Below are 57,671 nucleotides of genomic sequence, written 5' to 3' on the forward strand. Positions count from 1 at the left end.
ATCGTCGGCCTCTCCGGGATCAGGGACGCCTACGAGTCGGGCCGCGGCACCTTCAAGATCCGCGCCACGGTCTCGGTGCAGGACGTCACGGCCCGCCGCAAGGGCCTCGTCGTGACCGAACTGCCCTTCACCGTCGGCCCGGAGAAGGTGATCGCCAAGATCAAGGACCTGGTCGGCTCGAAGAAGCTCCAGGGCATCGCCGACGTCAAGGACCTCACCGACCGTGCGCACGGACTGCGCCTGGTCATCGAGATCAAGAACGGTTTCGTGCCGGAGGCCGTCCTCGAACAGCTCTACAAGCTGACGCCGATGGAAGAGTCCTTCGGCATCAACAACGTGGCCCTGGTGGACGGCCAGCCGCTCACCCTCGGCCTCAAGGAACTGCTGGAGGTCTACCTCGACCACCGGTTCACCGTCGTGCGCCGCCGCAGCGAGTTCCGCCGCGGCAAGAAGCGCGACCGGCTGCACCTGGTCGAGGGGCTTCTCGTCGCGCTCCTGGACATCGACGAGGTCATCCGCCTCATCCGCTCCAGCGACAACTCGGCGCAGGCCAAGGAGCGGCTGATCGAGCACTTCTCCCTGTCCGAGATCCAGACGCAGTACATCCTGGACACACCGCTGCGCCGCCTCACCCGTTTCGACCGCATCGAGCTGGAGTCGGAGCGCGACCGCCTGACGGGCGAGATCGACGAGCTGACCGGCATCCTGGACTCGGACGCCGAGCTGCGCAAGCTGGTCTCGGGCGAACTGGCAGCGGTGGCCAAGAAGTTCGGCACCGACCGGCGTACGGTGCTCCTGGAGTCCGCCGGCTCGCCCGCCCCGACCGTCTCGCTCCAGGTCGCCGACGACCCGTGCCGGGTGCTGCTGTCCTCGACGGGCCTGCTGGCCCGCACGGCGAACGACGACCCCTTCGAGCAGGACCCGGACGGCAAGCGCACCAAGCACGACGTGATCGTCTCCGCGGTGCCCGCGACGGCGCGCGGCGAGATCGGCGTCGTCACGTCCCTGGGCCGTCTCCTGCGCCTGAACGTGATCGACCTCCCCCGGCTGCCGGAGACGGCGTCCGCGCCCAACCTCTCCGGGGGCGCGCCGATCTCGGAGTTCCTGTCCTCCCTCGAACCGGACGAGACGGTGATCTGCCTGACCACGCTGGACGAGTCCTCGCCCGGCCTGGCGATCGGCACCGAACAGGGTGTCGTCAAGCGAGTGGTGCCCGACTACCCCTCGAACAAGGAGGAGTTGGAGGTCATCACCCTCAAGGACGGCGACCGGATCGTCGGCGCCGTCGAGCTGCGCACCGGCGAGGAGGACCTCGTCTTCATCGCGGACGACGCCCAGTTGCTGCGCTACCAGGCCTCGCAGGTCCGTCCGCAGGGGCGTGCGGCGGGCGGTATGGCGGGCATCAAGCTGGCCGACGGCGCGAAGGTGATCTCGTTCACCGCGGTCGACCCGGGGGTGAACGCGGTGGTGTTCACGGTGGCCGGCTCGCGCGGCACGCTCGACGACTCCGTCCAGACCACGGCCAAGCTGACCCCCTTCGACCAGTACCCGCGCAAGGGGCGCGCCACGGGCGGTGTGCGCTGCCAGCGGTTCCTGAAGGGCGAGGACTGCCTGTCGCTGGCCTGGGCGGGCGCGACGCCGGGACGCGCGGCACAGAAGAACGGCACGCCCGTCGACCTGCCGGAGATCGACCCGCGCCGTGACGGCTCGGGCATCTCCCTGGGCCGGACGGTGTCGGTGGTGGCGGGGCCGGTGTAGTCCGGGCCGGCTCGCGGACTCCGGGCCGGCTCGCGGACTCCGGGCCGACTCGCGGACTCCGGGCCGACTCGCGGACTCCGGGCCGGCTCGCGGACTCCGGGGCTGCTCCCGGCGTTCGGGGCTGTCCTTGGGGTCCGTGTCCGTGTCCGGGTTCGCGCTCCCGGAGTCCGGTCAGTCGTCGGAGTCGGGCTCCTGTACGTACCGGAGGACGCCCCACATGCTGTGTTCGTCGGCGTGTGGGGCGTCCTCCTCGCACGCCTCCAGCTCCTTGGTGAGAGCCGCCGTGTCGATGCCGGACCCGATGAGCACGAGCTGAGTCTGCCGCTCGTCCGGTCCTGCCCAGGGCGTCGGGTAGAGCCGCAGGAACCTTCCGACGGCGTGCACGGTGTACCGGTTGCGTGGGTCCTGGACGCCGAAGTCGACGTGCCCCTTGATCCGGTAGAGCCCGTCGGGCCTGCTGTCGAGGAAGGCCATCAGGCGCCGGGGGTCCATCGGCACGTCGGAGGTGAACGAGAGGGACGTGTAGGCGGCGTGCAGGTGACCGGCGTGTCCGCCGTCTCCGTGTCCCTCGGCGGCGTGTCCGTTCTCCCCGTGCCCGCCGCCCCCGTGCCCGTCGCCCGCGTGTCCGGCCCGTTCGTGTCCCGGATCGCCCTCCTGGTCGCGGTGGAGGTCGTCGAAGGACAGTTGCCCGATACGTTCCTCGCTCGGCCTGCAGTCGAACAGGAACTCCGGGTCGACGCGCCCGTAGACCGCCGGGACGACGGCGGCGCGGTCGGCCAGCTCCCGGACGACGTGCAGCACGCGCTCCTGGTCGTCGGCGCGGTCGACCTTGTTCACGACGACGAGATCGGCGAGGGCGAGGTGCCGGTCGATCTCGGGATGCTTCACGCGGGTGCCGTCGAACTCGGCCGCGTCGACCACCTCGACGAGTCCCCCGTAGACGATCCCCGGGTGCTCGCTGGCCAGCACCATGCGGACGAGTTCCCGGGGTTCCGCGAGCCCGCTCGCCTCGATCACGATGACGTCGATCCGGGCGGAGGGTTGAGCGAGCCGGTCAAGATATTGATCAAGTTCACTGACGTCGACGGCGCAGCACAGGCATCCGTTGCCCAGCGAGACGGTGGAGTCGCCGAGCGCGCCGGCCACCGCCATGGCGTCGATCTCGATCGCCCCGAAGTCGTTGACGACGGCTCCGATGCGGCTGCCGCCACTATGGTGCAGGAGATGGTTGAGCAGCGTGGTCTTGCCGGAACCCAGAAAACCGGCGAGGACGATGACCGGGATCTGCCGTGGACTCGACTGACTCAACGTGCGCCTCTCTGAGACCTGCGCGCCCCGGCTCACGAGCCCGGCGCGCACGCGCGGAACGAATACCGGCCCAGCATACGAGCGGGAGGAAACGCCCCTGACGGGACGATTGTCGGCGGCGCTCGCGGGGCACACGTTGGACATGGCGCCGGGAACCGCGACCCGCACGTCCCTCCGTGCGCCTCCTCTCCGCCTCCCCGCCGATCAGAGCCGCTCGGCAACACTGGGAGACGGCAAGCGCTCAGCACACCGCTCGCCGGTCAGCTCCCTGCCACCCCACAACCGACGACCGGCGGACGGTCGTCTGATTCGGGGGTTGACATGGCCACACAGAGTTCTGCGATACGGAGGTTCGGCTCGGCCGCACGGGCCAAAGCCGGTTCCGCGGTCGGCGCCGTACGGGAACGCGGCTCGCGGCACCGCAGGCGAGCCGTCCTCACCGAGCAGCACCGTCTCCACTTCGACCTGTTGTGCAAGGCCATGGACGATCCCGCTCTCGCCGCCGTTCTCAACACGTACGAGACGGAGATCGGGCCCGAGAAGCAGCGCCAGTACCTGTTCGCGAACGCGCTCTACATCAACGCCCTGTACTTCCACCGGATCGGGGCGCTCGACCGCGCGGAGCTGCACGGCCACTTCCGGATCATGTGCCAGAACCCGGTGTTCCGCGAATACTGGGCCGCCACCAAGCACCATCGCAAGAGCCTGCCCGACACGTCCGACGAGGCCCAACTGGGCCGGATGATGGACACCCTGATCCAGGATCAGACGGACGCGGAGGCCGACGAATGGTGGGTCATCGGTGAGCCCGACGAGGAATAGAGCCGCGTAATCGGGCTTACGTCTCACGCCGGCCGGCACCCTCGTCGGCGCGTCCGAAGCCGGGGCCGCGCATGAAAGCCCCGGTGCCGTGATGACACCGGGTCTTTCCCGTCCGGAATGCCGCGCGGTCATGCGCCGGGAACCGCTCACGAGCAAGGGGCAGCCGCTCGACCGCCTCGTACGATCAGGCCGTCGTCACGCCGCAGCGAACCCGCCGGGAAGTCAGGCGTCCGGGATGTCCTTCTTGGCGCGCAGCAGCGTGTCGCGCGTGATGACCACGATCCGCTCGTAGTCGGCCCGTGCGGCGTCGGACGGGAGTTCCGGGTCGAGCTCCTGGGTGGCCTCGCGCCCGATGACGGCGAAGTTCCCATCGCTGAGCTCGAAGATGTCGGGGCAGGACTGGCCCGTGGCGCTGCCACGCTCGCGTGGAGTAGCCCCGACACGTCGCACGATCTTCACTTAGTAGTACCAACCTTTATGACTCGGAATCGACAAAAGGGCAGTCCGAGCGGAGGTGTTGTTCGGAGCGAGTGCTCCGAGCGGCAGGTGTTCGTCGGAGGCAGGAGCCTCCGAGCGCAGGGGTGTTCCGTCGGAGGGTGCGCAGAGGTCTGGGCGGGGCAAACCTACATCCTCCCCATCCCGCGCGGCTCGCGAAATGGGCAAGCGACGGGGGTGAACTTACGGGGCTGCTTTTGACCCGAGGGACCCCGCCCGACGCACGCGGGTACTCGATGCGGGGCGGCCGTCACGGCCTGCCGTTCCCGGTGCCCGGCCAACACGTCGGTCCGGCACGGGCCGACTCCTCGGTCGGGCGCGGCCGGTCCTTCGGTACGGGCGGGGCCGACTCCTCGGTTCGGGCCGACTTCTCAGTCCGGACCAGTCCAACTCCTCAGTCCAGGAGGGGCACCGGCACCGGCGGAACCGGGCCCACATAACGCGCCGCCGGACGGATGATCTTCGAGTCCTCCGCCTGCTCCAGGATGTTGGCGCTCCAGCCGACGACGCGGGCGGCGGCGAAGGTGGGCGTGAACATCTCCCGGGGCAGCCCGCAGAGTTCCATGACCACACCGGCGTAGAACTCGACATTGGTGTGCAGTTCGCGGCCCGGCTTCAACTCGGCGAGGATCGCCTCCACCCGGTGTTCCACCTCGACGGCGAAGTCGACGAGCGGACCGCCGAACTCCTGGGCGATCCCGCGGAGCATCCGTGAACGCGGGTCCTCCGTGCGGTAGACGGGGTGCCCGAACCCCATGATGCGGTCGCCGGCGAGGACACGCTCACGGATCCAGCCGTCGATGCGGTCGGGGGTCCCGATGGCATCGAGTGTGTCGAGTGCGCGGCTGGGAGCGCCTCCGTGCAGCGGACCGGACAGGGCACCGACCGCCCCCACGAGGCAGGCCGCCACATCCGCGCCCGTCGAGGCGATCACCCGCGCGGTGAACGTTGATGCATTGAATCCGTGATCAATGGTTGAGATGAGGTATCGCTCGACGGCACGAGCCCGGTGCGCGTCCGGTTCCGAACCCGTCAGCATGTAAAGGTAGTTGGCGGCATAGCCCAGGTCCTCGCGCGGTTCCACGGGCTCCAGTCCCTGCCCCAGCCGGTACAGCGCGGTCAGCAGAGTCGGTACCGCGGCCGCCGCGGCCAGGGCGTCGTCACGGCGCCGCTCCGCGTCGATGTCGTACACCGGACGGAACCCGAGCGACGCCCCGAGCAGGGACAACGCGGTGCGCAGTCCGGCGAGCGGCCCGGAGAGGCCGGTCGCCGGCGCGATGGCGGGCAGCGCGGCTCGCACCTCCTGCGGCAGTACGCGCAGCCGCGCGGTCCGCACCGCGAAGGCGGCTCGTCGCGTCGCGTCCGGCAGTTCGCCGTACGCCATCAAGTGCCAGACATCCTCGAAACCGCGGGTCTGGGCGAGTTCGACGGCCGAGTACTGGCGGTAGTGGTAGAAGCCCTCCAGCCCCCTCACGTCACCCAGTGCGGTGTCGGTGACGACGACGCCCGCGAGCCCTCGCGGTACGTCGACTGAGGTGGACGCGGCCCGGTTGATCGGCATGTTTCCTCCCTGAACTTGATTCGACTGTCCATGATTGACTCTATTGCTGTCAACATTGATCGAATCAATACATGGATCCACAGATACGGTGGCGCCCATGAGGGATCGAGAAGCGGCAACGCCAAGACACGAGAGCCGACGGCTCAGCACCAAGGAGACCGCCGAACTGCTCGGCGTGAAGCCGGAGACCGTCTACGCCTACGTGAGCCGGGGGCAGCTCGGCAGCCGACGGGAGCCGGGCGGACGCGGGAGCACCTTCGACGCCAGGGAGGTGGAGGCGCTCGCGCGTCGCAACAGGCGAGAAAGCGCCGGGAGTTCGGGAGGTTCCGGCGACTTCTCCGTCCGTACGCGCATCACCCTGATCGAGCAGGACCGGTACTACTTCCGGGGCGTCGACGCGACCGAGCTGGCCGCGCATCACTCCTTCGAAGAGATCGCCGAATGGCTCTGGACCGGTGAACTGCGCCCAGGTGCCACCTTCACGGCCCCGGAGGCCTCCGTGGCCGCGGCGCGGCGCGGCGTCGACGCGCTGCCCGAGCACAGCGGTCCCACCGACCGGCTGCGCGTCGCCGCGATCGCCGCGGCGGCATCGGACCCCCTGCGCTTCGACCTCTCCGAGAGCGCCGTGCTCGGCACCGGGCGGACCCTCATCCCCACCCTCGTCGCCGCGTTGCCCACTGTCCGGCGCGACCACCGCGACGAGGGTCCGCTGGCCCGGCGGCTCTGGGGGCGGCTCACCGGACGCACGCCCGACGACGCGTCACTGCGCGCGCTGGACACGGCACTCGGGCTCCTCGTTGACCACGACCTGGCCGCCTCGACGCTGGCGGTGCGGGTCGCCGCATCGGCCCGCGCCCACCCCTACGCGGCCGTGTCGGCGGGGCTGGGCGCCCTGGAGGGGCCCTTGCACGGAGCGGCCGGCGGACTCGCGCACCGGCTGCTCCTCGACGTTCTGGACCAGGGCACAGCGGCTCCCGTGGTCGCGGACGAGTTGCGGGCCGGACGTCGCGTCCCCGGACTCGGCCACCGGCTCTACACGGGCGAGGATCCCCGCGCGCGTGCCCTGTTCGCCGTGCTGGAGGAGGTACCCGGGGCGGAGTCCGCCGTCGCGGCGGCCCGCGACGTCGTCGCCACCACCGCCCGGCACGTTCCCTTGCACGCCAATGTCGACCTCGCCCTCGCCGCCCTCACCGTCTCCTCGGGCATGCCTGCCTCCGCCGGAGAGACGATCTTCGCCGTCGCCCGGACGGCGGGCTGGATCGCCCACACCCTGGAGGAGTACGCGGAGCGCCCGCTCCGGATGCGCCCGAGCGGCCACTACGTGGGCGAACGCCCTCCACAGCCGCTTCCCGCCAGCCCATAGGCCGGCCAGACGCCACGCGGCGGGGAGCGCGCCCAGACGTCCCGCGCGGTGGCTCCTGACGCCCCCTGCGACCCCGCTTGGTGGCCCGCCACACGTCCCAGGTGCGCGCGGCCGGAAGTCGCCCTGGGCCAAGTCAGGTTAGGCTCACCTCTGTGAGTACGTGCACAAGCGCGTCGCGGCACCTTGACGAGCCTCTTGCGGGGACCGCGGCCACCGCGAGGACATGGCTGCTGATCGAGCAGCCCGGCCCCTGGGGTGCCAAGGCGCTCACTTCGAGCCACCTGGACCCCTCGCTCGGCCGCGCCCTTGAGGCTGCCGCGCAGGGCACAGGCGTGCGGATAGCGCTCATCCGTCGCCCCGGTCGCCACGCGGACTGCGGGACACCCGCGGAGCGGCACGTCTACGCGGCCCACACGGCTCCGGGGAACGGGTGGCTGCACAGCGCCATGTCCCGCGATCCCGAACAACTGCTCGACCTGGACTTCGGTGCGCTCGGCCAGGGTGATTCGCGGTCCTTCGACGAAGTGCTCGGGGCCCGGCCCCACACGGAGGAACCGCTCGCCCTCGTCTGCACCAACGGCAAGCGGGACCGCTGCTGCGCCCTGCTCGGCAGGCCGCTGGCGGCGGAACTGGCCTCGTCCGGCGTGAACGGCGCTTGGGAGGTCACTCATCTGGGCGGTCATCGCTTCTCCCCCACGGTGCTCGTACTGCCGCACGGATACGCGTACGGCCGCGCGGAGGCCCACGCCGTCAAGGAGATCCTCCAGGGCGCCCGGGAGGGCCGTGTCGTCACCGAGGGCTGCCGGGGGAACTCCGCCTGGGAGCGGCCCGGCCAAGCCGCCGAACTGGCCGTACGGACCGCCGCGGACGAACATGCCGCCGGGGTCCTCACCGTGGTCCGCACCGACGGAGCCGCCCCGCGCTGGGAGGTCACCGTGGCCCACGCCGACGGCAGGCTGTGGCGGGTCATCGTGGCACAGGGAACCTCGCTGCCGCCCCGCCCGGAGAGCTGCGGCTCACCGCTGGGCTCACCCGCGCGGATGGACGTGGTGGCGGTACGGCAACTGGAGGAGGCGGCCGTCGCCGTGGCCTGCTGATCCGTCGGCCTGCGAGTGCGATCGCGCTCCGGCCAGTCCCGGCAAGGCATCAAGGGCTCGGCCCGCGCGGGACATTGATCTGTCCCTGTGCGCCCCTCTGGACGCCACCGGACGCCACCTCAACATTGACCCGGGATACCGGCTCAACATTGATCAAGAAATCCACACCACACCCCCTTCGGCGCCCTCCGTATGCCCCCGTACGGTCGTAGGCATGAGCCCCACTCCCCCCGCACGCCGACTGCGGCTCGGCATGCCGCGACGGATGTTCTCGCAGGTACTGCTGATGCAGATCGCCATCGCGGCGGGAGTCGCCACGCTCGCCACCGGGCTGTTCCTGGCACCGCTCAGTGCCCAGCTCGACGACCAAGCCATGCGGCGTGCCCTCGCGATCGCGCAGACCACGGCAGTCCAGCCACAGATCGCCGAGGACCTCAGGACGACAGACCCGTCCACGACCGGGCCCGTGCAGGCCGAGGCAGAACGGATACGGAAGGCCGGCGACGCCGAGTACGTGGTCGTGATGGACACGCACGGCATCCGCTGGTCGCACACCGATCCGAGGGAGATCGGCAAGAGGGTCTCCACGGACCCACAAGAGGCCCTGGAGGGCCGCGATGTCATGGAGATCGACACCGGGACCCTGGGTCGCTCCGCGCGCGGCAAGGCGCCGGTGCGCGACGCCGACGGCAAGGTCGTCGGCGCGGTTTCGGTGGGAATCCGGTACGACAGCGTGCGGGCTCGCTTGGTCGACGCGATCCCCGGGCTGTTCGCTTACGCGGGCGGGGCGATGGCCGTCGGGGCGCTGGCCGCGTATGTGATCTCCCGCAGGGTTCAGCGGCAGACCCGGGACCTGGCGTTCTCCGACATCTCGGCGCTGCTGGCGGAGCGTGAGGCGATGCTGCACGGCATCCGGGAAGGCGTGGTCGCCCTGGACCGCGGCGGTCGCGTACGCCTCCTGAACGACGAGGCGCGACGGCTGCTGGGAGTCGGCGCCGAGGCCGTCGGCCAGCCGCTAAAGGACGCGCTCGGAACCGGCCGTACGACCGACGTGCTGGCCGGACGCGTCACGGGCACCGATCTGCTCACCGTCCGCGGTCAGCGTGTGCTCGTCGCCAACCGGATGCCGACCGACGACGGGGGCGCCGTCGCCACGCTGCGCGACCGCACCGAGCTGGAGCGGTTGGGCCGCGAACTGGACTCCACCCGCGGTCTCATCGACGCTCTGCGCGCGCAGGACCACGAGCACGCCAACCGCATGCACACGCTGCTGGGGCTGCTCGAACTGGAGATGTACGACGACGCCGTGGAGTTCGTCGGAGAGGTGGTCGGCGACCACAGGATCACCGCGGAACAGGTCACCGAGAAGATCCACGATCCGCTGCTCGCCGCTCTGCTGGTGGGCAAGGCGACGGTGGCCGCCGAGCGCGGTGTGGCGTTGCGGATCGCGGACCGGACGCTGCTGCCGGACCGGCTGGTCGACCCGAGCGGGCTGGTCACCGTCGTGGGAAACCTGGTCGACAACGCCCTGGACGCCGTCGCGGGCACGCCCCACGCGCGCGTGGAGGTCGAGTTGCGCGCGGAGGGACGCACCGCCGTGCTGCGGGTCCGGGATACCGGTCCCGGCATCCCGGCGGAGCGCCGGGAGCTGATCTTCACGGACGGCTGGAGCACCAAGGAGCCTCCGGCCCACGGCAAGCGAGGGATCGGCCTCTCCCTGGTGCGCCGGCTCGCCGAACGGCAGGGCGGCAGCGCGGAGGTGGCCGACGCGGAGGGCGGGGGCGCCGAGTTCACCGTCGTCCTGCCCGAGGCCCTCACGGAGTCGCCGACGGCGGCTACCGGGACCCCGCCCGCGAACGCGACCTCCGCGCGCGCGGAGATGGCAGGCACAGCGGAGATGGCAGGCACAGAGGAAGCCAGGGAAGCCGGAGAGAGCGTCGAGGAGTCGCGATGATCGAGGTCCTGGTCGTGGACGACGACACCCGGGTGGCCCGGGTCAACGCCGCCTATGTGGGGAAGGTCCCTGGCTTCCACATCGCGGGAGAGGCGCACACTGCCGCCGAGGCACTGCGGCTGATGGAGGCGCTGCCGCGCCTGGACCTGGTCCTCATGGACCACTACCTGCCCGACGAGACGGGGCTCGCGGTCGTCCAGGAGATGCGCCGGCGCGGCCATCAGACCGACGTGATCATGGTGACCGCTGCCCGCGACATCTCCACCGTCCAGGCGGCGATGCGGCAGGGGGCACTCCAGTACCTGGTCAAACCGTTCGCCTTCGCGGGGCTGCGCACCAGACTGGAGGCCTACGCGGAGCTGCGACGCACCCTGGACGGCGGCGGCGAGGCCGAACAGTCCGAGGTGGACCGGATCTTCGGCACCCTCTCGGCAAGCTCCGAACCGGATCTCCCCAAGGGCCACTCGCCCCCGACAGCCGACCTGGTGCGCCACGCCCTGATCGGCGCGCGAGGCCCGCTGTCGGCCCAGCAGGTGGCCGAGCGAACCGGCCTGAGCCGGCAGACCGCGCAGCGCTACCTGAAACTCCTGGAGCGCACGGGCAGAGCGACACTGACCCTCAAGTACGGCGAGGCGGGCCGCCCCGAACACCGGTACGCCTGGGTGTCACCCTAGGCCGACGTAAGCCGCGCCACGTTCCGGCCGACGGGGGCACGGGAAGCGGCACCGGAAGCGGCAGCGGCCAGGCACGGCAGCGCGAGGCGTTCGCCGTGCCCCGACCGCTCCCCCCTGAGCGCCCAGGCACCGCATGGACGAGGCCAACGCCTCAGACGGCCCCGGCGCCCGTGAGCGCGCGTACCTCGATCTCGGCGTGTTTGGCTTCGTCCGGTGGCTCGGGCGATGTGACCGTGCCCAGCCAGCCCGCGACGAAGCCCAGGGGGATCGAGACGAGGCCCGGGTTCTCCAACGGGAAGTACTGGAAGTCCACGCCCGGGAAAAGCGATCCAGGGCTTCCCGACACCACCGGGGAGAGCAGTACGAGCAGCAGCGACGGTACGAGCCCGCCGTAGACGGCCCATACGGCGCCGCGTGTCGTGAAGTTGCGCCAGAACAGGGAGTACAGCAGCACGGGCAGGTTCGCGGACGCGGCGACCGCGAAGGCGAGGCCCACCAGGAAGGCCACGTTCAGATCGCGGGCCAGCAGTCCCAGGGCGATGGCCACCACGCCGATACCGACCGACGCCGCACGCGCCACGGCGACCTCGCTGCGCGGCTTCGCGTGCGGCCGGCGCATCGAGGCGTACAGGTCGTGGGCGACGGCGGCGGAGGACGCGAGGGTGATCCCTGCGACGACCGCGAGGATGGTGGCGAAGGCGATGGCCGCGACGACCGCGAAAAGAACCGTTCCGCCCGTGGAGTTGACCCCGCCGCCCAGGTCGAGGGCCAGCAGCGGGACCGCCGTGTTGCCTGCCGCGTTCGACCCGCGCACCGCGTCCGGGCCGACGATCGCCGCCGCGCCGAAGCCGAGCACGATGGTCATCAGGTAGAAGCCGCCGATGAGTCCGATCGACCACACCACCGAGCGGCGGGCGGCCCGCGCCGTCGGCACGGTGTAGAAACGCGACAGGATGTGCGGCAGTCCGGCCGTCCCGAGCACCAGGGCGAGCCCGAGGCTCATGAAGTCGAAGCGCGCCGTCCAGTCCCCGCCATACCTCAGCCCGGGCGCGAGGAACGCCTTGCCGTGCCCACTGCTCGCCGCGGCGGAACGCAGCAAGTCGTTGAAGTCCCCGTGGAAACGCACCAGGACGAGCACGGTCAGGACGACGGCCCCGCCCAGGAGCAGCACCGCCTTGACGATCTGGATCCACGTGGTCGCCCTCATCCCTCCCATCGACACATAGATCACCATGAGCGCGCCGACCCCGATGACCGTCCAGTTGCGCGCCGCCTCGCTCGTGCCTCCGAGCAGCAGCGAGACCAGGCTGCCCGCCCCCACCATCTGCGCCACCAGATACAGAACGGACACGGTGACGGAGGAAGTTCCCGCCGCAATCCGCACCGGCCGCTCGCTCATCCGGGCCGCGACGACGTCGGCGAGCGTGAACCGGCCGCAGTTGCGAACCAGTTCGGCGACCAGGAACAACACGACCAGCCAGGCCACCAGGAAGCCCACGACATACAGCAGCCCGTCGTAACCGTAGAGGGCGATGAGTCCTGTGACGCCGAGGAAGGAAGCGGCCGACATGTAATCCCCTGAGATGGCAAAACCATTCTCCATCGGCGAGAACAACCGCCCACCGGCGTAGAACTCCTCGGCCGAGCCGTGCCGGTTGCGGCTCACCCACGTCGTGATGGCCAGCGTCACCGCGACGAACGCGCTGAACAGCAGCAGCGCCAGGGTCTGGTGGTTGCCGCTCACCGGTCACCACCTCTGACGTTGCGCGTCAGTTCCTGGGTGTCCCAGCGCAGGTCCAGCGCCGCCCGGTCCCTGCGCAACCGCGCGTGCCGTGCGTACGCCCAGGCCAGCAGGAACGTCGTGAGGAACTGTCCGAGCCCCGCGATCAGCCCCACGTTCACCACCCCGGCGACCGGCCGCGCCATGAAGCCCGGCGCCGTCGTCGCGGTCACCACATAGCCCACGTACCAGGTGAAGAAGACGGCGACAGCCGGGATCACGAACCTGCGGTACCGGCTGCGCACCTCCTGGAAGGCAGCGCTGCGCTGCACCTCCAGATAGACGTCGGCCGCTCCACCGGTCCGTGCTTCGTGCTCCGAGCGGGCGGGCGGCACGGCCGGAGCGGGCGCCCCCGTGCCGTCCAACTCACCCCAACCGGAAGCCAGCGCGTCGTACCAGGGGTCGTCGAACCGGACCTCCCCGGTGTCGCCGCCGTCGTGCTTCTCCACCGAACTCTCCTTGTCCGCGACCCGTTTCGGCCGCGTGCCCAAGGATGTGCAGATCGGGAAGATCCCGGACTCTTCTCTCCGTGGTCTTCACCCCATCAGGTGACTCAGCCCGTCGGTGGCCGTACGAGACCCTTCCCATAGGCGTAACGGACCGCTTGAGCACGGTCCTTGAGCCCCGTCTTGGCGAAGAGGTTGTTGATGTGGGTCTTCACCGTGGCCGTGGAGACATGGAGGCTTCGGGCGATCTCCTGGTTGCTCAGTCCCTCCGCGATCAGCAGGAGCACCTCGGTCTCGCGCGATGTGAGCCCGTCCGGAGCCTCCGGCGGCGGGCCGGGCTCCGGCCGCGGCTCCGACAGACGCTCCAGCAGCCTTCGCTGGACGCTCGGCGCAAGGCCCGCGTCCCCGGAGAGCACACTCTCCACGGCCCGCACGATCTCGTCGCCGCCGGCGTCCTTGGTCAGATAGCCCCGGGCTCCCGCTCGCAGCGCGGGGAACAACGACTCGTCGTCCGCATACGTCGTCAGCACGACCACCTGGGTGCCGGGGTGCTCAGCACGAATGCGCCGGGTCGCCTCCACGCCGTCGCAGCGCGGCATCCTCAGGTCCATCAGCACGACGTCCGGGGCGAGCCTGGCCACCAGTTCCACCGCTTCGTTCCCGTCACCGGCGGCGCCGACCACCTCGATGCCGGGCAGCAGGCCCAGCAGCATGACGATGCCCTCGCGCACGACCGTCTGGTCGTCCGCCACGACGACCCGGGCCGGCTTCTCGCCGTCCTCCCGCTCGGTCATACGGGCACCTTCAGCGTCACGACGAACCCCTCCTCGCCCGGCCCGGCCTCCAGCGAGCCGCCCAGCAACTCGGCACGCTCCCGCATGCCCAGCAGACCGTACCCGGCTCCCGAACCGCTCAGCTCGCCCGGCCCTCCTCCCGAGTCCCGCACATCCAGGGTCACTTCGTGCTCCCCGTAGTCCAGCCGGATGTGGACCTTGGCGCCCGGAGCGTGCTTGCGCACGTTCGTGAGCGCCTCCTGGGCGACTCTGCGCACCGCCTGCGACGCCTCCGCCGACAGTGGCTGACGATCACCCGTCACGGTGACGTCAGCACCTTCACGGGTCGTGATCAGCTCGCCGAGGAAGTCCTCCACGGGCGACATCTCACCCCGGAGGGCGGAGAGCGCCTGCCGGGTCTCGGCCAGTCCCTCACGGGCCATGCCCCGGGCCGCCACGACGCGTTCGAGGACCGTCTTCTGGTCCGCGCCCCGCTCGATCAGCAACCGGGCCGCCTCCAGGTGCACCAACTGCGCGGACAGGCTGTGCGCGAGCACGTCGTGGATCTCCCGTGCGATCCGGGCGCGCTCGGCGAGCGCCGCCGACTCCGCCTCGGCCACGCGTGCCGCGCGCTCCTGGGCCAGCAGCCGTTGCGCACTCCCCCGCGCCTCCGCGTCGAGCCGCAGGACATAGCCGGCGAGGGCCAGGCCCCCGGTGACAGCGGCAGTCGTGAGCCAAGCGTCGTCGTTGACTGCCGCGAACCCCGCCAGGGCGACCGCGGTGAAGGGCAGCGCGTACGCGAGAGGCAGACGTTCGATGGCGATCACGGCGCAGCCGCACAACAGGACGATCGCCGGAATCCGGAACCCCACGCCGTGGCCCACCGCCGCGAACGCCAGCAGAGCGGTGAGCAGCCCCAGGGACGGCCACAGGCGGTGCTCCAGCGTGGTCCGCCAGAACATCCAGCCGAGAAACCCGCACACCACGATGCCGACGGTGCCTCCGGCGAGGGCCCAGCCGTTCAGTGCGCTGTTGGTGAGGGTCGTCGCGATGAGGATGCCCGCGGCGATCGCGCGCGTGACACGGCCGAGCATGCGGCGGGCCGTGTGCACACCCTCTCGGGAGAGCGCCTCCCGGGAGGGCCATCGCGTCCACGCGTTGTCCGTCACACGCCCTCCTTCCGCAGAGCCGGGACCACGCCGTCACCGTATGCCGAGGTCTGCCCGTACGCCGCCCGCTGCGAGGACTGCGCCCGCCACCTCACTATCCCGGCACGGACCAACAGGGTGGCCGCCAGTCCGAGCATCAGGCCGGAGGAGTCCTGGTGCACGCCCAGCAGGGCGCCGACGCCGAAGAGTCCGCCGCGCAGACATATCCCTCCGATCCAGACGGCCCCGCTGGCCTTGGTGCCCTTGCTCCACACGGCGCCGTCAGACTCGGTCCACATCCGGGTCGTCCACGCCCACCCGGCTCCGACCGCCAGTCCGATCACCAGCTCGGCGGCGAGCAGCACAGACGCCTCGACCTGGTGGTGCGGGTCGATCAGACCCGGTTCACGCACGGCCATGAAGGCGAGGACGGCGGGCACGACCCACCAGCGCCTGTCCGTGCCGACTCGGCCGGCGCGGAACTGGCGCGCGATCACCAGGGCGGCGACGGCGCAGATCGCAGCTGCGTTCATGAGTCCGGACATGCGCGGCCCCCGTGGGCGAGGAGTGGATGTCGGCGGCGAGTGCTGCCGACATCCACGACGCTACGGAAATCGCGTGCTCCGCAGATCGGAGCACAGGTGGATCGCGGGTGGATCTCCCGCGCCCCCACTCCTCCACCCACGGGTGGAGCCCACCCCCAGCCGGCCACCGGACAACGGCCGGAAGCTTCTTTCGCCCCCTCCGCCCCTACCCAGCCCGTACCTGGGGCTCCGCCCCAGACCCCGCTCCTCAAACGCCGGAGGGGCTGGATTTTCCTGCCCGCATCCGGCATCCGGCATCCGGCATCCGGCATCCGGCATCCGGCGGAAGGATGTACCGGCACGGCCCCGACCCACCCGCCGGCCATGGCCGACCCCACGACCACCCGGAGGGCTACGCGTCGATGCGTGACCTATCCAGCGTCGCGGCCGAGCTGGAGATGAACTCCTTGCGCGGCGCCACGTCGTTCCCCATCAACAGGTCGAACACCTGCTCGGACGCCTCCAGGTCGGAGATATTGATCCGCCGCAGCGTCCGGTGACGCGGATCCATCGTCGTCTCGGCGAGCTGGTCGGCGTCCATCTCACCGAGGCCCTTGTAACGCTGGATCGAGTCCTTGTACCGCACACCCTTGCGCTGGAACTCGAGCAGCGTCTCGCGCAGCTCGCGGTCCGAGTACGTGTAGACGTACTTGTCCTGGCCCTTCTTGGGCTGGCTCAGCTCGATCCGGTGCAGCGGCGGCACGGCCGCGAACACGCGCCCGGCCTCGACCATGGGCCGCATGTAGCGCTGGAAGAGGGTCAGCAGCAGGATCCGGATGTGCGCGCCGTCCACATCGGCGTCGACGAGGAGGATGATCTTCCCGTAACGCGCCGCGTCGATGTCGAAGGTCCGTCCGGACCCGGCTCCTATGACCTGGATGATCGCGCCGCACTCGGCGTTCTTCAGCATGTCCGTGACGGACGCCTTCTGAACGTTGAGGATCTTGCCGCGGATCGGCAGCAGCGCCTGGAACTCGGAGTTCCGGGCCAGCTTGGCCGTACCGAGCGCGGAGTCGCCCTCGACGATGAACAGCTCGCTGCGCTCCACGTCGTCGCTGCGGCAGTCGGCGAGCTTGGCGGGCAGCGAGGAAGACTCCAGAGCCGTCTTCCGCCGCTGGGCGTCCTTGTGCTGGCGGGCGGCGATCCGCGTACGCGCGGCGGCGACAGCCTTCTCCATGACGACCCGCGCCTGGGCGGCGGCGTCACGCTTCGTCGTGGTCAGGAACGCCTTGAGTTCCTTGCTCACCACGTTCGTCACGATGCGGCGGGCCGCCGAGGTGCCGAGGACCTCCTTGGTCTGCCCCTCGAACTGAGGTTCGGCGAGACGGACGGTGACGACGGCGGTCAGGCCCTCCAGGGCGTCGTCCTTGACGATGTCGTCCTCGGCGACCCGGAGCAGCTTCTTGACCCGCAGGACCTCGTTCATCGTCTTGGCCACGGCCTGCTCGAAGCCGGCCACATGGGTGCCGCCCTTGGGGGTGGCGATGATGTTCACGAAGGACTTGAGGTTCGTGTCGTAGCCGGTGCCCCAGCGCAGCGCCACGTCGACCCCGAGTTCACGGGTGACCTCGGTCGGGGTCATCTGCCCGTGGTCGTCGAGAACGGGCACGGTCTCCTTGAAGGTCCCCTGCCCGGAGAAGCGGAGCACGTCGCAGACCGGCTTGTCGTTGGCCAGGTACTCGCAGAACTCGCTGATCCCGCCGTCGAAGCGAAACGACTCCTCGCCCTTGCTGCCGCCCTCGCCCAGCCCGAACTCGTCGCGGACGACGATGGTCAGGCCCGGAACCAGGAAGGCGGTCTGACGGGCGCGCTGGTGAAGGTTCTCCAGGGAGAGCTTGGCGTCCTTGAGGAAGATCTGCCGGTCGGCCCAGTAGCGCACGCGCGTCCCGGTGCGGTTCTTCGGGATCCGCTTGACCTTGCGCAGGCCGGCGGTGGCGTCGAAGGCGGCGTCGGGGCCGTCCCCCTTGAAGGCTCCGGGGGTCCCGCGCCGGAAGCTGACCGCGTGCGTGTTGCCGTTGCGGTCGACCTCGACATCCAGGCGGGCGGAGAGGGCGTTCACGACGGAGGCGCCCACGCCGTGCAGACCGCCGGAGGCCGCGTACGAGCCGCCGCCGAACTTTCCGCCGGCGTGGAGCTTGGTCATGACGACCTCGACACCGGAGAGCCCCGTCTTGGGCTCCACGTCGACGGGGATGCCACGGCCGTTGTCCTTCACCTCGACGGAGCCGTCGTCGTGCAGGATGACGTCGATGTGATCGCAGTAGCCCCCGAGGGCCTCGTCGACCGAGTTGTCGATGATCTCCCAGAGGCAGTGCATCAGGCCGCGACTGTCGGTCGAGCCGATGTACATGCCAGGGCGCTTACGGACGGCTTCGAGCCCCTCAAGGACGAGCAGGTGCCGCGCGGTGTAGTTGGAACCGTCCCGGTCTGCTCCGGTCAGCAGCGCTGTGGACGGCACGGACGTCTCGGCGGTCACGCGGTTCGCTCCTCGCTGAATTTCAGATGGGACCCTTTTGGGTAAGGGCCCGGCTTCGGTCGCCGCTCAGAGGGTACCGAGGCCTGGTAGAGCCGTTGTAACGCCACCCTCGCACTAAACTCACCCTAGTCCAGAGTCGCATGGGTGTTCGATCCCTCGATGGAGTGAAGTACATATCACGTTCCCTTCGAGGCATGAACCATTTAGGCTCCGGGCACGTCCTCATGAACAACCGGCAAGCCAGCCGGGAGGACCGACCCCCCTGACAGACAGCGCGAACCCGTACAGACACAAAGACACGCAATACGGCTCATTCGCCGCCAACCGGCAGCAGACAACCGGCTCGAAAGAAAATTTCGAGGAAAAGCCGCGAGCGGGAACGTTTTCGGCCTGGTTGGATGTTGACCCTGGTACGACAGCTCGTCGAGCTAGAGAAGAGGCGACGTGACTACTGTTCTGACCCCCGCGAGCCCGCTGACGGCCGCTGACCGCTGCGACCGTTGCGGCGCCCAGGCATATCTGCGCGTCGTCCTCCTGAGCGGCGGAGAACTGCTCTTCTGCGCCCACCACGGTCGCAAGTTCGAGCCGGAACTCAAGAAGATCGCCGCTGAGATACAGGACGAGACGGAGCGGCTCACGTCCGCTCCCGAAAGCGTCAACGACGAAGAACACTGACCTTCGCATCAACGACGAGCGAGTGCCGGCGACAGGCCGGTGAGTGGGCGGTCGCTCCCTGGAGACAGGGAGCGACCGCCCACACTCGTGTTCACGGCGCCTGAAGGCGTCAGTGAGCGGCTCCGAGCGCCTTGGCGGCCTCCGAGACCCGCGTGTAGACGCCAGGGCGTCCAGGGCGCCCACAGCCGCTTCCCCACGACACCAGGCCGATGAGCCGCCCCTGAGCGACCAGCGGCCCGCCGCTGTCGCCCTGACAGGCGTCCCGGCCGCCTCCGGTCTCACCGGCACACACCATGGAGGCGGCGTCATACGTCCCGTCGGCACTGCCGGGGTACGCCCGCTCGCAGGCGCCGTCGGACATCACGTGGACGTCCGCGGCCCGCAGGCTGCGCGCGTAGTCGCCGCCTCCGGTCGTGTCGCCCCATCCGTAGACCTTGGCGGCCGTGCCGGCCTGGTAGGCGGGGTCTCCTGCCGGCGCCATGCGGATCACCGACGAGGCGGGCAGCGGATCGGCGAGCGTCAGCACACCGAAGTCCCCGGCGTTCGTGTAGCTGTCGTAGTGCGGATTGACCCAGATTTCGCTGACGGGGACCTCCTTGCCCTCACTGGAGATCAGGTCGCCGCGACCCGCGATGACCTTCAGGTCGCGTAGCTGGTGGGGCGGCGAGCCCAATACGTCGCTGCCCAGGCAGTGGGCGGCGGTCAGCACGGTGGTCGGGCTGATGACGACCCCTCCGCAGAACTGCCCCGCGCGCGTACCCCCGAACCGGTCACGGCTGGACAGCGCGACCGTCCACGGACTCTCGGAGATCTGGACCGGATAGCTGCCGACGACAATGCCGTCGACGGCCGCCCGCGCGGGTGAGGCCAGCGGTATCACCGCTGCTGCGGCGGCGAGAGCCAGGACGGAGGCAAAGGGACGACGCATGCGTGCTCCTCACACTGTGATGACCATGGAACACTCACAGTGATCCAGGGGACACGGACACGCACGCCGCGCACGCGCCGAGGGCCCGGCTCCCTCACGGGAAACCGGGCCCTCGGTGACGTACGGCCGAGGCCTAGTCGAGGTAGTCGCGCAGCACCTGGGAGCGCGAGGGGTGACGCAGCTTCGACATGGTCTTGGACTCGATCTGGCGGATCCGCTCGCGGGTCACGCCGTACACCTTGCCGATCTCGTCGAGGGTCTTCGGCTGACCGTCGGTGAGACCGAAGCGCATCGAGACGACGCCCGCCTCACGCTCGGACAGGGTGTCGAGAACGGAGTGCAGCTGCTCCTGGAGGAGCGTGAAGCTGACCGCGTCAGCCGGGACGACGGCCTCGGAGTCCTCGATGAGGTCACCGAACTCGCTGTCACCGTCCTCGCCCAGCGGGGTGTGCAGGGAGATGGGCTCGCGGCCGTACTTCTGGACCTCGATGACCTTCTCGGGGGTCATGTCGAGTTCCTTGGCCAGCTCCTCCGGGGTGGGCTCGCGGCCCAGGTCCTGGAGCATCTGGCGCTGCACGCGCGCGAGCTTGTTGATGACCTCGACCATGTGCACCGGGATACGGATGGTGCGTGCCTGGTCGGCCATGGCGCGGGTGATCGCCTGACGGATCCACCAGGTGGCGTACGTGGAGAACTTGTAGCCCTTGGTGTAGTCGAACTTCTCGACCGCGCGGATCAGACCGAGGTTGCCCTCCTGGATGAGGTCCAGGAAGAGCATGCCGCGGCCGGTGTAGCGCTTGGCCAGGGAGACCACCAGGCGGAGGTTGGCCTCCAGAAGGTGGTTCTTGGCGCGGCGGCCGTCCTCGGCGATGATCTCCAGCTCGCGCTTGAGCTTGGGGGCGAGCTTGTCGGCGTTCGCCAGCTTGTCCTCGGCGAACAGACCGGCCTCGATGCGCTTGGCGAGCTCGACCTCCTGCTCGGCGTTGAGCAGCGGGACCTTGCCGATTTGCTTCAGGTAGTCCTTGACCGGGTCGGCGGTGGCACCGGCGGCGGCGACCTGCTGCGCGGGCGCGTCGTCCTCGTCCTCGTCGGACAGGACGAAGCCCTGGGCGCCGTCCTCGGTGGGCTCCTCGGCGCCGGGCTTGCCGGGGGTCTCCTCGACCGTCTCTTCGTCGGCGAGCTCCGGGTCGTCCTTCTTGGCGGTGGTCTTCTTGGCCGCGGCCTTCTTGGCGACCGTCTTCTTGGCGGCGGCCTTCTTGGCCGTCGTCTTCTTGGCGGCGACTGCCGTGCCGGCGGACTCGCCCTCGGCCGGGTCGCCGGCGAGGGCGGCCGGAGCCGCGGTGGCGGTGGCCTTCTTGGCGGTCACCGTCTTCGCCGCCACGGTCTTGGTGGCGGTGCGCTTGGCCGGACTCTTCGCTGCGACGCTCTTTCGGGTGCGCTTGGGCTCCGCGGCACTGACCATCAGCGTCACACCCTCTTCCTCGAGGATCTGGTTGAGGCTGCGCAGTACGTTCTTCCACTGAGTGGCCGGAATCTGGTCAGCTTCGAAGGCCCGACGCACGTCATCGCCGGCGATCTGCCCCTCAGCCTTTCCCCGCTCAATGAGCGCCATGACAGAGACGGACTCGGCGATCTCCGGCGGGAGCGTACGGGATGTGCTGGCCGACACGAACAACCTCTCGGAACGTTGGAAAACGGCTTCCGGCCCCGTCCGCTGTGGACGGGAACCGACGACCGCCAGCTTGGGGATGGGCCGACGGCGCGGGCGGGTGCCGGGGAGAGGGACAGCGCCACGAACGGCGTCTGTATTCCCTCCTCGGCTATCACCTATTAGGTCATCGCGCTGCCCGGTTGAGCGTTACGCCCAATCTACGTGGCCCGAGTCACACCCCGTAAGCGCTCAAAAGTGGTCAGATCCGGTCGCACCAGGTCAGGCCGGGGTCCACCACGCGGTCGCGCCGTCGGGACCCTGCCGCATCCGCTGTGGATCCGGCAGGGTCCCGACGCGAGACGGTTTCGCCGGCCAGTCGATGCTCCGGACGGGCGCGCACCCCGGACCGCGTCACCCTCGGTGCGCGATCAGTGCTCGCGCGGAGCGGGAACCACGCGCTCCACTTCGGGGTGGACGGTGAGAAGCTGGCGCATCGCCGTCTCCGCGGCCGTGCCGTCGGCCGCCGCGAGGGCGTCCGCGATGCGGGCGTGGTGCCCCAGGGAGACCTCGTTCGGACGGTCACAGCCGGTCACCGGGCCGCCGGAGACCTGAAGAGCGGCGGACACGATCCCGGAGAGGTGTTCCAGCATCCGGTTGCCCGCGAGCTGGATGAGCAGCGAGTGGAACTCGGCGTCGGCCCGCGAGAACGTCAGGGAGTCACCCTGGGACATGGCGTGGCCCATGATCTCGACCATGTCGCCGAGTCGCTGCTGGAGGTCCTCTCGCCCGCGTCCGGCGGCCAGGCGCGCGGCGAGCGGCTCGATGGTCCAGCGGAGCTCGCTGAGCTCGCGCCGCTGGTCGTCCCGCTGGGGACCGAAGGCACGCCACTCGATGATGTCCGGGTCGAGAAGGTTCCAGTCGCTGACGGGACGCACGCGCGTGCCGACGTTCGGGCGGGCACTGACCAGCCCCTTGGCCTCAAGGACGCGAAGCGACTCGCGGACGACGGTCCGCGAGACCTCGAACCGCTGGCCGATCTCCTCGGGCACGAGCGGACGGTCCGCGCCGAGGTCTCCGGAAACGATCATCTGACCGAGCTGCTGGACGAGTTGGCCGTGCAGTCCGCGTCCGCGGCTGCCCGCGGCGCGGCGGCCGACGCGACCCAGCTCGGGTTCGGCACTCTCCCAGACAGGGGTGCTCACGCGGTCGACACCAGGAGCGTCGGCATAGGGGTAACGGTCGAGTTCGCCCGGCCCTGCCAGTCCGGAGTCGGAGGAGCGGGCGGCGGTCATCATGGTCTGCGCAAGGGTACTCACGGGTCTTTTGTCGGCGCCCGCTCCAACTCCCTTGAGGTCTTTGGTGAAAAGCACACGAAAGGGTGATCGCTCACCCCGTCGCAATTGACGCCTTATCGGAAAGAAACGAGCGCACTTCGGGGAGTTGTGCGCACCGCCGGATCGGAAGGGTGCGGACGGTCGTCACCGGACCCGGCTCCGCAGCGTCGTGAGCAGATATGCGCAGAGCAGAGCGGTCAGCGACAACGTCAGAGCCCCGCCCACGGGTTGGGCCAGCACCTCCACGGCGGCCGCCAGATATCGCCCGCCACCGAACGGCCACTGCACCAGAACCAGCTCCCGCAACCTCTCGGAGAACCCGGCGGCCGACCGCACAGACGGTCCCAGCAAGACCTTTTGTACGAGTGGTACGACGACGATCGGCACGGCGAGCACGGCGGCGAGCCCGGCGGCGGTGGAACGGAAGATGCCTGCGGCCAGCACACCGGCCCAGGCGCAGCCGACCACGAGGCCGATCCAACTCGCGCCCAGGGAAAGCCAGTCCGCGGGAACACCCGCGAGCTCCCGTCCGTATACGAGATAGAGCATTTCCAGGTCGCATCCGACCGTGAGGACGGCGAGCAGCAGGGCGGTGACCGAGGCGACGAGGAGTTTGGCGGTGAGCAGTCCCAGCCGGCGGGGGACGGTGCCGCGGTCCGCGGCCAGGGCGGGGTGGCGGAACTCCTCACCGAAGGCCAGGGCGCCCAGCAGTCCGGCACCCAGGGCGGCGGGCGGCAGCGGGAGTTCCTGCGGCCAGGCGGCGAGCAGGTGCGCCTGGGGCGTGTGGCCGATGCGGGCGAGGAGGACGGACAGGAGGGCCGAAGTGACGAGAACGACCGCCGCGGTGAGGTAGCCGGTGCCGACGCCCGCGGACCGGCGCAGTTCGTAGCGCAGGGGCCGCAGCGGGCCCGGGGCGTGGCGTACGGCGATGGGCGGCGGCAGGGGCGAAAGTCCGTTCGCGGCCAGGGTTCCGGTGGCCGGCCGCTCCTCCACCCGGGGCTCGTCCGGGTCGTTGCCCGGCTGCTCGCCTTCTCCGGCCGGTGACTGCCCCGCTGTTTCGCGGGGAGGTGCGGGCGCCGGCCCCATGTCACCTGTCTCGTCGGCGAGTTGGTGGACGAGGATGCCGTTCCGGAAGGCGGCCTCGCCGACCTCGGCGCAGGTGCTGCCGTACACGGAGAGCCGGTTGCCCTCCTCGCGTACGACCTCGACGGAGCGTTGCGCGGTGCGGGCTTCCTTGGCCAGGAGCACGCCGAGGCGGGCGGCGTGCGGGCTGCGGACGACGACGCGTGGCCGCAGCCGGGTGCGGGCGAAGTCCGCGGCCTCCTGGTCGGCCACCAGTCGCCCCTGCTCCAGGGTGACGACCCGGTCGGCGGTCCGGGCGGCCTCCTTGGGGTCGTCCGTGGTGAACAGCACTGTGCCGCCCTGAGCCGCGTGGGCGCGCAGAATCCCGTGCAGCCAACGGGTTTCACGGGCAGAGAGCTCTGCCGCCGGTTCGTCGAGCACGAGGGTGTGGGGGTCGGACAGCAGGGCGGACGCCAGCCCGAGGCGGCGGTCCATGCCACGGGAGAGCGTGCCCAGACGCTCGTCGCGGAGGCTGACGAGGCCCACCGCTTCGAGCACTTCGTCCGCTCTGCGTACGGGCACGCCGACGGCGGCGCACAGCATGCGGAGTTGACCGCGGACCGTGCGTGCCGGATGGCCGGGCACATCGCCCATGAGGACGCCGACCTCGCGCGACGGATGGGCGATCCGGTGCAGGGGCCGCCCGCGGAAGTAGGTGATGCCGCGGCCCTGTTGGAGTTCGAGCATGAGCTTCAACGCCGTGGTCTTGCCCGCGCCCTGGGCTCCGAGAAGCGCTGTGACGCGGCCCGCGTGCGCGTCGAAGGACACGTCGTCAACGGCGGGCGGGTGCTCCTTGCGGGGGTTGCTGGTCAGTCCGATGGCCTGGATCACCCGAAGCAAGATAGCGCGACATAACGGAATTTGCGGACGCCATGCGGTTCGTCGCGGACATGCTTCACCGCTCGCCCGAGCACATCCGGGCCCCCAGGTACGAAAGGCTGTCCGCTGCCTTGCTCGCCGCCCGTCAGACCTCTGGGCGCAGCATGGGCGGGTTGAGGAGCGTGGCACCGCCCGCGCGGAACAACTGGGCGGGACGGCCGCCCTGTCGGGTGGTCGTGCCCCCTGTGGGCACCAGGAAGCCGGGCGTGCCGGTCACCTTGCGGTGGAAGTTGCGCGGGTCCAGCGCCACACCCCACACCGCCTCGTAGACGCGGCGCAGCTCGCCGACCGTGAACTCGGTCGGGCAGAAAGCCGTCGCCAGGGACGAGTACTCGATCTTGGACCGGGCACGCTCCACCCCGTCCGAGAGGATCTGGGCGTGATCGAAGGCGAGGGGGGCCGCCTGCTCGCCGTCCCGCCCGTATCCGCCCTGTTGCAGCAGCTCTTCGACCGGCGCCCAGCGTGCGCTGTTCGCGTCGCCGCCGGCCCGGGGTGCGGGCAGGTCGGGGGCCAGCGCGAGGTGTGCGACGCTGACCACGCGCATCCGGGGGTCACGCTTGGGGTCACCGTAGGTCGCGAGCTGCTCGAGATGCGCGCCGTTGTCCTGTGCGGGCACGGAGGGGTCGTGGGCGCTCAGGCCGGTCTCCTCGACCAGTTCCCGCGCTGCTGCCTGGGCCAGGTCCTCGTCGGCCCGTACGAATCCGCCGGGCAGCGCCCAGCGTCCCTGGAAGGGCTGCTCTCCCCGCCGTACCGCCAACGCGCACAGGGCATGGCGGCGCACGGTCAGCACGACCAGGTCCACGGTCACGGCGAAGGGCGGAAAGGCTGACGGGTCGTAGGGCATGCCGCGATCATAGTCGTCTGCCTGACGATAAACACCTTGTTCGTCAGCTCCGACCCCGCCTGATCGACTTCTGTCCTGGAACGCACCCCGGGGCTGGACGGCACCGGCCACGGTACGCGTTCCGGGACCTCACAGCCCCAACTGCAGTCCGCTGTCCGCCTCCTCGACCATGGCGAGCCCGAGTCTGCTGACGCGCACGGAGAAGGGCGCTCCCGCGACGCGCAGGTCCGTGAGGCCGATCTCGCCGAGCGGCGCAGCGCGGAACGGACGCAGGGTCACTGTCCCGGCGGGCGCATCGGGACGGATTCCGGCCAGGGTGCTGAGCAGCAGTACACCGGCCGCGGCGGAGACGGCCGCCGGACGGGATGCCGCGGGGTGCGGCAGCGGGGCGCCGCCCTCGGTGCGCTGCTCTCCGGCATACATGTCCGGGAGACGGTGGCCGAAGAAGTCGGCTGCCGCGAGAACACCGCGCAGCAGTGAGGCCGCCTCCTTCTCGTAGCCCGCGGCGGCCAGGCCGGCGACCGCCACGGCCGTCTCCTGGACGCGTACGGCCCCCGCCCGGTGACCGAACGGGTTGTACGCCGGCTCCTTCACCCCCATGCTGCGCAGCCCCCAGCCCGAGTCCATGGCGGGGCTTCCGAGCAGCCGCGCGACCTGCTCGGTACGGACCTTGTCGAGGAGACCGGGCGCCGGCTCGCCGGAGCCGAGCAGTCCGGTATCCAGGAGGTGGGCGGCGCTCCCACCGAGCTGGGTCGCGAGCCGTCCGTCCGACGCCCGGGCGACGGCCGGTCTGCCTCCGCTCCGGTCGTCGGCCCAGAAGTCGTCCCGGAACGCCGTACGCAACTCCTGGGCCCACTGCCGCAGACCCAGACCTCCCGTCCTGCCGTGTGCGTCGAGCAGATCGGCACCGAGCAGCGCCGCGCGGTGCGCGTGGGCCTGCGTCTCGCAGCGAAAAGGCCCGCCGGGCTGCGCGTCGGGCAGATACGTGCCGTCGCCGACCGCGGTCCGGAGCCATTCGAGACAGCGCTCGGCGGCGGGGAGCAGCTCTTCGACCTCCTGCTCCGCCAGCCCCCAGCGACGTGCCTCCGCGAGGAGGACGGGGAAGAGCAGCGTCGCCTCGGTCGCGGTGCAGCCTGGCGGAAGGTGCGGTCCGGCATCCCGGAGCGGCCCCGGAATCAGTCCGGCGCGCGGCCCCGAACCGGCGAGCTGGGTCCGTGCCAGCGTTCGCAGGGTGCCGACGGCGAGGCGCGTCCCCAGGGGCAGTGCCATCCGGGCCGCGACCAGGGCGTCGGCCGGTGCCAGCCCGCACCGCCACGGCGCGCCCGCCGCGAGGTGGATGTCGGTCGGGTGCCGGGGATCGCGCACCAGCAGCCCCTGAAGATCCTGGATGGACCTCCGCAGGAGCGCTTCCGCTCCGAGCCCGTCGCTGACGGCCCGCGCCGGCGCGAAGGGGCTCGCCGCACCGCGGCCGACAGTCCTGATCGGTCCGGCGCCGTCCAGGCGGACCCGCAGTTCCACGCTCCAGGTACCGCCGGGCGGCAGTTCGACTTCCCAGCGCAGCAGCCCGGCCGAGGCGAGCGCGTCGGTGGGCGACGGCTCGGCGGTCACGGCGGCATGCCCCGTGGCGGAGGACCAGCGCAGTCCGGCGGTGTGCACGCTGGCCGCCAGCTCTGGCCCCGGGCGGCCCGAGGCGATCGAGCCCAACTCCGCGAGATCCGTCCCGAGGGCGATCTCGACGGGGAGCCGCAGCGTGCGCGGCGACGAACTCCGCAGGGTGATCCGCTCGCTGCCCTCCCCATGGCGGGTCCGTTCGACGACCACGTCCGGGTCGGGTCCCGCGTCCGGCGACACACGCAGAGTGCCCACGAAGCGGGCCACATCGGCTCCGACCATGCGGGCCTGCACCGGGAGCGGCTCCCTGCCGCCGACACTCAGCCGGCAGCGCGACAGCAGACGGCGCCCTGCCCGGTAGAAGCCCTCCAGTCCGCGGCCGGTCAGTTGTCCCTCGTCGGCGGAGATCACCAGTCCCGGAAGCGCGACACAGATCAGGGCGGTGTGGGCGGGCGGCAGGTCCCCCGTCCGGACAGGTGCGCCAGGGGACACCGGTGGAACGGCGAGGCCGCGCCCTCCGGGGAACGGGGGTACGCCGGGGTCCCGGCCGGCTCGGGCGGACACCGGCGTACCCCCGCGCCCGACGGGCTGCGCGATGTCGGTCGCGGACGAACGTCCGCTTGCGGGGGCCGAGGACGGAGTGGACATGGGCATGGGCATCGGGTGGCTTCCTTCGCGCTCGGTGCGCCGGGAGCGCGTACGGCGCCTGGTGGGTGGCTCCATGGAGTCGGGGCGTGGCGGTGGCGCAATCCGGCCAGGGATTCCGCCACTCAGGTGAACGGGACAGCCCCGCCCGGGGTCACGCTCTCGCCCGGCCGAGCCGACCGAATGGCGGCGGGTTCGGCCCCGGCCGGCGCATTCACCCCTCGCCCGGGCTCGAAGTCCCGCCACCAAGCCCGCCCATCGAGTACGTCGCGTACGAAGAGCCCTCCCCGCCCAGAGATGTTCACCGCCACCCCGCAGACACCCCCCGCCACCAACACCGCCGCTCCGGCTCCGGCTCACCAAGCCCAGCCCGCTGCCGTTCTCCACAGGCCCACTCCCCTGGCCCACGCTCCGCGCCGTCACCCCTCCTCTCCGGCATCTCGCCCGGCGCCCGCGTCGCCCGACGTGCGCCGGGACTCGTCCGGCCTCTCCTTGGCCCGGTCCGGCCGATCCACGGTGCGGGAGAACTCGGTGACCGAACGGCTCCCCCGGCCGCCCGCCACGCCGGGGCGGCGCCGGGCCGCCGGACGGACACTGCTGTGCGCGCTCATACGGGGCCGGCGTCGACGCCGGGGCGCGGGCGGCGGGACGGTAGGTGTGCAAGGCCCGCCGGTTTTCGCCGTCGCGGCTGCCGAAGTGACCGGGTCGCCGGAATCGGGGGACCGCTCCTCCTTCGCCGGGCCGCGACCGGTCCGCTCCGCGCGCAGGCACCGGCGGACGGACTCCGGGTCCAGGCCCTCGTTGCATGCCTGGTGCAGGAGACGGGCGAACAGATAGTCGGGGTCGGAGCCGAGGGCCATGGCGAGGGCTTCCCGCGCTTCGAGTTCGTCGCCGGTGGACCAGGCGACCCATCCGGCGAGGGTGAGGGGCGCGGCGGCGTGCTCTCGGTAGGGGCCGACGCAGCGCCGGGCCAACGCTCGCCACAGCCGCAGCGCAGGGGCTGCTTCGTCGCCCTCCATCCACTCCGCCGCGCGGTCGCGTGTCGTGCGGTCCTGGAGGGCGAGGATCAGGGTGGCCGCCTCCTCGTCCTCCAGGAGCCCGTCGTCACGCAGGTCCGCCGGACGCATCCCGGGCACGGCGGGGGCCGCCGCCAGGCGTTCCCTCAGGCGTCGGGCCAAGGCAAGGGCTTCCTCTGCCACTTCGGCTCGGCCGGCGTCCTCCAGGATCCTCGGTACGAGAGCCATGCTGGCGGTGTCGAGGGCCACCTCCTGGCCGAGCGCGGCGCTGGACTCCCAGGGCGTGAGCCTGGCCGTCAACTCCTTGAGGGATCCCCGTACCTGAAGGCCCGCATAGGTCGCCGCGGCGGCCAGGACGGACGTACCGGGCAGCCCCATCGGCGAACCCTCCGGCGGGCAGCATCCCTGGCCCGGGCAGGTGTACGACCAGAAGCGGCCGTCGGAGATGCACAGCGCCTCGATCACCGGGACGTCCAGGCGTCCGCAGGAGGTACGCAGCAACTGTGCGAGCGGGCGCAGCCTTTCCATGACGTCCCGCCCCGACTCCCCGGCCCGCGGTTCCTGGCAGAGGTAGGCGACCATGCTCTCGGGCCGGGCTCCCCGGCGCTCGCTCCCTTTGACGAGTCCTTGTGCCAGTTGGTCGGCGACGGACGGCCAGTCCTCCGCCTGCCGGGGGATACCGAGGCGGGCCCGGCCGCCGAACCGGCCCTGTCGCTCCCGGTCGTGCAGGGCGACCAGCACGATGCTCTCCTCGGGACGGTAACCGAGGAGATAGGGCAGCGCGTCGGCCAGCTCCGCCGGGGTCCGCAGGGTCACCTGGTGCGTGACCTGGTGTTCTCCAGCGGCTGCGCCCGGAGGTACCGACGCTCCCGGCACCACCGGCCCACCCGGCACTTCCGGCCTGCCCGCAATCGCCGGCCTATGCGGAATCACCGGGCTGATGGCGGCGGCGCTGTCAGCCGGCTCGCCCTTGACGCGGGCGCTCCTGCCATCCGACGCCGGCCGGCGCCGCGCCCCCGGCCGCCCGCCGCACCTTTCTCGCCCGGCGGGCCTGCCGAGCGTGCCGCCCGCCCCCATCGCGTTGCTGTTCTCGTCACCGGACATCTCGGTCGCTTCGTCGTGATTCGTCATGCGGTGACCATCTCGCGGATCATGAAATTCCGCTTTGCCCTGTGGATAACCACGGCCATGATCACGTCAAAGGTTGTCCACAGGCCGACCGGCTCGTTCGCGGTTTGTCCGACCCATCGGGTTGCATGGAGCCATGACCAACGAAGACCCGCGACCCACAGCCACTGACAACGCACCCGACGCTGCCCGCGAAGAGCTGCGGGCGGCGGCCGACACCGTCCTGGCCCGACTCGTCGGCGGACAGGCCGGCGAGGCGCGCCTGCGCGAGGATCAGTGGCGCGCCATCGAGGCGCTGGTGGCCGACAAGCGCAGAGCGCTGGTCGTGCAGCGCACCGGCTGGGGCAAGTCCGCGGTGTACTTCGTGGCGACCGCGCTGCTGCGCGAGCGGGGCGCCGGGCCCACGGTGATCGTCTCGCCGCTTCTCGCGCTCATGCGCAACCAGGTGGAGGCCGCCGCCCGCGCCGGAATCCGCGCGCGGACCATCAACTCGTCCAACACCGAGGAGTGGGAGACCATCCAGGCCGAGGTGGCGGCGAGCGAGGTCGACGTACTGCTGGTGAGCCCGGAACGGCTGAACAATCCCGACTTCCGCGACCAGGTCCTCCCCAAACTGGCCGCCGCCACCGGCCTCCTGGTGGTCGACGAGGCGCACTGCATCTCCGACTGGGGCCACGACTTCCGGCCCGACTACCGCCGCCTGCGCACCATGCTCGCCGACCTGCCGCCCGGCGTCCCGGTGCTGGCGACCACCGCGACGGCCAACGCGCGCGTGACCGCCGACGTCGCCGAGCAGCTCGGCACGGGAGGCAGCACCGACGCCCTGGTCCTGCGCGGACCACTGGACCGGGAGAGCCTGAGCCTGAACGTGCTGCGGCTGCCCGACGCCGCACACCGGATGGCCTGGCTCGCCGAGCATCTCAACGACCTGCCGGGCTCCGGCATCATCTACACCCTCACCGTGGCCGCGGCCGAGGAGGTCACCGCCTTCCTGCGCCAGAGCGGTTACCCCGTGGCGTCCTACACGGGAAAGACGGAGAACGCGGAGCGCCAGCAGGCCGAGGAGGATCTGCTCGCCAACCGCGTCAAGGCCCTGGTCGCCACATCGGCACTGGGCATGGGCTTCGACAAGCCCGACCTGGGATTCGTGGTCCACCTCGGCTCCCCCTCCTCCCCCATCGCCTACTACCAGCAGGTGGGGCGCGCGGGCCGTGGTGTGGAGCACGCGGAGGTGCTGCTCCTGCCGGGCAAGGAGGACCAGGCGATCTGGGAGTACTTCGCGTCCATCGCCTTCCCGCCCGAAGAGCAGGTACGGCGCACGCTGGACGTGCTGGCGCGAGCCGAGCGCCCGCTCTCGCTGCCCGCGCTGGAACCGCTGGTCGAGCTGCGCAGGTCCCGCCTGGAGACCATGCTCAAGGTGCTGGACGTGGACGGCGCCGTACGCCGGGTGCAGGGCGGCTGGATCTCCACCGGCGCCCCCTGGGCGTACGACACCGAGCGCTATGCCTGGGTGGCCAAGCAGCGCGCGGCGGAACAGCAGGCGATGCGGGACTACGTCTCCACCACCGACTGCCGCATGGAGTTCCTGCGGCGGCAACTGGACGACGAGGGAGCCGCACCGTGCGGGCGCTGTGACAACTGCGCCGGCGCCCGGTTCCGGCCGGACGTCTCCTCCGCCGCTCTGGACGCGGCGAGTGGCGAGCTGGGGCGGGCTGGCGTCGAGGTCGAGCCGCGCAAGATGTGGCCGACCGGACTGCCGGCGGTCGGTGTCGACCTGAAGGGACGTATCCCGGCCGGTGAACAGGCCTCTCCGGGGCGTGCCCTTGGACGTCTGTCGGACATCGGCTGGGGCAACCGCCTGCGGCCTCTGCTCGCTCCGCAGGCACCGGACGCTCCGGTACCGGACGATGTCGCCCGGGCCGTCGTCGGAGTTCTGGCCGACTGGGCGAAGGGCCCGGGGGGCTGGTCCTCAGGTCAGCCCGACGCACAGCCCCGGCCCGTCGGCGTCGTGACAGTGGCCTCCCGTTCACGGCCTCGGCTGATCCAGTCGCTCGGCGCGGGCATCGCGGAAGTCGGCCGGATGCCCCTGCTGGGATCCCTGGAGTACGTCGGCGATGGCGCACACGTCTCCCGGAGCAACAGCGCGCAGCGGCTGAAGGCGCTGGACGGCGCGTTGTCGGTGCCGCCTGAGCTGGCCGCCGCCCTGAAGGAGGCGGGCGGCCCGGTTCTGCTGGTGGACGACGCCACGGAGACGGGCTGGACGCTCGCCGTCGCCGCGCGGATGCTGCGCAGAGCCGGCGCCCAGGGAGTGTTGCCGCTGGTCCTCGCCGTGCAGGCGTGACCCGCGTGTCCCTGGGCGGGACATCGGGCAGGTATATAGGCGGCCAATCACCCGATACCGGCCCGTGGCCCCAATTGCTCGTTGCCGCAACCCAGTTCGACAGGAAGAATTGAAGTCCGCCCCCGCTCGGTTCGCCCGTGATCCGGTAGGGCTCTGCCGCGGCGTGCGCATCCCCCGAAGTCCGACCCCGCCCGCAGTCCGGGCGCGTAGCCGAAGGGAGGACCGTGACCTTCGGATTCGCTCCGTCCTCGGCGGCATCCATGTCGATGTCTCCCGACCTGTCTGCCGCTTCCGCCAACCCACTGGCCCGCATGCTTGAACCCGCCGAATGGGCCTCGGCCGGCATTCCGCTGCTGCGCAACCCCCGTGAGGTCGTCAGCGGCCTGCACGCCCGCCACCGGCCGAGACCCGCGACGGCAGTCGTGGCGGTCCTCGATCCGGAGGAACGGCTGCTGGCGAGCGCTTCGTTCACGCGACGCTCGGCCCCCGCGGACGGCTGGATGTTCCGCAACGCGCTCCTCGCGCAGTTGCGCCGGGTCATCCCGCACGATCTGCGGCGCCGCTCCCCGGTGCGCACGGCCGTGCTGCTGTACTGCCGGGACGGCGACGCGCGGTGGACGGAGGAGGACGGCGCCTGGATGTGGGGGCTGCGCGACGCCTGCACGCTTCACGGGCTGCGCTGTGGCGCGTACATCACCCTCACGCGTGATGGCTGGCAGGTCCTCGGCGAGGGGCGGGGCGGACGCCGGCCCAACACGGACTCCCCGCCGGAGTTCCTGACGGGTGAGGCGCTGCCGCCACTGCCTCGCACCGGAGGCGCCGCGTCGGAGGTCCTGCGCCGGGCGGCGGCCCGCTGACCCACGGGCCGACCCGGCTCGGGCAGGCCTTTAAGCTCGGGCCCCCTTCGGCTGAGGTTCGGCCCCGCCCAACGCGGGTAGGGCCATCCGCCTCCGGCGACAGCGACAGCGACAGCGACAGCGACAGCGACAGCGACAGCGAAGGCTCACTGCTCGGTCCGCCCTCGGGGAAGGCGGACCACGCCGCCCCACGCCCACGCACCGCGACCCCGACCACCTCTGGCGTCGAGCAAGCCGTGCGGGTGCCGCCGGGGCGGCACCCTCCGCATCGTGCGGACCGCGCTCCGGACAAGGTCCGGAACGTGATCAGACGCCGGCGCCCAGAACCGAGTTGATCAGCTTCGGGTCGCCGCAGACGATCAGCAGGGCACCGGCCCGGCCGAGCGCCAGCGGCAGGCCCGAGGCAAGGGCCTCGGTGGAGCCGCCGTTGACGGCGACCACGACCACGGGGCGGGGCGCTGCACGGCCGGCGACGGAGGCGTCGGCGTAGAAGACGTCGTCGCCCGCGTCGTGCTGAGCCCAGTAGGCGGCCTCGCCGAAGGACAGCTCGTGCGCGGCCCACGGGTGCGGATCGCCGGTGGTGATCACCAGCACCTCACCGGGGGCGCGGCCCGAGTCCAGCAGCAGGTCGACGGCTTCTTCGGCGGCGTCCAGCGCGCCCCCGGCCGGAGCCGGGATGAGCTGGATCTGCGGGGTGGCGGCAGCGGGTGCCGCAGCCTTGGCGGACGGTCCCGGCGTGGCCACGACCGGCTCGCGCGCGGTGCGTTGGGCCGGCATGGGCCGGACAGGACCCGGGCGGCCGGGACGCGGCGGAGCCACGGGGCGGGGACCGGGTACGGGGCGGGGGGTCGGCGCGGTGCGGCCACTGGCCGGGGTCGCGCGGGGACCCTGGGCACTCTCGTGAATCTGAGGCTCCTCGGGAAGGAGAGGCATGAGCTGATACTTATCAAACGCCGGTGCGACTCGCGTCGGCGGGTGGCACATGGGTGCGAACGAGATCGTCAGAAATCGAAGCCGAGCTGGCCCTCGATCTCCGGAACGTTTCCGTCCGCCCAGCCGCGGGCCTTCTTGAGGTGCCGCCACTGGGGCAGCGCATCAAGATACGCCCACGACAGCCGGTGGTACGGGGTGGGCCCCCGCTCCTCCAGCGCGGCTTTGTGGACCGGCGACGGGTAACCCGCGTTGGCCGCAAAACCGAAGTCTGCATGTTCGATGCCCAGTTCGGCCATCATTTTGTCGCGCTGAACCTTGGCGATCACCGACGCCGCCGCGACGGCGATGCACGACTGGTCGCCCTTGATCACCGTGCGGACCTTCCAGGGCGCGCCGAGATAGTCGTGCTTTCCGTCGAGGATGACCGCGTCGGGGCGGACCGGCAAGGCCTCCAGGGCGCGCACGGCCGCGAGACGCAGGGCGGCGGTCATCCCCAGGTGGTCGATCTCCTCGTGCGAGGCATGACCAAGGGCGTACGACGTCACCCACTTCTCCAACTCGACCGCGAGCGCGGTACGGCGCTTCACGGTCAGGAGCTTCGAGTCGGTGAGCCCTTCGGGGGCGCGGCGCAGACCGGTGACGGCGGCACAGACGGTGACGGGGCCGGCCCACGCACCGCGGCCCACCTCGTCGACACCGGCAATGACCTTGGCTCCGGTCGTGGCGCGCAGGGAGCGCTCTACGGTGTGGGTGGGTGGTTCGTACGGCATGGCGTCCTCAGAGTACGCCGCCCGAAGCCCCTCGCGACACCCAGGTTCCCCGAGCGGCCGAGCGACCTCCGGAGAAGCCGGTCAGACGGCACCGCCCCGCAGCAGCGGGATCATCAGACTGTCGATCATCTCCTGTAGATCCTGATCGCTCCATTCGCTCCCGCACACCTTGGATCGGTACATCATCATGGCCGGGATGGCATCGAAGACGTACTGGTTGGCGGCGTCGGGGCGGACCTCTCCGCGCCCGATACCACGGTGGATGACCTCTCGGAGCAGACGCATGGTGGGCTCGATGACGCCACCTAGGATCACCCCGTTGAAACGCTCGGCCTGGGTCACATCGCATTCGTGAAGCACCGAGCGCAGCGCGAAGCCGGACGGGGAGAACATCGCCTCGCGGGCCCGGCGGCACAGTTCGAGAAGGTCCTCGCGGACGCTGCCGAGGTCCGGGGCCTCGGTCAGGTCGGGCAGGCCCGCCTGGAGCGCGTCGGCGACCAGGTCCTCCTTGGAGGGCCAGCGGCGGTAGACCGCGGCCTTGCCGGTCTGGGCGCGGGCGGCGACCCCCTCCATGGTGAGGCCGTTCCAGCCGACGGTGCCGAGCTGCTCCAGGGCGGCTTCCAGGATGGCGCGCTCGAGCACGGCACCGCGACGGCGCGGGGAGGACGCCTGAGCGGAAGCGGCCGTCCAACGCGAAGTAACCATCAGAGTGTCTCCGTTGTGCGGGGAGTGAACCCGGTGCGATCCGGGGGTGATCCGGAAGGAACCAGGAGGGGACTACTGGGCGGGGCGAGCGGAGTTCGAGGTCGGGCAATCGGACTTCACGGTGGTGCGAGCGGGCGGGCCCGACCGCCGAGGACGGACGGGACAGACGGAGCGGGCGGAGCGGGCGCGCCTCGCGCCGCGCCCGGACCGCCCCCAAGAGCGGCACGGGCCGACCCGACACAACCCGACCCGGCGCAGGCCGGCTCCGCACAGGCCGACCCGACTCGACGCGGGCCGACCCAGCCCAGCCAACCCGACTCGACACAGGCCGACCCAGCCAACCCGACCCGACCGCAGCCCAGTCAGCCCGGCCAACATCATCGGCAACGGACTCCAGTGAACGCTTGCGTTCACTGTCGAGGACTCACTACCGTTGACGCGACAGTGAACGCGAGCGTTCACTAACGCACTTGTGGGGGACCCATAGTGACGACCTCTCAGTTGATCAAGGACACCAAACCAGGTGCGGCCCGCCGGGAGGGGCATCCCGGCATCGCGCTCGCCGTCATCGCGGCCTGCCAACTCATGGTGGTACTCGACGCGACGATTGTGAACATCGCGCTCCCGCACATTCAAGACGCCCTCAAGTTCAGTACCACCGACCTGACATGGGTGGTCAGCTCGTACACCCTGACCTTCGGCGGGCTGCTGCTGCTCGGCGCACGGGCCGGTGACATCCTCGGACGGCGCCGGGTCTTCATGGCCGGCATCCTGCTGTTCACGTTCGCCTCCCTGCTCGGCGGACTCGCCCAGGAACCATGGCAGTTGCTCGCCGCCCGGGCTCTGCAAGGCGTCGGTGGAGCGATCGCGTCACCGACCTCGCTGGCCCTCATCACCACCACCTTCCCGGAGGGCCCGGAGCGGAACCGGGCGTTCGCCGTCTTCGCGACGGTCTCGGCCGGCGGCGGAGCCATCGGCCTGCTCGCCGGCGGCATGCTCACGGAGTGGCTCGACTGGCGGTGGGTCCTCTTCGTCAACGTGCCCATCGGCATCCTGATCGCCGTGCTCGCGCCGCTGTACATCAACGAGTCCGAACGCCACCCGGGACGCTTCGACATCGCTGGCGCGCTCACCTCGACAGTGGGCATGGCGTCCCTGGTGTACGGCTTCATCCGGGCCGCCGAGGACGGGTGGCGGGACAGCCTCACGATCGGCTCGTTCAGCGCGGCCGTGGTGCTGTTGCTGGCCTTCGCCGCGATCGAGACGCGGGCCAAGGAACCCATCACGCCGCTGCGGATGTTCGCCGACCGCAACCGCTCCGGCACGTACGTGATCATGCTCAGCCTCGCCGCCGCGATGTTCGGCATGTTCTTCTACATCGTCCTCTTCGTACAGAACGTGCTCGGGTACAGCCCGATCTCGGCCGGAGTCGCCTTCCTGCCGGTGACGGTGGCCATCGCGATCGGCGCGGGTCTGTCACAGCGGTTCCTGCCGGTGCTCGGGCCCAAACCGTTCATGATCGCGGGGTCGACGCTGGTCGTCCTCGGGCTCGGCTGGCTGACCTTCATCAGCCCCGACGACTCCTACCTCGGCGGGGTCCTCGGCCCGATGTTGCTGTTCGGCTTCGGCATGGGCCTGAACTTCGTGACCTTGACGGTGACCGCGGTCGCCGGTGTCGCCCAGCACGAGGCCGGCGCGGCCTCCGGTCTGCTCAACGTCACACAGCAGGTCGGTGGTTCCCTCGGCCTCTCCATCCTCACCACGGTCTTCGGCACCGCCAGCCGTGACGAGGCGGAGAAGCAGGTGCCGAAGTTCCTGGCGAACGGTTCGGCCGAACAGAAGGCCGAGTTCGCCAAGTCGCACCAACTGCCCGCTCCCTGGAGTCACGACGTGCTGGCCCAGGGCATCTCCACCGCCTTCGTGCCGGCGGTGGCGATGGGTGTGCTCGCGCTGATCACCGCGGCGCTGGTGATCAGGGTGCGCAAGAGCGACCTGGAGGCCCTCTCAGGGACACCGGGCCCGGTCGCGGGCTGAGGTCGCGGGCTGAGGACCGTAGAGCCGAGAAACGCGAAGCCACCAACCGCGAAGCCGCCAACGGCACGGCGGCCAACCGCACGGCGGAGGCCGGGCCACGCTCCTGAGGACCGGAAGCGAGAGCGATGGCCCGGCCTTCGGTGGCCCGGCCTTCGGCGGTACGGAGCGATCCGCCCGCGGCTCACCCGCTCACCAGCACCTCAGGGGTCCTCCGCAGCAGCTACGCGGACCTCCGCCGCCCAGCGCCCTTACGCGCCCGCCCCAACAATCGCCCGTAGCAGCTCCGCGGTTCAGCACCCCCCACGAGTCAGCGATCTTCCGTAGCTCCGCCGCCGCTCCCCGAGCCCCCGACTCTCCCTGACTCCCCAGCGGTCCTCAGCCCCTCCCCCGCCGCTCAACGTTCCGTTGATTCGTCGCTGAGTCGTCCGCACACGATCAGGTCGGCGCTGGTGGACGGCGGCCGTTCGCGGAGGATGTCCCGGGCTCGCGCCTGGCCCCAACTGGTCGCGTACCAGGGGTGATCATCTCCTGCCAGGTCACCGGCGATCATGCGGAGCGCGCACGACCGCATCGGCTCCTTCAGCCGGTCCAGGGCGGGAACGGCGTCGGCCGACAGGGTCCGCGCGTAGGCGAGGTCGAACTTGCCCGTGTCCTCGTACCGTTGGACGTTGCGCTCGGCGACCAGGCCGTCGGGCGACATCAGCCCGAACGCGAGGACACCGGCCGCCGCACTGGCCGCGACGACCCGGGGCAGCCAGCGGGCACCCCACACCCCCGCCGCCATGATGAGCACGATGACGAGCCCGAGCCACAGCTCCCCGGCGACCACCGACAACCTGAGTCGCGTGAGTCCATAAGCCTCCACATACATGTCCATACGTCGCACAGCGGATGCCACGACAACGAGCGCCAGCGCGCACAGAGTTCCCAGCACACCCCGGACCAGCCGGCGGTCGCCCGTGCCGTCCCGTGGCGCCCAGCGCAGCGCGAACACCACGACCAGCAGCGTCAGCAGCGTGACGAGCAGCAACTGCCAGAAACCCTGCCGCGCGTACTCCGCGTACGTCTGGCCGGTCTTGTCCAGTACTGCGTCGTAGCCGCCGAACAGGACCGCGAGCTGAACGGCGTTGAAGGCGGCGAAGAGCACGCCCAGCAGGATCAGCGGCAGCGCCCATTCGACGCGGTTGCGAGGACGCCCCGCGGGGACGGCGACCCGGTCCCACTGCACCGGCGCCGCCGCCGTATGGGCCACCGCCAGCGCTCCCACGAGGCCGAACGCCAGCAGTACCAGTCGCCAGGGGCCGCCCGTCACGGAGGCGTCCGGCATCAGGTCCCCGAGCAGGCTCGCGAACGCCGCGTCGGCGCCGGCGAACAGCGCCCCGAAGACCAGCAGCAGGACGGCGGTCACCACGAGCGCGCGCAGTCCGACCCCGACACCGCGGCGGGCTCCCCCGAAACGTTCCCGCAGTCCGCGCCAGCCCCAGACCGGGCCGGGGACAAGGGCGTTGAAGACACCGATCGGGCCCAGCAGGACCGCGGCCCAGGTACGTCCGCCGTTCAGCGCGAGCGAACCCAGCGCGAGCGCGGTCACGACGGCGAGGAACGACGGCCAGTCCGCGTCCCGCAGGGCGGGCACGATCAGCAGGCCCAGGCCGCCGACCGCCCAGACCACGCTCCACGCGCGCGTGCGTCGTCCCGCGGCCCGGCCTGCGAAGTAGGCGGCGAGCGCGGCGGGGATCGCCACCAGCAAGAGGTTGATCGCCAGACCGTCGGACAGCAGCAGCATGCTCAGCACACCCGTGGCGAGCACGGCCCACAGCGTCGGCGTGGGCACGAGGGCGGGCGGCGCGGACTGAAGCCCGGCCAGCAGCGACGGAGACGGTGGCGGCGGAGTCGACCAACTGGCGCTTCCGTGGATCTCCCGGCCCGCGTGGGCCCGAGGCGTCACCGCACCGGCCACGGCCCGCCCCGCCTGCCCCGGCGCGCCGCCCCCGACACCGGCACCACGCGCGCCGGAACCCGTACGCGCACCGGACTCGGTCCCCGCGCTCGATCCAGCCGAAACGGCGGCGGCAGCGGCGCCCCCTGACTCGCCGGCCCGCGAAGGCCGCTCGTCGGCCTCGCGGCGCTCCTTGCCCTCTTCCTGGCGCGTACGTTTCGCCGATGCCTCGTCACTCGGCTCCGGCGTGGACGGTATGTCGGACAAGGGACCCCCTCCCGACCGGTCTGCGGGCAGGCCTCAACGCGTCGTCGCGGAGGGAGACTGCCGACCGGTGTCTCGTCGGCGCACACCCGCCAAGATCAACGGGCGGCGTGGCGCACAGGCTATCCGTGCGCGACACGGCCCAGGGAGTGGCCGAGGAGCTGTAGCGAGCCTGTGACAGAGGCGGGGTTTCCGGGGCGAGGCCACCCGGCCGACGTCGGGAGTTCCCCAGGACCGGCGTCGGAAGCTCCCCAGGGCGGGCGCGAGGGTGCCACGCCGCCGGCCGTAAGAACCTGCGGCACCCGCACCAGCGCCGCCATCCGCACCCACACCCGCACGCACCCCGCACCCAACCGGCACCCGACGCCCGCCAGCGACGAGACACCACCGCTCGGGGCAGAACACACCCTCGGGCCCTTGCGAGGCCCCCGGCGCCTCAGCCCGCCAACCACCCCGGCAGCTCTTCCGTCGCCGCCACCCACGCCTCCGGAGGCGCTCCCGCCTTCCCCGAGGCGATCACTCCGCCCACGATGGCGCAGGTCGTGTCCACGTCGCCCCCGACCTGGGAGGTGACCCAGAAGCCCTTCTCGTAGTCGCCCAGGGCGCGGGCGGCCGACCAGAGGGCGAACGGGACGGTGTCGTGGGCCGACGTCCGCCGTCCGCAGCCCAGGACGGCGGCGACGGTCGCGGCGTCGTCGTAGTCGAGCATGTCCCGGGCGCGCCGGAGTCCGGCGCCGACGGCGCTGCGCGGTACGAGCGCGATGACGCCGTCGAGCAGGGTCTCGGCGCTGGGCGGGCCCGCCGGGTCGGCGGCGAGCGCGGCAGCGGCGGCGACGGCCATGGCGCCCACCACCGCCTCGCGGTGCTGGTGGGTGGTGTAGGCGGAGATCTCCGCCTGGTGGGTCGCCTGCTCGGGGTCGTCGGCGTACCACGCGCCCAGCGGGGGGATCCGCATCGCGGCGCCGTTCCCCCAGGAGCCCTGGCCCTTGAAGAGGGCGGACGCCAGTTCGCGCCAGTCGCCGCCTTCGCGGATCTGCCGGAGCATGCGGTTGACCGCCGGGCCGTAGCCCCGGTCGAAGTCGTGGCGCTCGGCGAAGGAGTGCGCCAGCGCGTCCTGGTCGATGCGGTGGTGGGTGGCCAGGACCGCGACCACGGAGCAGGCCATCTCGGTGTCGTCGGTCCACTGCCAGGGGGTGGGCGGCAGCTCACGACGCTTGAGCAGCGGATAGTGCACGGGCACGAAGAACTGCGAGCCCAGCGCGTCCCCCACCGCGAGTCCGCGCAGGCTGGCGAGGGCGCGGTCGAGCCGGCCGTCGGGAGAGGAGTCAGCGATCATCGCTCTGCCACTCTATCCGGTGAATCCATACGATTCCCTATCCGGTGAATCCGTACGATTCCGGCTCACGCCAGTGATCGAAGGGGCGGTCCAGTGTGTACCGGCCGTCCTCCCCCAGAACGAGCATCCGCGTCTCGCCGTTCCCCGGGTTCGACAGAGACTCGAACTCGGCGACCGTCCAGTGGAACCAGCGCATACAGAAGAGCCGCATCGCCAGCCCGTGGGTCACCAGGAGCACGTTCGGCGGGTGGTCGGGGGCCTCGAAGCTCCGGTACAGGCTCTCCAGGAAGCCGCCGACCCGGTCGTACACGTCCGCTCCGGACTCCCCCTGGGCGAACCGGTAGAAGAAGTGCCCGTAGGCGTCGCGATAGGCCTTTTGAAGACGTACGTCGTCACGGTCCTGCCAGTTGCCCCAGTCCTGCTCGCGCAGGCGCGGCTCCTCGCGCACCCGGACGAGTTCGGGGTCTAGACGCAGGGCGCGGAACGTCTCGTGGGTACGCCGGTACGGGGAGACGTAAACGCTTACGCGCTCGCGGCCGAAGACCTCCCGCAGCCGTTCGCCGGTCTCGGCCGCCTGCTGCCGGCCCTTCTCGGTGAGCGCCAGCGCGTGGTCGGGCTCGCGTTCGTACACGGTGTCATCGGCATTCCCCACCGACTCGCCGTGGCGGACAAGAACGATGCGCCGTGGTCGTGCCATGCCAAAACCCTAGATCGTGTCGGCGTGAACCGAGCACTCGTACGGGCTCATACGGCGTAGGTCACACCGTTCCCGCACATCAGGGACGCGGCGGGAGAGCGGGCGTCAGACGATCCAGCCGGGTTCCAGTCGCACGATGTCGCCCGCGAGGGCGGCCACGTCGGCCTCGATCTGGGCGCGCAGCGCGAGCCGCTCCACCCGTTCCGCCCGGTACTTCCCGTGCTCGGCGGAGGACTGCCACATGGACAGGACCAGGAACTCGCTGCCGGGCGCCTCGCCGAACAGCCCGCGCAGCATGCCGGGCGAACCGGCCATGGCGGGGTTCCACACCTTCTCCTGCATCAGCGCGAAATGCTCGGCGCGCTCCTCGTGGACCCGGCAGTGCGCGACCCGCACCACGTCGGCGTCCGTGAACCGCGGCTCGAAGCCGGTCTTCACGTCGAAGCGGTAGTCGAACAGTTTGACCTGGGCGTCCTTGAAGGTGCCGGACTGCGCGGCGGCCAGCCGGTCGTGGGACCGGGCCATGAAGGAGTCGTAGAAGGCGCGGCTCTCCCAGAAGGAGAAGATGTGGGCGACCCCGGACCGGCTCGCGCTCCATCCCCCGCCCTGTCCCCGGAATCCCGGCTCCCCCAGCAGCCCCGCCCACTTTCGCTGCCCCCGTTCGAAACCGCGGCGATCGACCACGGTGCAGCGAATCCACTTGACCAGCACCGCGCCATCGTAAGGCCACGGAGCGTGGCGCCGGTCACGGTCCGGCCGACTTGATCCGCGCGAGCGCCCCCGCGCGCGTGGCACGATGGTCAACCGGCCGTGCCCGCCGGGCAGTTGGCCAGGCCAGTCCTGAGACAACGGGGAGGGGAGATCCGATGAGCGGTCTCAACAAGGGCATCCGCAAAGCCGAGTTGGCGATCAAGTGGGATCCCAGTCCGGTCGGTGAGCCCGCGACCGATCTGGACATCATCGCGGCGACGTATCCGGCGTCCGCGCCGCAGGGGGATCCGGACTATGTCGTGCACTTCGACAGCCGTTCCCCGGACGGCACGATCTATCTGAACCGCGACAGCAAGGACGGCAAGGGCTTCGGCTGGGACGAGGTCATGACCCTGGAGCTTGACCGGCTGAACGGCCGCTACGCGCGCGTGGTGGTCGGTGTCCTCATCCAGCAGCGCACCGGGCCGAAGACGTTCGAAGAGGTGGCGAGCCCCGGTTTCCGGCTGCGCGAGGGCTACACGGTTCTCATGGAGGGCGACTTCGGTGATGTGCTGGGCTCGAAGGCGGCGACCATAGGGGAGTTCGTGCGCGACCACTCCGGGGAGTGGACCTTCCATCCGGGCGTCCACGGATTCGACACGGACCCGGCGACCTTCGCGCGGGTCATGGGCAGCCCGCAGGATGCCTGAGGGGGCGCTGTCTCAGGATGCCTGAGGGGGCGCCGCCCGACGGCGGGAGCGGAAGGGAGCCGTGTCGGGCCCGCACTCTCACGTCACGGGCCCTACCGCACCGCCTCTTGAGCCCCTCGTCCCCCACCTCGGGGAACCGGTCAGGCGGCTCACTCGGCCGGGCTCAGCCGGCGGTCCTGCCCGCGGTCCAGCCCGGGACCGTCGGCAGGACGGCCTCGGCGACCCGGAAGAGCGCGGCGTCGTCGGGCGGGACGTCGTCCTGGCGCCAGATGACGACCTGGTAGGAACCGCCGCCGTCCTTGGGGTCCTTGGCGATCATCAGACTGCGGGCGACTCCGCCGGGTCCGGTGTCGGCCTTGCGGCCGGGGCCGAAGGTGATGGCGATGGTCCGGTCCGAGTAGAGGACCGCCGGGTGGCCGAGGACCTCGCGCGGCTCCGCCGACCGTCCCAGCAAACCGCTCATCTCCCCGACCGAGAACGTGTCGTAGGAGGTCGAGAGCTTCACGGAGTAGCTCGCAAGCGTGACCTCCGCCTCGGGGGAGGCGAACTTGCCGTCACCCGCGACGGTGACCCAGCCCCCGCCGGCCGAGGCGCTCGCCGCCTGCTCGTCGGGCGTCCCGAGCAGGGTCGGCAGGTCCGGTCGGTTCAGCGCCGTACAGAGCTGCGTCCCGGAGACGTACTTCGCCGGCAGCCTGTGGTCCTCTTTCGAACAGGTCGCCGGCTCGGCCACGGCCTGGTTCTGCGGAAGGACATGCGCCAGCACGGTGATGCACGCCGCCACCAGCCCCACCATCAGGACCGCGGCGACGGCCTGGCCTCCCGCGCTCATGGTCTTGTCCGATGCAGCCGCACTCTCGGCCATGTCCCCCGCGCCCCCTGACGCTCCCCGATGCGCCCCGTGCGCTGAGGGAGCGTATCCGGTGATCGTTTCGCGGGGAACCCGATTTCCGCCCCTGCCTCAGAACGCCGCAGGGCGGTGCAGCCGTCTCCCGGCTCCACCGCCCTGACCTGCCGGTACGCGCCCGCTGGGCGCGCGGCGTCAGCTACAGCCGCTGGTCGAGCCGCAGCCCTCGCAGATGTAGCAGGAGCCGGCTCGCTGCATCTTCGTGCCGCAGGAGAAGCAGAGCGGGGCGTCGGCCTGGATGCCGAGCTGCATCTCCACGAGTTCGGCGCTGGTGTGCGCCTCCTTCGGGGCGGGGACGGCCACCGCCGCCTCGGCCTTCGGGGTGGCGACGGCCTTCAGCTCCTGGGCGCGCGGCGCCGACTGGGCCAGGCCCTCGACGTCGACGTCGTCGTCCTCGGAGTTCTCGTAGGAGCCCGTCTCCAGGTGACGCTGGCGCTCCTCGGCGGAGTGGATGCCAAGGGCGGAACGCGTCTCGAAGGGCAGGAAGTCGAGCGCCAGGCGACGGAAGATGTAGTCGACGATCGACTGCGCCATCCGCACGTCCGGGTCGTCCGTCATACCGGCCGGCTCGAAGCGCATGTTGGTGAACTTCGAGACGTACGTCTCCAGGGGCACGCCGTACTGGAGGCCGACCGAGACGGCGATCGAGAAGGCGTCCATCATGCCGGCGAGGGTCGAGCCCTGCTTCGACATCTTCAGGAAGACCTCGCCGAGACCGTCGTCCGGGTAGGAGTTGGCGGTCATGTAGCCCTCGGCGCCGCCCACCGTGAAGGAGGTGGTGATGCCGGGACGGCCCTTGGGGAGGCGCTTGCGGACCGGGCGGTACTCGATGACCTTCTCGACCGCGGTGCGGATGGTGTCCTCCGCCTTGGCGGTGACCTCCTCCTTCTCCTTCTCCTTGGTCTTCGCGGAGAGGGGCTGGCCGACCTTGCAGTTGTCGCGGTAGATGGCGAGCGCCTTGACGCCCATCTTCCAGGCCTCGAAGTAGACCTCTTCGACGTCCTCGACGGTCGCCGTCTCCGGCAGGTTGACCGTCTTGGACAGGGCGCCGGAGATCCACGGCTGGATCGCGGCCATCATGCGGACGTGGCCCATCGCGGAGATGGAACGCTCGCCCATGGCGCAGTCGAAGACCTCGTAGTGCTCGTGCTTGAGGCCGGGGGCGTCGATGACATTGCCGTGCTCGGCGATGTGGGCGACGATCGCCTCGATCTGCTCCTCCTGGTAGCCCAGGCGGCGCAGGGCCTGCGGGACGGTGCCGTTGACGATCTGCATCGAGCCGCCGCCGACCAGCTTCTTGAACTTGACCAGCGCGAGGTCGGGCTCAAGACCGGTGGTGTCGCAGGACATAGCGAGACCGATGGTGCCGGTCGGGGCGATGACCGAGGCCTGCGCGTTGCGGAAGCCGTTCTTCGCGCCGAGGCGCACCACGTCCTGCCAGGCCTCCGTGGCGGCGGCCCAGATCGGCGAGTCCAGGTCGTCCACGCGGACGGCCGTGCTGTTGGCGTCGGCGTGCTGCTTCATGACCCGCTGGTGCGGCTGCGCGTTGCGGGCGTAGCCGTCGTACGGGCCGACGACCGCGGCGAGTTCGGCGGAACGCTTGTACGACGTGCCCGTCATCAGTGAGGTGATGGCGCCGGCGAGCGCGCGGCCGCCGTCGGAGTCGTAGGCGTGGCCGGTCGCCATCAGCAGGGCGCCGAGGTTGGCGTAGCCGATGCCGAGCTGGCGGAAGGCGCGGGTGTTCTCGCCGATCTTCTGGGTCGGGAAGTCCGCGAAGCAGATCGAGATGTCCATCGCGGTGATGACCAGCTCGACGACCTTGGTGAAGCGCTCGATCTCGAAGGACTGGCGGCCCTTGCCGTCGTCCTTGAGGAACTTCATCAGATTCAGGGAGGCGAGGTTGCAGGACGTGTTGTCCAGGTGCATGTACTCGCTGCACGGGTTCGAGCCGTTGATCCGGCCGGACTCCGGGCACGTGTGCCAGTTGTTGATCGTGTCGTCGTACTGGATGCCCGGGTCGGCGCAGGCCCAGGCCGCCTCGGCCATCTTGCGGAAGAGCGACTTGGCGTCGACCTCCTCGATGACCTCGCCGGTCATGCGCGAGGTGAGACCGAACTTGCCGCCGGCCTCGACCGCCCGCATGAACGTGTCGTTGACCCGGACCGAGTTGTTGGCGTTCTGGTACTGGACGGACGTGATGTCGTCGCCGCCCAGGTCCATGTCGAAGCCCGCGTCACGCAGCGCGCGGATCTTCTCCTCTTCCTTCACCTTGGTCTGGATGAAGTCCTCGATGTCGGGGTGGTCGACGTCGAGAATGACCATCTTGGCGGCACGGCGGGTGGCGCCGCCCGACTTGATCGTGCCGGCGGAGGCGTCGGCACCGCGCATGAAGGAGACGGGACCCGAGGCGTTGCCGCCGGAGGAGAGCAGTTCCTTGGAGGAGCGGATGCGCGACAGGTTCAGGCCGGCGCCGGAGCCGCCCTTGAAGATCATGCCCTCTTCCTTGTACCAGTCGAGGATCGACTCCATGGAGTCGTCGACGGACAGGATGAAGCAGGCGGAGACCTGCTGGGGCTGCGGCGTACCGACGTTGAACCAGACAGGGCTGTTGAAGCTGAAGATCTGGTGCATGAGGGCGTAGGCCAGCTCGTGCTCGAAGATCTCCGCGTCGGCGGGAGAGGCGAAGTACTTGTGGTCCTCGCCGGCCTTCCGGTACGTCTTCACGATGCGGTCGATGAGCTGCTTGAGGCTCACCTCGCGCTGCGGCGTTCCGACCGCGCCCCGGAAGTACTTGCTGGTGACGATGTTGACCGCGTTCACCGACCAGAAGCCGGGGAACTCGACGCCACGCTGCTCGAAGTTGACCGAGCCGTCGCGCCAGTTGGTCATGACGACGTCCCGGCGCTCCCACTCCACCTCGTCATACGGGTGCACGCCGGGAGTGGTGTGGATGCGCTCGATGTGCAGTCCCTTGGTGGCCTTGGCCCCGCTCTTGGTGCGGGAACCTCGTGCCGGACCGCTCGCCGTCTCTGTCATGCCGCCTCCCTGTATCAGGCTAAAACGCCCTGAAAGGCCACGATCTTCCCGTGGCGCGATGTGTTTCTGGTGCCGCGTGCCGCTGGGCACGGCAGGTCGCGGCAGGTCTGTGTGCGTCACCTGACGGAGGGGGGCCGGGTGCTCCGGCCCGCGGTCAGTCGGCGGCGGTGGCGGGCACGGGAACCTCGGCGGTTCCTCCGTGCCCGTGGTCGTTCCGGTCGCGCGTCCCGGCCGGGTCGTCGTCGTCCGCGGCGGTGCGCTGTGCCACTTCGCGAAGCTCCGCGATGGCGGCTTCGAAGTCGTCGAGCGAGTTGAAGGCGCGGTACACCGAGGCGAACCGCATATAGGCCACGAGGTCGAGTTCCTGGAGGGGTCCGAGTATGGCCAGTCCCACGTCGTGGGTGGTCAGTTCGGCGCTCCCGGTGGCACGCACGGCTTCCTCGACGCGCTGGCCGAGCTGGGCGAGCGCGTCCTCGGTGACCGGCCGACCCTGGCACGCCTTGCGGACGCCGTTGATGACCTTGGTGCGACTGAAGGGCTCGGTCACTCCGGACCGCTTCACCACCATCAGCGAGCACGTCTCCACGGTCGTGAAACGACGGGAGCAGTCGGGACACTGGCGGCGCCTGCGGATCGACGTGCCGTCATCGGTCGTACGACTGTCGACGACGCGGCTGTCGGGGTGCCTGCAGAAGGGGCAGTGCATGGCTCCAACCCTCCTTCACAGCACGGCTCATAGACCTCTCGGGACCTCCTGGGCCCCACGAAGCAGCCTCAAGCATAGGCGATGTCCGAGGGCCCGGAGACCGGGGGACCACAACTTCTGGGCTGCTGTCGCAATCCAACCACTAGATGTGGGGCCTGACGCGTCAAGTCGCCCTATCCCCGCGTGTCGCGTACGTAAGGGCATGTGCCGCGCAGGCATACCCATCCCGGACACGCGGGGATAGCGTGGTCGGCGCACGGAAGGGGAGCCGGTTCCCGGCCGGTCGGCCGGGGGATGGCAGACTGGGCCCCGGCCCACGTCAGCGGGGACGGCCACCGCCTCCGGCGGTGAAGAGTACAGCAATGCATGCTTTTGTCCGTCCGGCGCGTCGCCAGCAATACACCCAGACACATGATCGCGTCAGACAAACCGCGGTTTTTCACTCGAACGTGTGTTTGGCGCAACCTTTCGAAAGCAACTACCGTTGTCCAGCAGGGAGACCATCGAGAGGGGCCGACGTGACCACCACCGCAGACAGCGCCACCATCACTGCCCAGGAGCGCTCCCAGGGCCGACTCGAGCCGGTGCATGCGATGAACGAATCCGCGAATCATGAGGGGCCCAAGCGCTCCCTGCCTGGCCGACCTCCAGGCATCCGGGCCGACAGCTCGGGACTCACGGACCGGCAGCGCCGGGTGATCGAGGTGATCCGCGACTCCGTGCAGCGGCGCGGCTACCCGCCGTCGATGCGGGAGATCGGGCAGGCCGTCGGCCTTTCCAGCACCTCCTCGGTCGCGCATCAGCTCATGGCACTGGAGCGCAAGGGTTTCCTGCGCCGGGACCCGCACCGCCCGCGCGCGTACGAGGTGCGGGGCTCCGACCAGTCGTCGGTGCAGCCGACGGACACGGCGGGCAAGCCGGCCGCGTCCTACGTGCCGCTCGTCGGCCGGATCGCCGCCGGTGGCCCGATCCTCGCCGAGGAGTCGGTCGAGGACGTCTTCCCCCTCCCCCGCCAGCTCGTCGGCGACGGTGAGCTGTTCGTCCTGAAGGTCGTCGGCGACTCGATGATCGAGGCCGCCATCTGCGACGGGGACTGGGTGACGGTCCGCCGCCAGCCGGTCGCGGAGAACGGCGACATCGTCGCCGCGATGCTGGACGGCGAGGCCACGGTGAAGCGCTTCAAGCGGGAGGACGGCCACGTGTGGCTGCTGCCGCACAACTCCGCGTACCAGCCGATCCCCGGCGACGAGGCGACCATTCTCGGCAAGGTCGTCGCCGTGCTGCGCCGGGTGTGAGACCGCGGGGGTGCGTCACGGCCCCCGCCCCTGACCGGGCCCCGGAACCAACTGCGCCGGTTCCGGGGTCCCGTGCGTTCTACGGGGCTGCACGGCGGCTGGCGGCTGGCGGCTGGGCCTTGTCTACGGGACTCCCGGATGTCTACGGGGAGCCCTGATACGAAAGACGCGACGACTCACACCTCCGACGGCCGCTCAGCTCACCGGGCGGCCGAACTCCCAGGCACCGTTCGCTCGCTGACCTGCCCGCCCCGCGCCCCAGGGCAGCCTTACGCGTCGCCCGACACCTCCAGGGCCTCATCCCCGGCCTCCACGGACTCCGGCGGCTCCTCGGCTTCTGCGGTGCCCGTCTCCTGCGTCCCCGCCGCGGCCTCCCGCGCCGCCGCGGCCCGCACGGCCTCGGTCTCCTTCGCCTTCTCGTCGATCGCGGCGAGGGAGCGGCGGACCTGGTTGCGGTCCGTCGTGTACCAGAAATCGGGCAGCGAGGCCTTCAGATAGCTGCCGTAGCGGGCGGTGGCCAGGCGCTGGTCCAGGACCGCGACCACACCCCGGTCACCGGACGCCCGTACGAGACGGCCGGCACCCTGCGCCATCAGGAGCGCGGCGTGCGTGGCGGCGACGGCCATGAAGCCATTGCCTCCGTTGTCCTCGACCGCCTTCTGGCGGGCGCTCATCAGCGGATCGTCGGGGCGCGGGAACGGGATCTTGTCCATGACGACGAGCTGGCAGCTCGTGCCCGGCACGTCCACGCCCTGCCAGAGGGACAGCGTGCCGAAGAGGCAGGTTTTCGGGTCCGCCGCGAAGTTCTTGATCAGCTCGCCGAGCGTCTCCTCGCCCTGGAGCAGGATCGGGTACTCGGGGATGCGCGAGCGCAGCTCCTCGGCGGCGAGCTGGGCCGCGCGCATCGAGGAGAACAGGCCGAGCGTGCGCCCGCCGGCGGCCTGGATCAGCTCGGTCAGCTCGTCCAGCATGTCGCCGCGGTCGGCGTCCCGGGCGGGGCGGGAGAGGTGCTTGGCGACGTAAAGGATGCCCTGCCGCGGGTAGTCGAAGGGGGAGCCGACGTCGACGCCCTTCCACTGGGGGACGTCATCGCCGGTGGTGCCTTCGGGTGCGAGGCCCAGTGAGGCGCCCACTCCGTTGAAGTCGCCGCCGAGCTTGAGCGTCGCGGAAGTGAGAACGACGGAGCGGTCGGTGAAAAGCTTCTCGCGCAGGAGGCCCGACACGTTCATCGGCGCCACGCGGAGGGAGGCGCCGAAGCGGTCGTGCCGCTCGTACCAGACGACGTCCCATTCGGAGCCGTTCGTGATGCGCTCCGCCACGTCGTGCACCGACTCTACGGAGGCCAGGGCCTGCTTGCGTACGGCGTCCTCGTCCTGGACGGACTTGTCGCGGGTGGCGCCGATAGCGGAGATCACCTGGCGGGCGGCGTCCCGGAGCGCCATCAGCGCGTACCCGAGGTCTTCGGGGATCTCTTCCAGGCGGCCGGGCAGGGCCAGCTCCATCAGGCGCTCGAAGCCCTCGGCCGCGGTCTGGAGCTGGTCGGCCACCTTCTCGTTGACGAGTTTCGCGGAGCGGCGGACGGCGCGGTTGACCTGGCCGGGGGTGAGTTCGCCGGTGGCGACGCCGGTCACGCGGGAGACCAGCTCGTGGGCCTCGTCGACGATCAGCACCTCGTGCTGCGGGAGGACCGGCGCGCCCTCGATGGCGTCGATCGCGAGCAGGGCGTGGTTGGTGACGACGACGTCGGCGAGCTTGGCACGCTCGCGGGCGGCCTCGGCGAAGCACTCCGCTCCGTAGGCGCATTTGGTGGCGCCGAGGCACTCGCGGGACGACACCGAGATCTGGCCCCAGGCCCGGTCGGAGACTCCGGGGGTGAGGTCGTCACGGTCGCCGGTCTCGGTCTCGTCCGACCAGTCGCGCAGCCGCAGCAGGTCCTGTCCCAGCTTGCTGGTGGGTGCGGCCGCCTCGAACTGGTCGAAGAGTCCCTCGTCCTCGTCCTGCGGCATGCCCTCGTGCAGACGGTGAAGGCACAGATAGTTCGACCGGCCCTTCAGCATGGCGAACTGGGGGCGGCGGCGCAGGAGCGGATGCAGTGCGTCGACCGTGCGCGGCAGGTCACGCTCCACGAGCTGCCGCTGGAGCGCCAGGGTGGCGGTGGCCACGACCACCCGCTCCCCGTGGGCGAGCGCGGGGACCAGATAGCCGAGGGACTTTCCGGTGCCGGTGCCCGCCTGGACCAGCAGGTGGGAGCTGTCGTCGATGGCACCCGCGACGGCTTCGGCCATGGTCACCTGGCCGGGGCGCTCCGTGCCGCCGACGGCAGTGACGGCGGCATGCAGGAGTTCGGGGAGTGAGGGCTTCGTCATAGCGGTGCCAGCCTACGGGGCGCCACCGACAACCGGGCGATCAAGGCCGGGCGCGGAGGCGCGATCAGGACGGGGGTGGATGAGGCGGAGGGAGTGGTCGCGGAGGGTGATGGAAGGAGACCGCGCGCCTGCGCAAGACGGGAATCTCTCGGCTGGGAACCCGAACGGGCTGAGCGGTGTACCAAGAGTGACGGTCCACGGCGGATCGGTCACAGCAGACCGGCCACGGCGGGTCTGTCACGGCGGGTCTGTCACGGCAGATCTGTCACAGCAGGCCGGTCACAACAGGCCGGTCACAACAGAGCGCGTAGGCCCCGCTCGCGGACCATGAGGGCGGCCCGTTTGTCGGGCAGGTCGACCTCGGCGGAGTAGCGGAAGCCGGCGCTCAGGAAGGCGGAGACGGATGGTGTGTTGCGCAGGTCGGGTTCGGCGACGACGCGGGCGCAGGCGGGGCGCCTGTCGAGGATGTGGTCGGCGACGGCTCGGAGCAGAGCGGTGCCGAGCCCCCGTCCACGATCGGCGACGGTGCCGATGAGGAGGTGGATGCCGGTGTCGTGGGGCCGGGCCGGGTAGTGGCGTGCCAGGGGGTCGAGGTCGGCGCGGTAGATCTCCCAGTAGCTCATCGGGATGCCGTCCAGCACGCCGAGGCAAGGCACGCTCCGTCCGTCTCCGTCCGTCTGCGGCCGCAGATGCTTCTCGACGACCGACTCGTGCCCCGCGAGTTCCCAGAAGGCGGCGACGGCGGGGTCGTTCATCCAGCGCGAGACGAGGGGCACGTCCCGTTCGGTTCGCACGGGGACGAGCTGGAAGACGCCGGCGGTGGTGGTGACCGGGCCCCAGTCGCCGACGCCGTCGAGCAGATCGCCCGCGTTCCCGGTCGTCCCACCTGTCTGCTCCGGTCCGGCGGTGAACAGGGCGATCAGTTCGTCCGGAAGTCGCAGGTCGAGGGTGTCCTCGCAGTCCGTGGCGGCGCCCGGATCCGTGCCGGCGCGTGTGCGAGCACCGGCGGCCCGGGCGGATACGGGAGCGGTCTGGGCGGCGAGGGCGGTGTCGGCGTCGGTGCTCGCGTCGGTGGGAAGCACGAGGCTCCTCTCAGGAGACGGGGTGGGTCATGTTCCTCAGGAATGACAGGAATGAAGGGGGTTGGAGATGGTGACGTAGACGGACTGGGTGTCGACGGGACCGACGAGTTCGTCGAGGCCGTGCAGCCGGGTCAGCAGATTGGCCTTGCAGCGCAGGACGGGCGAGTCGAGCAGCAGGGCGGGCAGCGGTGTGCGCAGCCGGGCCGGGCCGGTGGCGACGTCCGTGAGGAAGCGGCGGAAGGCGGCGATCAACAGCCGTTCGTCGGCGAGGCGTTGGGAGCCGAGGGCGCCGATGAGTCCGAGGACGTTGTTGATGGCGAGGTAGTAGGCGAAGCGTTCGTCGGTGACCTCGTCGGAGACGAAGGTGTCGCTGTGCTCGCCGATGCCGGGGAGCCGGGCGTCGAGGTCCGCGTGGCGGGAGGCGCGGAAGTAGTAGCCCTGGTTGTCGCGGTAGCGGCCTCCGGTGGGCCAGCCCTCCGCGTCCAGCAGGACCAGGGTGTTCTGCTGGTGCGCTTCCAGGGCGATGCCGGCCTCGCTGTCGAACCAGAGGATGGGGCGGACGACGTGTTCGAGATAGCGCAGGAACCACTCGGCGGCTACGGCGCCACGGGAACGCCCGGTGCGCGCGGCGAGCCCGATGACGAGTTCGGTGAGCCGGGAGCGCATGACGGGGCGCCCGTCGGCCGAGTGGCGCGGACGCGGCGAGACCAGTCCCGCGACGCAGCCGGCGTCGTCCGCCGGGCCGAAGGGGTTGTGCCGGATCATCACGTCGAGCCCCGGTACGGGGTTGCCGTCCGGGCCGTCGACCGCGAGCCAGGCCGGGTCCCGGACGATGTCGAAGCCCGGGTGGGCGGCCTGCCACTCCTCGAACAGGCCGCTGCGCAGCAGCCGGTGGACCTCGACACCCCGGTGGAGTTCCTTGCGGAGGTTCTCGCGGCGGGAGTTGGTGATGCGCAGGCCCAGCGACAGCTTCAGCATCGCGGGGGCGCCTGAGCGGTGCACGGTGCGGACGGAGGAGGTGGGGTGCCATGCGCCGCCGAGCGGGCCGAGGTCCCGGAGGAGTCCGGCGTCCAGCAGCGCGGCGGTCTCCGTGCGGTGCTTCAGCTCGCGCATCTGCCAGGGGTGCAGGGGCAGCGCGGCGGCGTATCCGTCGGGCAGCGCCAGGTCGGCGCCGGCCAGCCGCGTCGCCAACTGCGCCGCGCTCACGGGCCGGCCGCGCTCCGTCCACGCCGAGTCGGTGGCGAGCACCGAGGGGGCTACGGCCATCCAGTGCAGTGGAAACGCTCCGCGCAACTCGGGTGAGTAGAGCCGCCCTTCGGCGTCGGAGAGGCCTTCGCGCCCTTTCGGGGTCGGGTGCAGCGGATGCCCGAGGAGGAGCGCCTGCTCGGCGGCGAGGAAGCGGTCGGGGCCGTCGACGGGGCGTTCCCGCCGGTCGGCGATGAAGATGGCGGTGCGCCGCACGGAGTCGGCGACGCGTCCGACGAGGTCGGCGCCGTTCCCGGCGGGGGTGCCGGTGTCCGGCGTGTGGTCCGGTCGGTGCTGCGGTGAGGGTGCCGCCGCTGGAGCAGCGGGGGGCTGGACGCCCGTGACCGCGGCAGGGGCCTGCCCGCAGACGGGGGCGGGGGCAGCAGGGGCCTGTGCGGAGACGACAGGAGGGGTAGCCGGCGCCTGCGTGGGCGCGGCGGCACAGGCAGCCGGTGTCGTGGTTGAGGCGACCTCAGGGGTAGCTGTGACTCGCGTGGCAGCGACCGTAGGGACCCCCGGGGGCGGCAGGGGCGTGGCGGTTTCTCGGGAGAGGAGTGCCGCCACGGTGACCGCGTCGGCCGGGGGTGCGCCCTCGGGGGCGTAGGCGAGGTGGGGGAGGCCGAAGCGGTGCCAGCCGGTGGCGGACCAGTAGTGGACGGGGACGAGCAGGATCGCGCCGCTGGCCGGGAGCGGGATGCGGAGTGTGCCGTGGTCCGGGGCGGGGAGGTTGTTCTCCCGTACCCAGCAGCGCAGCAGGTTCTCGACCGCCGCTGCCTGGGCGGCGGTTCCCGCGTCGGGGTGCTCCAGGGGATCGACGGTGGCCCCGCGCAGCCACTCCGGCTCCCGGCGGCCCGCCGTCTGCCGGGGAACCGATTCCGCCACGGAGCGTTGCAAGCTGGGTTCCCCAGCTGCTCGCTCGTGTGTGCGGGGGCGGTGTTCGGGTGCGGGGATGGTGTTCACGGGCTTTCCTTGTAAGTCGTTCGGGTGGGACGCGGCGACGAACCGGGGCCGAGGCGTCCGCCGGGCAGGTGACGGCTCCGAACCGTGACCTGCCCGGCGGACGCTCACGGCCCGTCATCGGCGACGGCTCCGGGCTGTCTCCGGAAACGGCTGCGGACCGTCACCCGGGGCGGTCTGTGCCCCGCGTTGCGTCTCGGCCGGGGCGCAGGCCTTCGCGGGCCACCGCCCGCACGGCGTCCGCGAGCCGGTCGAGGACGGCGGTCGTCTGTTCGTCGCTGATCGTCAGCGGGGGCAGCAGGCGGACGACGCTCGCCCGGCGACCGCCCAGTTCCACGATCAGGCCCCGGCGAAGGCACTCCCGCTGGACGGCGGCGGCGAGTTCGGGAGAGGCGGGGTGAGGTCCGTCCGGTACGGCGGGGCGCGGTCCGTCCGTTACGGCGGGGCGGGGTGCGTCCGCTGGGGTGGACGGGGATGCTTCCGGGTCGACGCATTCGAGGCCGATCATGAGGCCTCGGCCGCGGACGTCCCCGATGACCGGGAACTCGGCGGCGAGTGAGCGGAGTTCGGAGAGCATGCGGGCGCCGACGGTCGCCGCGCGGTCGGCGAGGCCGTTCTCGCGGACGTACGCGAGGGTGGCGGTGCCGGCGGCCATGGCGAGCTGGTTGCCGCGGAAGGTGCCGGCGTGGGCGCCGGGTTGCCAGACGTCGAGGTCGTCGCGGTAGACGACGACGGCGAGGGGCAGGCTGCCGCCGATGGCCTTGGACAAGACCATCACGTCGGGGGTGATCCCGCTGTGTTCGACCGCCCAGAAGGCGCCGGTCCGGCCCACCCCCGTCTGGACCTCGTCCGCGATGAGCGGGATGTCCCGGGCCGCCGTGATCTCCCGCATCCGGCGCGTCCAGTCGTCCGGCGCCGGGATCACGCCGCCCTCCCCCTGGACGGGTTCGAGGATCATCCCGGCCGGGAGCGGCACCCCCGACTTCGTGTCGTCGAGGACAGACTCGGTCCAGCGGGCGGCGAGTTCGGCGCCCCGCTCGCCGCCGACGCCGAACGGGCAGCGGTAGTCCTGCGGATAGGGCAGGCGCGCGACCCGTACGTCCGTCGCGCCGCCGGACGCTTCGAGCGCCCCCGCCGTCATGCCGTGGTAGGCGCCGGTGAAGGCGAGGAGGCCGCTGCGCCCGGTGGCGGCGCGCACCAGCTTGAACGCGGCCTCCACGGCGTCCGTGCCGGCCGGACCGCAGAACTGGATGCGTGCCCGCTCCGCGAAGCGCGGGGGAAGCGTGCGGAACAGCTCGGTGGTGAAGGCGTCCTTGACCGGGGTGGCCAGGTCGAGGACATGGAGCGGGGCGCCCGAGTCGAGGACCTTCCTGATCGCTTCCAGGACGACGGGGTGGTTGTGTCCGAGCGCGAGCGTCCCGGCTCCGGAGAGGCAGTCGAGGTAGCGGCGGCCGTCGGCGCCCTCGATGGTCAGGCCGCGTGCCCGTACGGGCACGATGGGCAGGGCGCGCGCGTAGGTGCGTGCGGCGGACTCACGCGCCGACTGGCGTCGCAGGATCCCCTCGTGTGCCGCGCGCGCCCCCTCGGCCGCTCCGCCCGCACCACAAGGCACCGCGAAATCAGGGCGAATACCCGCAGAATGACCGAGGGTCTCCGTAAGCCCGCCCCCGGTCCTCGCGGAATCACCCCCGGCTCCCGCAAGCCCGCCCACGGTTCCCGCAGCGTCACCACCGGCGTCCGGAGAATCGCCGTCGGTCATCGCGGCAGCGGCGCTCCGCGCGGCTTGGGGTTCTCCGGGGGCCTCGGACGGCACCACCGCTGACTCGGTCACGGCCACGACTTCCGGTCCTCCCGCTGTCCTGAGGCGAGTTGGCGAGGGGTTCTGAACGCAGGCCTCAGACCCCCCGTACGTATCAACGACGCGGCGGGCGTTGGGAAGCGGGCGGATCGAAGATCCTTGCCGTGACGGAACCGTTGCCGTTCTGTCGGAACTCCCCCACAGCGAGCGCATAGTGTGTGGTGCCGTTCAGCGATATCGAACGGTCACCGGTGACGGCCGGTCGGCCGGCACCCGCGGTCCCGTGCGTTCCGTGCGGGTCGTACATGTCGTACGTCCCGCACGTCTCGTACGTCTCGTACGTCTCGTACGTTCCGCACGTCCACGTGGACGGGTTCCGGCCGGTGGTCCCTGACCAGTTCACAGACGCCCAGGGGGAGTTGCAGCATGCGATCCATACGCCCGCCCTTCGCCGCACGCCGAAGGAGGGGCGCGCGCCGCGGAACGTCCCCCGTTCTGGCGGCGGTCGGCCTCACCGCGGTGCTGGCACTGACCGCCACCGCCTGCGGCTCGGGGAACGACAACGCGGACGCGCAGTCCAGCGCCTCCGCCGCCGCGAGCAGTGACGGGAAGATCAAGATCCCGGACGACCTCAAGGACAAGCTCAAAGAGCACGGCTTCGACATCGACAAGTGGAAGAACGGCGCCTGGAAGAACTGGGACCGGGACGACTGGCTCCGCGAGGCCGACGATTTCATCAACCCGATCATCAAGGGCCTGTGGGACCCGGACCGGATGCGCGGAGCCGACGACCCGGACCAGGACAAGGGCGTCGACGACGCCGATCTCACCGGTGATCAGGGGGTGACCGACCCGGAGCCGGCCCCGGTGCAGGCGCGGGCCGTGCAGCCCGCGTACCACGGGGCGGTGCCCGAGGCGGGCAAGGTGTTCTTCG

At 70.9% G+C, this 57,671-nt stretch carries 42 protein-coding genes and 1 pseudogene (2 of these 43 only partly in view); 13 read left to right on the forward strand and 30 right to left on the reverse strand.

Annotated elements, in window-relative coordinates; translation table 11 throughout:
* Window positions 1-1,758: the 3' portion of a DNA topoisomerase IV subunit A gene (locus AB0912_RS04545; RefSeq protein WP_366696448.1), read on the forward strand. Its footprint begins 702 nt before the window's first position; 1,758 of the gene's 2,460 nt are visible here — the last part of the coding sequence; the start codon falls outside the window, past its left edge; it ends in the stop codon at window positions 1,756-1,758.
* Between the two features lie 171 nt (window positions 1,759-1,929).
* Here the strand turns inward: AB0912_RS04545 and AB0912_RS04550 are convergent, their stop codons facing one another.
* Window positions 1,930-3,066 carry a CobW family GTP-binding protein gene (locus tag AB0912_RS04550; RefSeq protein WP_366696449.1) on the reverse strand — a complete coding sequence of 379 codons (1,137 nt, stop codon included), beginning with the start codon at window positions 3,064-3,066 and terminating at the stop codon, window positions 1,930-1,932.
* A gap of 321 nt (window positions 3,067-3,387) precedes the next feature.
* Between AB0912_RS04550 and AB0912_RS04555 the strand changes: the two genes are divergently transcribed.
* Window positions 3,388-3,888: a DUF6082 family protein gene (locus AB0912_RS04555; RefSeq protein WP_366696450.1), complete on the forward strand. Its 501-nt coding sequence runs from the start codon at window positions 3,388-3,390 to the stop codon at window positions 3,886-3,888.
* Window positions 3,889-4,110: 222 nt separating this feature from the next.
* Here the strand turns inward: AB0912_RS04555 and AB0912_RS04560 are convergent, their stop codons facing one another.
* Both AB0912_RS04560 and AB0912_RS04565 read right to left on the reverse strand, forming a co-directional pair.
* Entirely contained in the window at window positions 4,111-4,347 is a 237-nt protein-coding gene (locus tag AB0912_RS04560) for a hypothetical protein (RefSeq protein ID WP_366696451.1), read from the reverse strand.
* Window positions 4,348-4,777: 430 nt separating this feature from the next.
* Window positions 4,778-5,944: a citrate synthase/methylcitrate synthase gene (locus tag AB0912_RS04565; protein WP_366696452.1), complete on the reverse strand. Its 1,167-nt coding sequence runs from the start codon at window positions 5,942-5,944 to the stop codon at window positions 4,778-4,780.
* A gap of 97 nt (window positions 5,945-6,041) precedes the next feature.
* On the opposite strand from AB0912_RS04565, the gene AB0912_RS04570 reads away from it, so the two are divergent.
* The 4 genes from AB0912_RS04570 to AB0912_RS04585 all read left to right on the forward strand — a co-directional run bounded on the left by AB0912_RS04570 (window position 6,042) and on the right by AB0912_RS04585 (window position 11,032).
* Window positions 6,042-7,307 (forward strand): citrate synthase, encoded by a 1,266-nt coding sequence (locus AB0912_RS04570; RefSeq protein ID WP_366696453.1) that lies wholly within the window; start codon window positions 6,042-6,044, stop codon window positions 7,305-7,307.
* 152 nt (window positions 7,308-7,459) lie between these two features.
* Complete coding sequence (locus AB0912_RS04575; protein WP_366696454.1) at window positions 7,460-8,404, forward strand: sucrase ferredoxin; 945 nt, start codon at window positions 7,460-7,462, stop codon at window positions 8,402-8,404.
* 214 nt (window positions 8,405-8,618) lie between these two features.
* Window positions 8,619-10,358, forward strand: a complete 1,740-nt coding sequence (locus AB0912_RS04580; protein ID WP_366696455.1) for a sensor histidine kinase — start codon at window positions 8,619-8,621, stop codon at window positions 10,356-10,358.
* Window positions 10,355-11,032 carry a response regulator gene (locus AB0912_RS04585; RefSeq protein WP_366696456.1) on the forward strand — a complete coding sequence of 226 codons (678 nt, stop codon included), beginning with the start codon at window positions 10,355-10,357 and terminating at the stop codon, window positions 11,030-11,032. Before AB0912_RS04580 ends, AB0912_RS04585 begins: the two co-directional genes overlap by 4 nt.
* Window positions 11,033-11,183: 151 nt before the next feature.
* Here AB0912_RS04585 and AB0912_RS04590 read toward each other — a convergent pair whose 3' ends face one another.
* From AB0912_RS04590 to AB0912_RS04615, 6 genes are all read right to left on the reverse strand, one after another.
* Complete coding sequence (locus AB0912_RS04590) at window positions 11,184-12,776, reverse strand: cation acetate symporter (protein WP_366696457.1); 1,593 nt, start codon at window positions 12,774-12,776, stop codon at window positions 11,184-11,186.
* Window positions 12,773-13,261 (reverse strand): DUF485 domain-containing protein, encoded by a 489-nt coding sequence (locus tag AB0912_RS04595; protein WP_366696458.1) that lies wholly within the window; start codon window positions 13,259-13,261, stop codon window positions 12,773-12,775. The genes AB0912_RS04590 and AB0912_RS04595 overlap by 4 nt, the downstream gene beginning before the upstream one ends.
* A 104-nt stretch (window positions 13,262-13,365) precedes the next feature.
* The gene (locus AB0912_RS04600; protein WP_366696459.1) at window positions 13,366-14,052 is read right to left on the reverse strand and encodes a response regulator transcription factor; all 687 of its coding nucleotides are present in this window, start codon (window positions 14,050-14,052) and stop codon (window positions 13,366-13,368) included.
* Window positions 14,049-15,200, reverse strand: coding sequence for a histidine kinase (locus AB0912_RS04605; protein ID WP_366696460.1), 1,152 nt, complete (start codon window positions 15,198-15,200; stop codon window positions 14,049-14,051). The genes AB0912_RS04600 and AB0912_RS04605 overlap by 4 nt, the downstream gene beginning before the upstream one ends.
* The gene (locus tag AB0912_RS04610; protein ID WP_366696461.1) at window positions 15,197-15,724 is read right to left on the reverse strand and encodes a DUF1453 domain-containing protein; all 528 of its coding nucleotides are present in this window, start codon (window positions 15,722-15,724) and stop codon (window positions 15,197-15,199) included. The genes AB0912_RS04605 and AB0912_RS04610 overlap by 4 nt, the downstream gene beginning before the upstream one ends.
* Window positions 15,725-16,115: 391 nt before the next feature.
* A complete protein-coding gene (locus AB0912_RS04615; RefSeq protein WP_366696462.1) occupies window positions 16,116-18,239 on the reverse strand; it encodes a DNA topoisomerase IV subunit B in 2,124 nt (707 codons plus the stop codon).
* A 444-nt stretch (window positions 18,240-18,683) separates the two neighbouring features.
* Between AB0912_RS04615 and AB0912_RS04620 the strand changes: the two genes are divergently transcribed.
* On the forward strand, window positions 18,684-18,914 hold the full coding sequence (locus tag AB0912_RS04620; RefSeq protein WP_081219811.1) for a hypothetical protein: 231 nt from the start codon (window positions 18,684-18,686) through the stop codon (window positions 18,912-18,914).
* A gap of 109 nt (window positions 18,915-19,023) precedes the next feature.
* Here the strand turns inward: AB0912_RS04620 and AB0912_RS04625 are convergent, their stop codons facing one another.
* From AB0912_RS04625 to AB0912_RS04655, 7 genes and pseudogenes are all read right to left on the reverse strand, one after another.
* Complete coding sequence (locus AB0912_RS04625; protein WP_366696463.1) at window positions 19,024-19,842, reverse strand: serine protease; 819 nt, start codon at window positions 19,840-19,842, stop codon at window positions 19,024-19,026.
* Between the two features lie 133 nt (window positions 19,843-19,975).
* Window positions 19,976-21,511 carry an RNA polymerase sigma factor gene (locus AB0912_RS04630; protein WP_366696464.1) on the reverse strand — a complete coding sequence of 512 codons (1,536 nt, stop codon included), beginning with the start codon at window positions 21,509-21,511 and terminating at the stop codon, window positions 19,976-19,978.
* A gap of 410 nt (window positions 21,512-21,921) precedes the next feature.
* On the reverse strand, window positions 21,922-22,809 hold the full coding sequence (locus AB0912_RS04635) for an FCD domain-containing protein (RefSeq protein WP_366696465.1): 888 nt from the start codon (window positions 22,807-22,809) through the stop codon (window positions 21,922-21,924).
* Window positions 22,810-22,971: 162 nt separating this feature from the next.
* A complete protein-coding gene (locus AB0912_RS04640) occupies window positions 22,972-24,780 on the reverse strand; it encodes an ABC transporter ATP-binding protein (RefSeq protein WP_366696466.1) in 1,809 nt (602 codons plus the stop codon).
* 133 nt (window positions 24,781-24,913) lie between these two features.
* Window positions 24,914-25,672, reverse strand: a complete 759-nt coding sequence (locus AB0912_RS04645) for an NUDIX hydrolase (protein ID WP_366696467.1) — start codon at window positions 25,670-25,672, stop codon at window positions 24,914-24,916.
* A gap of 129 nt (window positions 25,673-25,801) precedes the next feature.
* Window positions 25,802-27,931, reverse strand: a complete 2,130-nt coding sequence (locus tag AB0912_RS04650; RefSeq protein WP_366696548.1) for a glycogen debranching N-terminal domain-containing protein — start codon at window positions 27,929-27,931, stop codon at window positions 25,802-25,804.
* 416 nt (window positions 27,932-28,347) lie between these two features.
* Window positions 28,348-29,763 (reverse strand): annotated as a pseudogene (locus AB0912_RS04655) (DUF4192 domain-containing protein); the annotation flags it as partial.
* A gap of 445 nt (window positions 29,764-30,208) precedes the next feature.
* Between AB0912_RS04655 and AB0912_RS04660 the strand changes: the two are divergent.
* Window positions 30,209-32,413 carry a RecQ family ATP-dependent DNA helicase gene (locus tag AB0912_RS04660; protein ID WP_366696468.1) on the forward strand — a complete coding sequence of 735 codons (2,205 nt, stop codon included), beginning with the start codon at window positions 30,209-30,211 and terminating at the stop codon, window positions 32,411-32,413.
* A gap of 224 nt (window positions 32,414-32,637) precedes the next feature.
* Window positions 32,638-33,270, forward strand: a complete 633-nt coding sequence (locus AB0912_RS04665) for a hypothetical protein (RefSeq protein WP_366696469.1) — start codon at window positions 32,638-32,640, stop codon at window positions 33,268-33,270.
* Between the two features lie 306 nt (window positions 33,271-33,576).
* Here the strand turns inward: AB0912_RS04665 and AB0912_RS04670 are convergent, their stop codons facing one another.
* The 3 genes from AB0912_RS04670 to AB0912_RS04680 form a co-directional block, all read right to left on the reverse strand.
* Window positions 33,577-34,203: a hypothetical protein gene (locus tag AB0912_RS04670; RefSeq protein WP_366696470.1), complete on the reverse strand. Its 627-nt coding sequence runs from the start codon at window positions 34,201-34,203 to the stop codon at window positions 33,577-33,579.
* A 68-nt stretch (window positions 34,204-34,271) separates the two neighbouring features.
* The gene (locus AB0912_RS04675; RefSeq protein WP_366696471.1) at window positions 34,272-34,973 is read right to left on the reverse strand and encodes a ribonuclease HII; all 702 of its coding nucleotides are present in this window, start codon (window positions 34,971-34,973) and stop codon (window positions 34,272-34,274) included.
* 81 nt (window positions 34,974-35,054) lie between these two features.
* Window positions 35,055-35,678 carry a TetR/AcrR family transcriptional regulator gene (locus tag AB0912_RS04680; RefSeq protein ID WP_366696472.1) on the reverse strand — a complete coding sequence of 208 codons (624 nt, stop codon included), beginning with the start codon at window positions 35,676-35,678 and terminating at the stop codon, window positions 35,055-35,057.
* A 486-nt stretch (window positions 35,679-36,164) separates the two neighbouring features.
* Here AB0912_RS04680 and AB0912_RS04685 point away from each other — a divergent pair, with 486 nt between their 5' ends.
* Window positions 36,165-37,712, forward strand: coding sequence for an MFS transporter (locus AB0912_RS04685; RefSeq protein ID WP_366696473.1), 1,548 nt, complete (start codon window positions 36,165-36,167; stop codon window positions 37,710-37,712).
* A gap of 394 nt (window positions 37,713-38,106) precedes the next feature.
* On the opposite strand, the gene AB0912_RS04690 is transcribed toward AB0912_RS04685, so the two are convergent.
* The 4 genes from AB0912_RS04690 to AB0912_RS04705 all read right to left on the reverse strand — a co-directional run bounded on the left by AB0912_RS04690 (window position 38,107) and on the right by AB0912_RS04705 (window position 42,659).
* Complete coding sequence (locus AB0912_RS04690; RefSeq protein ID WP_366696549.1) at window positions 38,107-39,582, reverse strand: DUF4173 domain-containing protein; 1,476 nt, start codon at window positions 39,580-39,582, stop codon at window positions 38,107-38,109.
* A 769-nt stretch (window positions 39,583-40,351) separates the two neighbouring features.
* Window positions 40,352-41,251 carry an ADP-ribosylglycohydrolase family protein gene (locus tag AB0912_RS04695; RefSeq protein ID WP_366696474.1) on the reverse strand — a complete coding sequence of 300 codons (900 nt, stop codon included), beginning with the start codon at window positions 41,249-41,251 and terminating at the stop codon, window positions 40,352-40,354.
* A gap of 37 nt (window positions 41,252-41,288) precedes the next feature.
* Complete coding sequence (locus tag AB0912_RS04700; RefSeq protein WP_366696475.1) at window positions 41,289-41,948, reverse strand: histidine phosphatase family protein; 660 nt, start codon at window positions 41,946-41,948, stop codon at window positions 41,289-41,291.
* Between the two features lie 105 nt (window positions 41,949-42,053).
* The gene (locus AB0912_RS04705; protein ID WP_366696476.1) at window positions 42,054-42,659 is read right to left on the reverse strand and encodes a YdbC family protein; all 606 of its coding nucleotides are present in this window, start codon (window positions 42,657-42,659) and stop codon (window positions 42,054-42,056) included.
* A gap of 155 nt (window positions 42,660-42,814) precedes the next feature.
* Between AB0912_RS04705 and AB0912_RS04710 the strand changes: the two genes are divergently transcribed.
* Window positions 42,815-43,348, forward strand: a complete 534-nt coding sequence (locus AB0912_RS04710) for a TerD family protein (RefSeq protein ID WP_366696477.1) — start codon at window positions 42,815-42,817, stop codon at window positions 43,346-43,348.
* Between the two features lie 163 nt (window positions 43,349-43,511).
* On the opposite strand, the gene AB0912_RS04715 is transcribed toward AB0912_RS04710, so the two are convergent.
* The 3 genes from AB0912_RS04715 to nrdR all read right to left on the reverse strand — a co-directional run bounded on the left by AB0912_RS04715 (window position 43,512) and on the right by nrdR (window position 47,994).
* Window positions 43,512-44,210 (reverse strand): DUF6215 domain-containing protein, encoded by a 699-nt coding sequence (locus tag AB0912_RS04715; protein ID WP_366696478.1) that lies wholly within the window; start codon window positions 44,208-44,210, stop codon window positions 43,512-43,514.
* A 177-nt stretch (window positions 44,211-44,387) separates the two neighbouring features.
* Window positions 44,388-47,288: a vitamin B12-dependent ribonucleotide reductase gene (locus AB0912_RS04720; protein ID WP_366696479.1), complete on the reverse strand. Its 2,901-nt coding sequence runs from the start codon at window positions 47,286-47,288 to the stop codon at window positions 44,388-44,390.
* A 154-nt stretch (window positions 47,289-47,442) separates the two neighbouring features.
* Window positions 47,443-47,994, reverse strand: coding sequence for a transcriptional regulator NrdR (gene nrdR / locus AB0912_RS04725; protein WP_366696480.1), 552 nt, complete (start codon window positions 47,992-47,994; stop codon window positions 47,443-47,445).
* Between the two features lie 518 nt (window positions 47,995-48,512).
* On the opposite strand from nrdR, the gene lexA reads away from it, so the two are divergent.
* The gene (gene lexA / locus AB0912_RS04730; RefSeq protein WP_366696481.1) at window positions 48,513-49,289 is read left to right on the forward strand and encodes a transcriptional repressor LexA; all 777 of its coding nucleotides are present in this window, start codon (window positions 48,513-48,515) and stop codon (window positions 49,287-49,289) included.
* A 269-nt stretch (window positions 49,290-49,558) separates the two neighbouring features.
* Here lexA and AB0912_RS04735 read toward each other — a convergent pair whose 3' ends face one another.
* The 4 genes from AB0912_RS04735 to AB0912_RS04750 all read right to left on the reverse strand — a co-directional run bounded on the left by AB0912_RS04735 (window position 49,559) and on the right by AB0912_RS04750 (window position 56,551).
* Window positions 49,559-51,655 (reverse strand): ATP-dependent DNA helicase, encoded by a 2,097-nt coding sequence (locus tag AB0912_RS04735; RefSeq protein ID WP_366696482.1) that lies wholly within the window; start codon window positions 51,653-51,655, stop codon window positions 49,559-49,561.
* Window positions 51,656-51,948: 293 nt separating this feature from the next.
* On the reverse strand, window positions 51,949-52,737 hold the full coding sequence (locus AB0912_RS04740) for a GNAT family N-acetyltransferase (protein ID WP_366696483.1): 789 nt from the start codon (window positions 52,735-52,737) through the stop codon (window positions 51,949-51,951).
* Window positions 52,738-52,773: 36 nt separating this feature from the next.
* Window positions 52,774-54,864 carry an IucA/IucC family protein gene (locus AB0912_RS04745; RefSeq protein WP_366696484.1) on the reverse strand — a complete coding sequence of 697 codons (2,091 nt, stop codon included), beginning with the start codon at window positions 54,862-54,864 and terminating at the stop codon, window positions 52,774-52,776.
* Between the two features lie 238 nt (window positions 54,865-55,102).
* Entirely contained in the window at window positions 55,103-56,551 is a 1,449-nt protein-coding gene (locus AB0912_RS04750) for a diaminobutyrate--2-oxoglutarate transaminase family protein (protein ID WP_366696485.1), read from the reverse strand.
* 612 nt (window positions 56,552-57,163) lie between these two features.
* Between AB0912_RS04750 and AB0912_RS04755 the strand changes: the two genes are divergently transcribed.
* Window positions 57,164-57,671, forward strand: partial view of a hypothetical protein gene (locus AB0912_RS04755; protein WP_366696486.1) — the start only. It continues 722 nt past the right edge of the window; the window shows 508 of its 1,230 coding nt (coding positions 1-508); the start codon lies at window positions 57,164-57,166; its stop codon lies beyond the right edge, outside the window.

The organism is Streptomyces sp. NPDC007084, from assembly GCF_040703595.1.
Taxonomy (GTDB): domain Bacteria; phylum Actinomycetota; class Actinomycetes; order Streptomycetales; family Streptomycetaceae; genus Streptomyces.

Excerpts from the sequence above, each read along its gene's own strand:
- AB0912_RS04700 (WP_366696475.1), bottom strand. The coding sequence starts at position 41,948 with ATGGCACGACCACGGCGCATCGTTCTTGTCCGCCACGGCGAGTCGGTG.
- AB0912_RS04695 (WP_366696474.1), bottom strand. The coding sequence starts at position 41,251 with ATGATCGCTGACTCCTCTCCCGACGGCCGGCTCGACCGCGCCCTCGCC.
- AB0912_RS04610 (WP_366696461.1), bottom strand. The coding sequence starts at position 15,724 with ATGTCCGGACTCATGAACGCAGCTGCGATCTGCGCCGTCGCCGCCCTG.
- AB0912_RS04555 (WP_366696450.1), top strand. The coding sequence starts at position 3,388 with ATGGCCACACAGAGTTCTGCGATACGGAGGTTCGGCTCGGCCGCACGG.
- AB0912_RS04650 (WP_366696548.1), bottom strand. The coding sequence starts at position 27,931 with ATGTCCACTCCGTCCTCGGCCCCCGCAAGCGGACGTTCGTCCGCGACC.
- AB0912_RS04645 (WP_366696467.1), bottom strand. The coding sequence starts at position 25,672 with ATGCCCTACGACCCGTCAGCCTTTCCGCCCTTCGCCGTGACCGTGGAC.
- AB0912_RS04710 (WP_366696477.1), top strand. The coding sequence starts at position 42,815 with ATGAGCGGTCTCAACAAGGGCATCCGCAAAGCCGAGTTGGCGATCAAG.
- AB0912_RS04565 (WP_366696452.1), bottom strand. The coding sequence starts at position 5,944 with ATGCCGATCAACCGGGCCGCGTCCACCTCAGTCGACGTACCGCGAGGG.
- AB0912_RS04585 (WP_366696456.1), top strand. The coding sequence starts at position 10,355 with ATGATCGAGGTCCTGGTCGTGGACGACGACACCCGGGTGGCCCGGGTC.
- AB0912_RS04660 (WP_366696468.1), top strand. The coding sequence starts at position 30,209 with ATGACCAACGAAGACCCGCGACCCACAGCCACTGACAACGCACCCGAC.
- AB0912_RS04580 (WP_366696455.1), top strand. The coding sequence starts at position 8,619 with ATGAGCCCCACTCCCCCCGCACGCCGACTGCGGCTCGGCATGCCGCGA.
- AB0912_RS04570 (WP_366696453.1), top strand. The coding sequence starts at position 6,042 with ATGAGGGATCGAGAAGCGGCAACGCCAAGACACGAGAGCCGACGGCTC.
- AB0912_RS04720 (WP_366696479.1), bottom strand. The coding sequence starts at position 47,288 with ATGACAGAGACGGCGAGCGGTCCGGCACGAGGTTCCCGCACCAAGAGC.
- AB0912_RS04670 (WP_366696470.1), bottom strand. The coding sequence starts at position 34,203 with ATGCCTCTCCTTCCCGAGGAGCCTCAGATTCACGAGAGTGCCCAGGGT.
- AB0912_RS04600 (WP_366696459.1), bottom strand. The coding sequence starts at position 14,052 with ATGACCGAGCGGGAGGACGGCGAGAAGCCGGCCCGGGTCGTCGTGGCG.
- AB0912_RS04675 (WP_366696471.1), bottom strand. The coding sequence starts at position 34,973 with ATGCCGTACGAACCACCCACCCACACCGTAGAGCGCTCCCTGCGCGCC.
- AB0912_RS04715 (WP_366696478.1), bottom strand. The coding sequence starts at position 44,210 with ATGGCCGAGAGTGCGGCTGCATCGGACAAGACCATGAGCGCGGGAGGC.
- nrdR (WP_366696480.1), bottom strand. The coding sequence starts at position 47,994 with ATGCACTGCCCCTTCTGCAGGCACCCCGACAGCCGCGTCGTCGACAGT.
- AB0912_RS04680 (WP_366696472.1), bottom strand. The coding sequence starts at position 35,678 with ATGGTTACTTCGCGTTGGACGGCCGCTTCCGCTCAGGCGTCCTCCCCG.
- AB0912_RS04625 (WP_366696463.1), bottom strand. The coding sequence starts at position 19,842 with ATGCGTCGTCCCTTTGCCTCCGTCCTGGCTCTCGCCGCCGCAGCAGCG.
- AB0912_RS04735 (WP_366696482.1), bottom strand. The coding sequence starts at position 51,655 with ATGACGAAGCCCTCACTCCCCGAACTCCTGCATGCCGCCGTCACTGCC.